Genomic DNA, 57,671 nt, shown 5'->3' with positions numbered 1-57,671 from the left:
GCTCGCCGTCCAGACCCGGGCCGAGCGGAGCACGTCCCAGGCGGCGGCGGTGAGCAGGCCGGGGGCCACCCGGGCGCTGGTCGAGACCAGGGTGATGCGGGTGGTCACGCCGGTCAGGAGCCCAGTGTCAGGTCGAGCGCGGACTCTGGCGCGGCCGTCGTGGCGATCGTCCCGGGGGCGGAGACCACGGCGAACTGCTTGTCGTCCCACGAGCCAAAGCGCGGGTTGATCGAGACGTGCTCCCGGGCGGCGGCCTCGGTCAGCAGCGGGCGGAGCTTGACGGCACGCTGGTCGGTGGCCAGGAAGCGCTGCAGGTACGGACGGGCCGCCTCGAAGGTCAGCGGAAGTTCGCCGACCTGCGCCACGATGCTGTCGTACTGCGTGCGGGCTTCGGCCACCGAGGCGAGCGTGGTGGGCGCGATCTTGTCACCGATGGCGGACTCCAGCGCCCCGGTGCGCACGATCACGCCGACGTCCTCCTTGGCGAAGCCGGCCGCGGCGGCCCGCGTCTCGAAGGCCTCGACGCTGCCGAACTGCAGGACGGCGTACGCCTGGTAGTAGGCGTCGACGTCCTGGCTGCTCAGCGTGACCCCGAGGCGGTCCGCCTCGGACTCGAGCACCTGGAGCTGCACCAGGGTGGTCAGCGTGCGGCGCTGCAACTCGGGCCGGTCGAGGCTCTGCGCCGCCTGCTGGGCGGGGACGGTCGAGACGGCCTCGAAGCCGCGGTCGACGATCCCGCGCACCGTGGAGGTCTCGATCGTGCTCGACCCGACCTGCGCGGCAGCCCCGGCGTGCGTCGTGCATGCGGTACCTGCGATGCCGGTGAGCACGACGAGCCCGAGCCCGGCCAGAAGACGCGGAAACTTCACGGTGCTGACCGTATCCGCTCGCCGGGCTTGAACGGTATAGGGCTATCCGGTGCGGCCCTCACCGACTTGCGGCGGCGGCCACCGAGTCGCCGGCGACGGCCTCCAGCAACTGGCCGGCCCAGGCCAGCAGCGCACGGTCGCGCAGCGGCCGGGAGCCGATCCGGCCGGTCTCGGTGGGCGCCGGCACCAGCACCGTGCGCACGGCCGGCTTGACCACCGCGCCCTTGTAGAGCCTGGTCAGCCGCAGGGTCTGGCTCTCCCGCAGCTCCAGCGGGGCGAACCGGACCTGCCGGCCGGCCACCGTGATCTCGGTGACGCCGAACCGGCGGGCGAGCACCCGCAGGCCGGCGACGGCGAGCAGGTTCTCCACCGGCTCGGGCAGCGGGCCGAACCGGTCGGTCAGCTCGCCGCGGACCTCGGCGATGTCGGCGTCGGAGACCGCGCCGGCCAGCCGGCGGTAGGCGTCGAGCCGCAGCCGCTCGCTGGGCACGTAGTCGTGCGGCAGGTTCGCGTCGACGGGCAGCTCGACCTTGACCTCCGGCGGCTCCTCCGCCTCGCCCTTGTACTCGGCGACGGCCTCGCCCACCATCCGGACGTACAGGTCGAAACCGACCGATGCGATGTGGCCGGACTGTTCGCCGCCGAGCAGGTTCCCGGCACCGCGGATCTCCAGGTCCTTCATCGCGACGGCCATGCCGGCCCCCAGGTCGTTGTGCTGGGCGATGGTGGCCAGCCGGTCGTGCGCGGTCTCCGACAGCGGCCGGTCCGCCGGGTACAGGAAGTAGGCGTAGGCGCGCTCCCGGCCTCGCCCGACCCGCCCGCGCAGCTGGTGCAGCTGGGAGAGCCCGAAGTTGTCGGCCCGCTCGACGATCAGCGTGTTCGCGTTGGAGATGTCCAGGCCCGACTCGACGATCGTCGTGCAGACCAGGACGTCGAACTTCTTCTCCCAGAAGGAGACCATGACCTGCTCGAGGGCGTCCTCGTTCATCTGGCCGTGCGCGGTGGCGATCCGCGCCTCGGGCACCAGCTCGCGCAGCGCGRCCGCGGCCCGGTCGATGCTCTCCACCCGGTTGTGGATGAAGAAGACCTGCCCCTCGCGCAACAGCTCGCGGCGGATGGCCGCGGTCACCTGGCGCGGGTCGTAGGGCGCCACGGACGTCAGCACCGGGTGGCGCTCCTCGGGCGGGGTGTCGATCGTCGACAGCTCCCGGATACCGGTGATCGACATCTCCAGGGTCCGCGGGATCGGCGTGGCGCTCATGGTGAGCACGTCCACCGCGGTCCGCATCTTCTTGAGGTGCTCCTTGTGCTCGACGCCGAAGCGCTGCTCCTCGTCGACGATCACCAGGCCCAGGTCGGAGAACTTCGTCTCGCCGGAGAGCAGACGGTGCGTGCCGATGACGACGTCCACCGTGCCGTTGGCGAGGYCGTCGAGCACGGCGCGCTGCTCGGACGGCGCGTTGAACCGGCTCACCGCCTTCACCGTGACCGGGAACGGCGCGTACCGCTCGGCGAAGGTCTGGAAGTGCTGCTGGACGAGCAGCGTGGTCGGGACGAGGACGGCGACCTGGCGGCCGTCCGTGACCGCCTTGAACGCCGCGCGGACGGCGATCTCGGTCTTTCCGTAGCCGACGTCGCCGCAGATCACCCTGTCCATCGGGACGGGCTTCTCCATGTCGGCCTTGACCTCGTCGATGGCCGCGAGCTGGTCGGGCGTCTCCCGGAAGGGGAAGGCGTCCTCCAGCTCACGCTGCCAGGGGCTGTCGGGACCGAAGGCGTGGCCGGGGGCGGCCATCCGAGCGCTGTACAGCCGGATCAGCTCGCCGGCGATCTCCTTGACGGCCTTGCGCGCCCGGCTCTTGCGCTTGCCCCAGTCGGCGCCGCCGATGCGGTCCAGGCTCGGGCCCTCGCCGCCGACGTAGCGGCTGATCTGCTCGAGCTGGTCGGTCGGCACGTAGAGGCGGTCGCCGCGGGCGTACTCGAGCAGCAGGTACTCGCGCTTGGCGCCGGCCACCGTGCGGGTGACCATCTCGACGTAGCGGCCGACACCGTGGGCGTCGTGCACGACGAGGTCGCCGGCGCTCAGCGCGAGCGGGTCGATGCCCTTGCGCCGCCGGCTCGGCATCCGGCGCATGTCCCGGGTGGTGACCCCCCGGGCGCCGGCGAGGTCGGTCTCGGTGAGCACGGCCAGCCGCAGCGTGGGGCTGACGAACCCGGCGCCGAGCTGGGCCTGGGTGACGACGGCGACCCCCGCGGCGAGCTCGGCGTCGGCCGCCAGCCGCGCGCCGAGATCGGCCTCCCGCATCATCTCGACGAGCCGCTCGGCCGGGCCGTGGCCCTCGGTGACGAGCAGCACCCGCCAGGAGTCGGCGAGCCAGCCCTTGATGTCCGCGGTGGCCCGCGCGGTGTCCCCGTGGTAGGCAGTGGCCGGCCGCAGGCTGGCGACGACCGTGTCGTCGCCGAAGGCGTCGTCGCCCCCGGCCGCCGCTCCGGCTCCGGGGTCGGAGGCGAACGGGCTGACGGACCACCAGGGGATACCCAGCTCGGCGGCCCGCTCCCGGACGTCGGCGACCGAGCGGTAGGTCGCCGCGCCCAGGTCGATCGGCGCCCCGCCACCGAGCGCCGCGACGCTCCACGAGGCGTCCAGGAACTCCTGGCTGGTGCGGACCAGCTCGCCGGCCCGGGTGCGCACCCGCTCGGGATCGCAGACCAGCACACGTGAGCCCGCCGGAAGCTCGTCCAGCAGCAGGGTCATCTCGTCGGTGAGCACGGGCGCGAGCGCCTCCATGCCCTCCACCGGGATGCCCTCGGCGATCTTGTCAAGCATGTCGACGAGCTGCGGGTGCTCCCGCGCCAGCTCCGCCGCGCGGGCCCGGACCTCGTCGGTGAGCAGCAGCTCCCGGCACGGCGGCGCGAACAGCTCGGCCGCCGGCTCGCCGTCCTCCGCGGGCAGCGCTCGCTGGTCGGCGACGGAGAAGCGGCGGATGTCGTCCACCTCGTCGCCGAAGAACTCGATCCGCAGCGGGTGTTCCTCGGTCGGCGGGAAGACGTCGAGGATCCCGCCGCGGACGGCCATCTCTCCGCGCCGCTCGACCAGGTCGACGCGGTGGTAGGCGATGCCCACCAGGCGGGCGGTGACCTCCTCGAGGTCGGTGGTGTCCCCCTTCGCCAGCGCGACCGGGGCCAGCTCACCCAGCCGGGCCACCTGGGGCTGGAGCACCGAGCGGACCGGGGCCACCACGACGGCCAGCGGGCCCGCACCGGTGGCACCGCCGGTGCCCGGGTGCGCGAGCCGGCGCAGGACGGCCAGCCGGCGCCCCACCGTGTCCGCCCGCGGCGAGAGCCGCTCGTGGGGCAGCGTCTCCCAGCTCGGGTACACCGCGACGCGCTCGGGACCCAGCAGGCTGCCCACCGCGTCGGCCAGGTCCTCGGCCTCGCGGCCGGTCGCCGTCACCGCGAGGACGGTGTGACCGGCCCGGGCCATCGCCGCCGCCGCGAACGGGCGCAGCGCCGCGGGCCCGGCCAGGTCGAGGACGGGTTCGTCCGGCGAGCCCAGCGCGCGGGTCAGCGCTGGATCACCGCCGGGGCGGGCGACTAGGGCGTCGAGCAGCGGCGCGAGGGTCATGTGATCCGTCCCGTGCCTCTCCAGTGCTAGCGAATCCGGTGCCGACGGACTACGCGGCGGCCACGGCGATGCGGCCAGACGGCGGCCGACTCCGGTTGCAACAGCGATCCGACAGACGGTATTGCCGGCCGTGAGGATTGCCGGCTGTGGGAACCGGACGGAGGACAACCTCCGCCGGCGGGCCGACCACCCCGCTGGGCACCGGAGAGGATGTACCCCGGACGCGCGCACTACCGGATGTGGCACCGACCCGGACGGGCACCCCGCGGACCACACCGCCGCGGCGACGGAACCCCCGGATACGGAGCCACCCTGGGTGCGGAGGCGTCCCGGATGCAGCCGTCCCCGGCGAGGTTCCCGGGCGGCGGGGTCGATATGACCAGCCTACGGCAGGGCGTCCGATCGAGATGCGGGCGCCGTGTCACGGATCGACGTACAGTCGTCAGACGCCCGGTTTGCCACCGGCGACAGATGCTGACGTAAGGGTCGACTTGTCCACCACGCGACGCCGTGACGTCCACCAGATCGGTGATGTCGCCGAGCGAGTCGGGCTGTCCCTGCGCACGGTTCGGTACTACGAGGAAGCCGGGCTCCTGATGCCGGTCGGTCGGACGGTGGGCGGCTTCCGCCTCTACGACGACGACGCGGTCGACCGGCTCTTCCTGATCAAGAAAATGAAGCCGCTCGGCTTCACCCTGGAGGAGATGCGCTCCCTGCTCGTGCTGCGCGACGAGCTCGAGGAGGCGGACCTGCCCGCCGAACGGCGCGCCGAACTCCAGGCCCGGCTGGCCACCTGGGTCGCCCTCGCCGAGGAGAAGCTGATCACACTGCGCGAGCAGGTGCAGGTGGCCGAGGYGTTCGTCGGTGGACTCCACGACGACGCCGGCCGCTCCGGCGCCATCTGACCGGCCGCACGCCGCGGCCCGGGGTCGCGGGTGGGTGTTACCAGAGCCGTTTGTAGGTGTCCGCCGAGCGTGGGTGGCGGTTGGGGTTGAGCAGGGACGAGTGGACGTTGCCCGGGACGTCGTCGCTGAAGTACGCCTCGTAGGCGAGGATGTCCGCGTTGCGCTCGAAGATGCTGTACATCCGCTCGATGTAGACCGGGTTGTCCCCACCCGCCTGGCCGACGGCACCGGCCTTGGTGTTCTGCTGGCTGACCACACCCCACTCGGGCACCGAGAACAGCTTGTTGTGCCGGCGGGCGAAGCTGATCACCTGGCACAGGCCTTCGGTGGCGTCGCACTGGGCGTCGAAGGCGCTGAGGGTCGGGCTCGGCGGGTACTGGTCGTAGCTGTCGATGCCGATGACGTCGACGTACTGGTCACCCGGGTAGACGGCGAAGGCGCTGYGCGGCCCGTGGGCGTTGATGTTCCAGTCGATGCGGACCTTCGGGCTCGTCGCCTTGATCGACGACGAGGCATTGCGGAAGCACTGCACGTAGGCCGTCGGGTTCGCTGAGGCCCGCCAGGCGAACCAGTCGCCGTTGAACTCCCAGCCGAGGCGGACGAACGAGTCCCCTCGACCCTCGTTCACCAGCCACCGGCCGAACTGGCGCCATTTCGCGTTGTAGTCACCAGCGGCACAGTCAGTGAGATTTCCCAGCTCCGGGCCCTCGACCGGAAAAAGGGGAACGCTGACTACCAGGGTGCCGGCGAAGTTTGAGAACGTCGACGCGCTGCGGCCGATCCAGGGGTTCACGATCGCGTCCCAGCTGTTCCGGTCCGTGTAGGTGACCACCACGTCCACCGGCCGGCCGCGGAACTGCGCCCACGCCGTCGCCTCCGCCACCGTGTGCGCGGCCACCCCACTGGGGAAACTCCCCGCGGTCGCCGCCCGCGCCACGCGGGTCACCTGCCCCGATGGCGGGGCGACCGCACCGGATCCGGGGGCGGGCTCGGCCGAGACGGGTGCCGACGGCGGCACGGCGGCAGGCGAGGGTGCGGCGGACGGAGTCGGCGTGACCGGGGCCGCGTCCACGCTCGCCGGGCTGTTCTGGGCCGGCCCGAGCATCCAGGCGACCAGGGCCAGCACCGCCGCCAGGGCGACCAGGCCCACCGGCAGGTACGGGTGCCGCCCGGGCTTCGCGCCCCAGTGCTCGATGATCCAGTCGGTGACCCGGTGTGGCAGCGATGCGTCGGCCGCCGGCTCGGTCCGCGGCGGCTGCGCGGAACCACGCCCGTCCCGGACGGGGTCGGCGATGGGCAGCACCCCGGTGACGTGCCCGCCGGCGGACCCTGGCCGCGAGCGCTCGGGCCGAGCACGGTCAGGCCGGGCGCGATCGGACCGGGTGCGGTCGGTGGCCGAACGCCGCTGCCGCGGCCGCTCCGGATGTTCCTGCGCCCGCCCGGTCTGCTCCTGCCCCCGCCGCGACCGCTCCGGCTGGTCGTCCGACCGCTGGGCACGCTCCGGGCCGGTCACCGGCCGCGAGGACCGCTCCCGCGCGGCGGTGCCCTCCCCGGTGGCCCGCTCGCGAGCGCCGTCTCCGCGACGGGCCCGCTCCGAGGCCCGCCGATCACGGCCCGGCTGATCGCCCCGCCGATCCCGGCCTGGCCGGTCACGTCGGTCAAGGCCCGGCTGGTCGCCGCGCTGATCAGGGTCCGGCTGGTCGCGGGGGGCACGGCCCGGCTGATGGTTCCGCTGGTCACGGCCCGGCCGTTGGCTCCGCTGGTCGCGATCCCCGCGTTCGCGCGCGCCCTGCTCCGGCCGGGACGGCGGGAGGATCATCGTCTCGTCTGCGCGTTCCCCGCCCGGCCGGGTGGGCCTCGGTCCGCCGGGCCGCGGCTCACCTTCCCAGTCTCGCCGCTGGAAATGCTGGGTGGCGAGATCACCGGGCGGCCACGTCGAGGACGGTGACTCCGACGGTGGCGGCGGTGGCACCCGCGAGCTCGGTGCCGAGAACGGCGGTGCCGAGAACGGCGGTGCCGCCGGCGGCGGGACCCGTGCGGGCGGTGCCGAGGATGGCCGTGGCTCGAAGGGCGGCGGGGTCCACGGGGCGGGACGGGAGGGCTCGCCGGCCCAGTCCGGCTCATCCCAGTGCCCCGCCGCGCCGGGACGCCCGTCCGCGCCGCGGTACGGATCGCGCCCGTGGCCGGACTCGCCGTACCCCGACGTGGGCTCACCGGCGCCGCGACCCGCGGGCCGGCCGGGTCCGGACCGGTGCCGTTCAGGCTGACGCTGGCGCTGTTCGCCCTCGCCGGGGCCAGGACGGTCGGATCCGGGGGCGTCCCATCCGGGCACGTCCCATCTGGAGTCGCGATCGCGCCGGGACCCGCTGTGGCCCCGTCCGCGTTGGCCGGACTCGTGGTCATCGGGCCATTCCGCCCCGGACTCGCCGCGCGCCCCGGAATCGCCGCGCGTGGCGGATCCCGGGTAGGCCGGGCCCTCCGGGTAGGGGGCGATCGGCGCGGCCGGCGAACGGCGGCGCGCCGGCCGGCGCCGGGAGGAGAGCATCTCGGGGTCAAAAGGTGAGCCGGGAGCCCTGCCGGTGGCCGGCTGGGCGGGAGGGGCGGGAACCGCGGCCGCTCCAGCGGGCGGCGAGGCGGAGGTGGCGCCGGTGGCGGCCGTTGCTCCGGTGGCCGGGCCGGGCCCCGGAACCTCGTCACCGCGCCGATAGACCCCGATCGACCAGTCGGACGTCGGCCGGGTGCCCGCGGGGCCGTCGTCGACGACCCATTCACCGGTCGGCACGTCGGCCCGGCTCGCGCGGGTCAGATCGGGGCGGCCGTGGCCGTGCCACTCGTCAGGCGGCATGGGATCCACCCCCGAGTGCGTCGTCCCGCCGAACCAGGGCCTGAATCATGTTGAGTCGTTTACTAAAAGTAAAAAGTATGGCCGAGAGCATGGATCTTACCTCCCGGCCGACGTAGAGAAAGACAACGGTATAGGCGCGCCGAGGCCAGCGACCGCGCAGGCCGGGGGATGGACATGGAGACGACGGACCGCGTCCTTCATCCCAGGACATCCGACAAACCGTAACAAGGACGACGCACACCGGTGCCAAAGGGACCGCGGAAGAGCCCTCGCGCACCGGCACTCACGTCAACGTTGACAGAGCCGTCCGGCCGGGTGGATGGGGTCCGACCCGCCCATGCTGACCAGGTACTCCGGGACCGTGGACCGGCACGGAAGGGGCGGTACGGTACCGTTGCCGCGTCGCGCCCGGCGCTCAGGTCGGCGGTTGGCCGCCGTCACGCGCACACGCGATCAACGCGCAGGAGAACACGCGAATACGCGATCACACAACAGTGGACCAGGAAACTCCGCGGACCGACTGGAGGACACCGCACGTCCGCCCCCGACAGGTGACGGGCGTCGCGAGCTGCACATCCTCACGCTCCGGCGGCTGGCGACCGTGCCGGCCGGCAGGAGCCGCGCCGGCCGAGTCCGAGGGGAACCGGGCCCGCCGTCGGGAACGGACGGCCGCACCGGCCAGCGCCCGACGCGGGAGACGACCCCTCCCGCGGCCGGTACGCACCGGCGGAGCCGGTGAGCCGGTACGGCCAGTGGCACGGACCCCGTCACAGCCCCGCACCGGCTCTGCCTCCGGCACCTGGCCCATCCGGCACCGAGCCATCCGCCCCCGGGCCCGCCGGGGCACTGACACGGGAGACGCGACAGCTTTGACCACCGAGACAACCCGAGCTCTCTCGACGGATGCCGCAAGCGTCGACCCACGCGACATTCCGGTCGTCATCCTCTGTGGCGGCATGGGAACCCGGCTGCGCGAGGCCAGCGAGAAGCTCCCCAAGCCCCTGGTCGACATCGGCGGTAAGCCGGTGCTGTGGCACATCATGAAGACCTACGAGCACTACGGTTTCCGCAAGTTCGTGCTGTGTCTCGGCTACAAGAGCGACCTGATCAAGAACTACTTCCTGGCCTACCGCCAGCAGGTCGCCGACTTCACGCTCAAGCTCGCCGACGACCACACACCGCAGTTCCACAACACCGCCGGCGACGAGGACTGGGAGGTCACCTTCGTCGAGACGGGACTGCTCACCGGGACGGGCGCCCGCCTGCGCCGGGTGGCGCAGTACCTCACCGGCCCCCGCTTCATGATCACTTATGGTGACGGCGTCGGCGCCATCAACGTGGCGGACGTTCTCGGCGACCACATCCGGTCCGGCCGGATCGGCACGGTCACCGGCGTGCGGCCGTCCAGCCGTTACGGCGAGCTGGTCACCGAGGGCAACGCCGTCACGCAGTTCGCCGAGAAGCCCCCGGCGACCGGCTGGGTCAGTGGCGGCTACTTCGTCTTCGAGCGCGAGTTCGTCGACAAGTACCTCGACGACGACCCGTCCACGATGCTCGAGCGCCACCCGCTGCAGCAGCTCGCCCGGGACAACCAGCTCACCCTGCACACGCATGAGGGGTTCTGGATGGGCATGGACACCTTCCGCGACTGGACCGAGCTCAACCAGCTGTGGGACGCGGGCACGGCGCCGTGGCGCGTCTGGGCCGACTGACGGAACCGGACGCCGCTCCCATGAGTACCACGCCCCTGAGTACTGCGCCCATGACCACCGCCGGCATCGACGCGGTCGGGCGCCGCCTGCACGACCTGGTCGCCGCCCTCATGCCCCCCATGCGCTCCATCACCGGCAGCGGGGTGCGGGCCACCCTGGACCTCGTGCGCGCGGCGCTGCCCGCGCAGATCCCGTTCACCGTGCACGAGGTGCCGTCGGGCACGCCCGTGCTGGACTGGACGGTCCCGCGGGAGTGGAACGTCGCCGGCGCCCGGCTGGTCGGGCCGGACGGGCGGGTCGTCGTCGACGTCGCCGACAACCCCCTGCACCTGCTCGGCTACAGCACGCCCGTGCGTGCGAGGATGCCGCTGCACGAGCTGCGCCAGCACCTGTACTCGATGCCGGACCGGCCCGACTGGGTCCCCTACCGGACGTCCTACTACAACGACGCGTGGGGCTTCTGCCTCACCGACCGCCAGCTCGCGGCGCTGCCCGACGGCGAGTACCAGGTCGAGATCGACACCTCGCTCACCGACGGGTCGCTGACCTACGGCGAGATCGTGCTGCCCGGGACCACCGACGAGGAGTTCCTCGTCACCACGCACACCTGCCACCCGGCGATGGCCAACGACAACTCCTCCGGCATCGCCGTGGCCGCCGAGCTGGCGTCCGCGCTGGCCGCGCGGGAACGCCGGTTCACCTACCGGCTGCTGTTCATCCCGGGGACGATCGGCTCGATCACCTGGCTGGCCCGCAACCCGGCGGCGGTCGGGCGGATCCGGCACGGCCTGGTGCTCACCGGTCTCGGTGACCGGGGCACGCCGACCTACAAGCGCAGCCGGCGCGGCGACGCGGTCGTCGACCGGGCGGCGGCGCGCGCGCTCGCCGAGACCGGACGTCCGCACCGGGTCGTCGGCTTCTCGCCCTACGGCTACGACGAGCGCCAGTTCTGCTCGCCCGGCTTCGACCTGCCGGTGGGCCGGTTCGGCCGCAGCCAGCACGGCGAGTACCCGGAATACCACACGTCGGCCGACGACATCGACTTCGTGACGCCGGAGTCGCTGGCGGACTCGTTCGCCATCCTGAACCGGACGATGGAGATCTGCGAGGCCGACCGGGTCTGGCGCAACACCTCTCCCTACGGGGAGCCCCAGCTCGGCCGGCGCGGGCTGTACCGCTCGATCGGCGCGACGATGAACCGCGCGTCGATCGAGATGGGCCTGCTGTGGGTGCTCAACCTCGCGGACGGCACCCGCACCCTGCTCGACATCGCCGAGCGGGCCGAGCTGCCGTTCGACGCGGTCGCCAACGCCGCGGACGCGCTGGCCGGCGTCGGCCTGCTCACCGAGGACGGCCCGGCCGTCGACTCGCCCGACACCGCTCCCATCGCCGCTCCCGCCACGGTCGCGCCGCCCGGCACCGTCGCCGCCGCGCCGGAACCCGCGGTAGTGATCAGGTGAGTTCGGCGGAATCGGCTCAACCTGCTCAATCGGCTCCCGACGGGCCGGCCTGGGCGATCGTGCTGGCGGCCGGTGGCGGCACCCGGTTCGGCGGACCCAAGCAGTTCTCCGACCTGGGCGGGCTCCCGCTCGTGGCGCATCCCGTCCGGGCGGCCGCGGCCGCCTGCGACGGGGTCGTCGTGGTGCTCCCCGCGCCCCTGCTCGACCGGTGGGCTCCGCCGGACGGCGTGCGCGCCATCCCCGGCGGCGCCACCCGCGCCGAGTCCGTCCGGGCCGGGCTGGCCGCCGTCCCGGCCGAGGCCGGGGTGATCGTGGTGACCGACGCCGCGCACCCGCTGGCCACCGCCGCGCTGTACCGCTCGGTCGTCGCGGCGGTGCGTGCGGGCGCGGACGGCGCCGTGCCCGGCCTACCGCTCACCGAGGTCGTCAAGGGGGTCCTGGCCAGCGGCCCGGACCTCGTCACCGGGGCCTCGCTGGCGCGCGAGACGCACCGGCTGGTACAGACCCCGCACGCCTTCCGTGCCGCCGCCCTGCGCGCCGCGCACGCGGGCGCGGTCGAGGCCGTGGAGGACTCCGCCATGGTCGCCGACGCCGGCGGACGGGTGGTCGTGCTCCCGGGCGAGCCGGCCAACATCCACGTCACGACGCCGGAAGAGCTCGAGATCGCCCGGCTGCTTCTCATCCACGTCCAGAGCGAGGGGGAACCCGATGAGCACGGTGCTGCTCGACTCAGCGCTGTCCGATGACGAAAGGCGCGCCAAGCTGTACGCGGGCGAGCTGTTCGTCTACTCGCCGCGGCCCAGCACCACGGCATTCGTCGAGTTCACCCGCGAGCTGATCCGGGACGCCTTCGGTGACCTGGACCCCGAGACGGCGCAGCACCACATGCCCGTCGAGGAGTACGCCGCCCTGCTCGCCGACCTGAAGCCGCGTTTCATCCACCACCCGACCTGCAAGGAACTCCTGCCGGCGATGCTCGCCGAGCTGGGCTGCGACATCAGCAAGACCTACTTCGACGTCCCGCGGCTGCGGACGTCCACCAGCGACGACTACCTGACCTCGGGTATCGCCTACGCCTTCCACCCGCACCGTGACACCTGGTACTCGGCGCCGTTCTGCCAGCTCAACTGGTGGATGYCGATCTTCGACATCGTCCCGGAGAACGGGCTGGCCTTCCATCCCCGCTATTTCACGCAGGGAGTCAAGAACAGCTCGCGCACCTACAACTACTACGAGTGGAACAAGACGAACCGCGCGTCGGCCGCCAAGCACATCAAGACCGACACGCGCGTGCAGCCGAAGCCCGAGGAGGAGGTCGAGATCTTCCCGCAGACGCGGGTCGTCGCCCCTCCCGGCGGAATGCTGGTCTTCTCCGGCAACCAGCTCCACTCCTCGGTGCCGAACACCTCCGGCCGCACCCGGTTCAGCATCGACTTCCGCACCGTGCACTACGACGACGTGGTGAACCACGTGGGCTCGGTGAACGTCGACTCCGAGTGCACCGGCACGACGATGCGCGACTACCTGCGCGGCACCGACCTCAGCCGCATCCCCGAGGACATCTGCCTCAGCTACGACACCGCTCCCCCGCTGCCGGACGCGATCCTCGTCTACGAACCCCAGACCACCGCGTGACAGCCGCCGACAAGGACACAGGCCCGCCGGCGGGCCGGGTGGCCGGCGCGGCCGGGAACACGCGCCTGCTGGCCGGCCGGGTCGCGGTGGTCACGGGCGCGTCGAGCGGCATCGGTCGCGCCGTCGCCGCCCGCCTGGCCGCGGACGGCGCGACCGTGCTGGCCCTCGGCCGCGACCAGGCCCGCCTGGCCGCCCTGGCCAAGGAGGCCGGCGCGGCCACGACAGACGGCGCGGCCTCCGGCGCCGGGACGCTCGTGCCGGTGCGCCTGGACCTGACCGACACCGCAGCGGTGGACCGGTTCGCCGCGGACACCGCCAGCCGGTACGGCCGGGTGCACCTCCTCGTCCACAGCGCGGGGGGCTACCTCACCTCCCGGGTCGAGGACGCCTCCGTCGACGACTTCGACACCCAGTACGCCGCGAACGTCCGCGGCCCGTTCGCCCTCACCCAGCGCCTGCTCCCCGCCCTGCGCGCGGCGGCATCGGAAAGCGCGCCCGAGACGTCGGGCGCGGCGGAGGAGCCGGGCGCCGACGTGATCGTCATGAACTCGTCGCAGGGGGTCCGGGCGGGTGCCGGCACCAGCCAGTTCGCGGCCACCCAGCACGCGATGCGGGCGGTCGCGGACAGCCTGCGCCAGGAGGTCAACGCCGACGGCATCCGGGTGGTGACCCTCCACCTCGGCCGGACGGCGACGCCCCGCCAGGAGACCATTTTCCTGCGCGAGGGCCGGCCCTACCGGCCCGAGCTGCTGATCCAGGCCGACGATGTGGCGGACCTGGTCACCTACCTGACCCGCCTCCCGCGCACCGCCGAGATCACCGAACTACACCTGCGCCCCGCCAAGAAGAGCTACTGACCCGATCCCCGGAGGCCGGACCGGCTCCGCCCCGGCTGAGCCGCGGGGCGGAGCGGGTGGTCAGGAGGAGCCGGGGCCCCCGGTCAGCGGAGCGGCTCCGGCCGGGGTCGAGGTCCCGGCGCCGGCCTGCGCGGCACTCACCCGCGGCCCGAACAGCTCGAGGTACCGCTTGGCGCTCTCCGGGTTCGCGGTCGGGTTGTGCAGCGACGAGCCGACGTTCTCGGTCTCGGCCGGTGAGGCGCTGTAGTAGCCCTCGTAGGCCAGGATGTCGCGGTTGGCGACGAACAGCTCGTACATCTTCTCCACGTAGAACGGGTTGTCGCCGCCGCCGCCCGTGGAGCGGACCAGGCCCCACTCGGGGACGGCGAACTGCTTGCCGCGCTCGCGTGCGGCCGCCGCCACCGAGCACGCGCCGGAGGCCCGGTTGCACTGGTTGTTGAAGATCTTCTGCGTGGCCGACGCCGGGTAGGAGTCGTAGGCGTCGATGCTGATGATGTCGACGACGTCGTCGCCGGGGTAGGCGTCCCAGACGTTGTCGCCGTTGGGCATGGTGTCCCGGTGCGCGGTCATGTTCCAGTCGATCCTCACCTGGGGGTCGGTCGACCGCATCGCGGCGACCGCCCGCCGGAAGCAGGTCTTCCAGGCCACGGTGTCGCGAGGATGCCACCAGAACCAGTCGCCGTTGAACTCCCAGCCGAGGCGGACGATCGCGTCCGGCCGCTCGTTACGGACCATCGTGGTGCCGAAGTCGCGCCAGTGGCTGTCATAGTCCCCGCGGGCGCACGCCGCCTCACTGCCGCTCTGCGGGAACAGCGGCTGGGCGACGGAGAGCTTGCCCGGGTAGGTCCCGGGGCGGAAGTCGGACATCGGCCAGTCGGCCTGGGTGATGGTCTGCCAGTTCGTTCGGGCGGTGAAGACCATCGCGATGTCGGTGGGCCGGCCGATCCACTTCTCCCAGCCGGCGAGGTCGTTCGGCGGGTTGGCGTTCGCGCCGGAGACCCAGCTCACGCCGCCGGTGGTCGGATGCGTGGTCGGGGGCTCGTCCTCCCCACCGGTCAGCACGACGATCCCGACCGCCAGCAGGACCACGGCCATCGCCGCGCCGATGCCCCCGAGCAGCAGGACGCGGCGCCGACGCCCCGGCTGGCCGCCGGCGGGACCCGCCGCCCACTTGGAGCCCGGGCCGCGACGGCCACCGGCCCGCGGCGTCGGGACGGTGCCGCCGCCGCCGGCGTGGTCGTCGGACGAGTCCCGCGGTGGCCCCTCGCCGGACGAAGAACCTGGGTCGCCGGCATCCCCACGGCGATGTTCCACGCCCCCACCTCCGTCGATGACGCGCCGCCCGCGCCCTGGTGACTGTCTGATGACGTGCGGTCGACGGAGCACCGCAGTGACCGCGATCCCGGTCGTGCTCCGCCCTGGCCACGCCCGCGCCGACGTGGCCACACCGACCTGGCCGTATCCGGCCCGCCGCTAGGCCTGCTCGCTCGCCTCCCGACGAACGGGCGGCACCTGTACCCCGAGGCGATCGGCTCGACCAACGGGCCGGTCACGTCATCGGAGACGTCCGTTTCCTGCCCCCCTGACCGCCCAACGGGGTGCGAGCTCGACCGGTTCCCCGGCGAGGTACGCATCATGGTCAGTTCCTTGCGCCTCTTGCTACTCGCACATTATTCACAGGACCGCTAGATCAATACGACACGCTCCCCCGCAACCACCTGTCGTAACCATGACGCCACGTGAGGTTTACTAACGATACCCGGTGGAGTAGGGCCCGAGCGGCCCACCCGAGAGGGCAATCCGCCCACGGATACACTGTCGCCCCGAGCCGACACCAGACCCTCGGGTGGAAGAACCCCGCCGACCACTGACCCTCCGTCCGCACCCCCGCATGAACCCGGGTCGGACCAACCGGTGGTGTACCAACCAACGGGGTGGGGCCGACCGGCCCCGAGGCGGCCCGGCAGTGCGAGAGCGACCGGCCGTACCCGGTGGACGACGGTGTTGACGCGGTCGTCCCGACCGGGGACGACGGCGCGGGCGAGACATCCGACGCGGCAGAAACGGGGGCGGGAACTGGTGGTCACCACCACCCTCACCACGAGGATTCCACGCTCGTGGGTGATCCCCACCTCGGAGGCCGCCGACCGGCGCCCGGAGAACGCGCGGATCCTCAACACCCTGACGGTCCTGCTGTTCTGCAACATCTTCCTGCAAAGGCTCGCCATCCCCGTGGCGGGCGCCCAGCTCCAGCTCATCCTGCCGATCACCATCGTCGGCGTGATCGTGATGATGAGCCGCGGCGACATCCAGGTGAACGTCGGCCGCCTGCGCGCCTACCTGCTCGCCATGACCGCCTGTTGCGCGGCCGGCCTGGTGTCCTTTCTACGCGAGCTCGACGACACGGCCCTCACCTCACTCATCCTGCTTTTCGGCACCTACATCCCGCTGTGCTTCGGGCTCGCCCCCGCCGACTCGCGCGCGCTGTTCCCCAAGCTGCTCGACCGGTTCGTGAACCTCACGACGATCCTCGCCGGGGTCGCGCTGTTCCAGTTCGCCATCCAGCTCGTGGGCTGGCAGTACACCGACGTCCTGAGCGTCATCCCGGCCGACTTCCGGATGCGCGGGTTCAACACCAGCTACCCCGTCCAGTACGGATCGAGTCTCTACAAGTCGAACGCCTTCATCTGCCTCGAGCCGTCCTTCTGCTCGCAGTTCCTCGGGTTCGGCATCGTCGTCTGTGTCCTGCGCAGCGGCAGCTGGTGGCGCTACGTGATGTACGTGCTCGCCCTGCTATCCACGGTCTCGGGTACCGGGGTCCTGCTGCTGGCCGCCGCCCTGGTGCTGCTGTCGGTACACAAGGGCGCCCGGTTCGCCACGACGGCGCTGGTCGGCGTGAGCATCGTCGTCCTCATCCTGAGCTTCACCCCGGCGGCCGATATCTTCGCCCAACGGGCGACCGAGACATCGTCGAACAACTCCAGCGGAAGCCTGCGGTTCGTCCAGCCCTATACCCGCACCTGGGAGGCGCTGGACAAGGATCCACTGACGGTCCTGTTCGGCTCCGGCCCCGGATTCGCCGACCGGGACGCCGCGGCCTTCTACCTGAAGACCAGCCTGCCGCTGAACTACGCCCTCCTCCCGAAGCTGGTACTGGAGTACGGCGTGATCGGGACGGTGGCGTTCCTGGCGTTCGTCATGGCCATGTTCGTACGCGGTTCGCCGTCGTTCGTATTGTCCGGGTCGGTCATCGTCTTCTACAGCATTCTGTCCGGTGGTCTACTGAGCCCGGTGGTCACCGCGCTCGGCATGCTGCTGGTCTCGTGGTTCACCGCCACGCCGGAGGACGAACGCTGGAGTCGAAGCCGGGAGAGCCCCCCGGCCGATCCCAGCTCACCACCACCGCCCGGTCGTCTGACACCGGCCCAGCGCTCCGCCTGAAGCCCTGCCGGGGCATCTCCTAGCACTGCGACAGCATCCGGGTGTGTCCTCGTCGTTGGCGGAGCGCCAAGATCGGCTGCGGCTCGTGGCGGCCGCGCCATCCGAGCCGGCAACGGGCAGAGGGGTGCTGGGGACCACGAAGAAGGCCGGAAGCGATAGATATTCACCCGTTTCCGCGCATGGCCCGCGCGGCCCAGCCCTGGGCCTACGCTGCCCGGCCCCGTGCCCCAGCCCCGGGTCAGCGCCGCCCCGGCCCGGCCGGCCCGTGCCTGCGCCGCCCCGACCTACCCCCGCCGGCCCGCCCCCGCCGGCCTGAGCACGATCGTTTCGGGCGCGCGTATCTCCCCAGCCCGGACCGGCGGGTTCCCGGGCGGAAACAGCGAGGGGCGGGCCGGCCGGGACTCTGCCAAATCCCGGTCAACCCGCCCCTCATTCGGTGCGGTCCAGCATCCCCGCCGCCTGTGGGTCCCAGGCCTTGGGGGTGGTGCCTCTTGCCGTGCCTGGCGGGGCCTGACCGCCGCCCGTCCTTCGTACCTCGGGGCGGCGGCCGGCCTCTGTGGTGTTTGTGTTGCCTGCTGCCGTCAGTGCCTGACTCAGCGCTTCGCGGGACGCGCGTAGCGGTCCGTCGCCTCGGTGTCACGGGGGGCGCGGCTGGCCGCCTCGCCGCCCACCGGTGAGGCCGAGGTGATCGACTCGACCGCGGCCTGCGGCGAGCCGCGCCCGCCACCCGCGTTGCGTCGCACCGCCGTGCGGCCGTCGTGCACGACACCCACGACCCGCTCGGCCAGGGCCGGCCAGTCGCGCGGCACCTGCTCGAGCTCCTTGAGGTTGGTGTCGGGCGAGGTGATGACGACGACGGCGTCCGCCTGGATCGCCGAGGCGGCGGTCATCGGCAGGTCCGCGAGCGCGGCGGTGACGAGGATGACGAGGTCCACCACAGGCGCGCGGTCGGCCAGGATGGGCGCGAGGCCCCCCGGGCGGGCGGCCCGGGCCGGCGAGACCCGGTTGTAGAGGATGTGGCCGCGGCCCGTCCCCGAGGAGCGGGCCAGACAGGTCGGCTCGTGCGCCCAGCGGGGCAGCTCGGCCGAGGTGGGCCGGGGCAGCCCCTCCAGCGACGCGCGGACCTCCGACTGCGCCGAGGTGTCGAGGATCAGCACCACGCCCTGGTCGTCCGACCAGGCGGCGGCGACGGTGGCGACCAGCTCGGAGCTGAGGTCCGTCCGGGACGCCGGGGTGAAGGCCACCACCTTGCTGGTGGGTGACATCACCGCCGACATGGCCGATACCAGTGTCTCCGCCGCGTTCGCGCTCGTCCGGCTCGCCGGCAGGTCCGCGATGAGCGGCACGCCCATCAGGTCCGCCGAGTTGTGCGGGTCGAGGATGGTCGGGCGGCGCTGGTACATGATCCAGAGCCCGGCCGCGGAACCGAACAGGCCGAGCAGCGCGGCGACGAGGACGTTACGGAACAGGCTCGGCGCGACCTGACCCTCCGACCGCGACGGTTCGGCGAGCCGGATCGTGGTGGGCGCCGCGGCGACGTTCACACCGGCCTCGGTGATCCGGGTGTTGAGCGCCTTCACCTCGTCCTGGAGCACGAGACGCTGGTTCGTCAGCCCGGGGTCCGATGCCCCGCCTTCCTGGGTCTGGGCCTGCTGGTCGAGGCCCTGGAGCTGGGTTGCCTTCTCGTTCCGGATCCTGGTGAGCGTGTCGACCAACGTCTCGTCACCGGAGCCGGACTTCCCGAGCTGGGAGGTGTAGGCGGCCGTCGCGGCGTTGACGAAGTCGATCGCGGCCTGCTCGCTGGTGCCGGTACCGGTGATCGTGAAGAAGTACCCCTCGTCCGACGGGGTCGTCGTCAGGCGGTCCGCGACGTCAGCTCGGGTGATCTTCAGCTTGGCGGCGATCTCGTCCAGAGTCGCTGTCGAGGTCGCGAGCTGGGCCTGAGTCTGCACGAAGCGGCCCGCGTCGACCGAGTTCGCGCCAAGGGTCTGGTCCGAGGTGTCCAGGAAGATGCGCGAGCTCGCCTGGAACGTCRCCGCCTGCTGCTTGGATATGATCATCGCCAGCGCGGCCAGGATGACCACCGAGATGGCGATCACCATCCACCGCGGCTTGAGGATGCGGATCAGCGACGGGGCAGATGGGGCCCGGCCGGACTCCGTGCCCTGCTGAGAGGAGCGGCTCATGCGGCGCCCGCCTCAGGGCGCCAGGCGCGTGGCGAGGTGCCGGTCAGCCGCAGCTGGGCGAACGCTGACGCAAGCCCTTTGGGCGGCAGGTGAAGCGGAGTCAATTTGGGCCCCCCACAGGAGCGTCCGGCCCGGTCATCGGACCACGGCCAAGATCTGACGGAACCGATTTGTGAGCATAGCCGATAGCGCAAAGTAAGCGACTCATAGCGTGAGCGCAGGCTAGCGGCCAGGGTTTCGCCCGCCGCCTCGCGGTCCGTCGGCACCGCCGCGCTGTTCCGGTTCGAGCAGGTCCAGCGGCTCAGGATCATTGCGGTCCCGCTCGCCGGCCTGCGGCGACACCTCAACGGAGCTTCCGCGCGGGGGCGGGCCCTGCAGAACCGTGGTCCGCTCGACATCCTCCTGCGCCGCCCCACCGGAGCCCGCGCCGCCAGCGCCCGCGCCGCCGCGCGCGGGGGTTCCGTGCGCCTCGCCGCCGTGTGCCGGCCTGACATGTACCGCCTCGCCGCGGCTCGGACGACCGGATGGTGGTGGTGGCGGCGCGAGCGCGGGCAGCCTCGACACCTGGGCCCGTTCCCGGCCGGGGCCCTCCCGTCCGGAGGGCTCGACGACCCGCACGTTCCCGGCCGGCAGGACGGCCCGGTCGGACATCCCGGTGTGATCGAACCTCTCGGCCCGGTCGGACGTCGCGATCTCCTCGAACGTCTCGGTCTGTTCGGGCGCCCCGACCTGGACGGACATCTCGGCCGCGTCGCGGGCGTCCGGTCGTCCGCGTGCGTGTTCGCGGACGATCCGGCGCAGCAGGATCCACCAGACCGGGGCGATGCCCCAGAACACGAGGTTGTACCCGATGACCGCGCCCGTGGCGTCCGCGAGCAGCAGGCCGAGAATCGGGAAGGCGAAGAGCATCGGCGCCATGGACAGGTTGATCCGGAACGTGATCTTGGTTCGGCCGAGCGCGTACATGATGCAGGCCGGCCCGGTCGGCAGCGCCGTCCCCGCGTAGTGGAACGCGGAGTACACGAGGATGTGGTGCGCCCCGGGCCAGGTGTCACCGAGCAGCGTTTCCCCGATGGCCGGGAATGCGATGAACAGCAGGCTCCACAGGCCGCCGACGCCGACCACGATCACCGTGAGCAGCACCGCCGCGCGCTCGCGCGCCCGCACGGACATGTCGATGCGGCGGGAGAGCTCCGGCACCGCGAAGCTGACGATGCCCACGCCGATGACGGTGGTCGGGCCGAGCAGCGTCCGCACGCCGTTCAGCGCCCCGATCGTCTCCTTGGAGCTGAGCAGCCCGATCAGCAGCATCGACGCCTGCAGCGCGCCCTGGACGGTGACGAACTCGGCCGCGAGGTTGGCCGCGTTGGCCCGGTTCTCCCGGACCCAGGTCAGCGCCCGCGACGGCGCCGGCCACAGACCGGCCTGCGCGACCCCCAGCAGCGCCGCGACCAGCGCGGAGATGCCCCAGGCGAGCAGCATCGGCGGCGACGCCGTCACGCCCCGCTCGATGAGCACCGTCAGCCCGACCACCTGCACCAGGGCCCAGGYGACATCGTTCAGGAACGCGCCGAGGGGTTTGCCCATCGCGAAGAACACGTAGCGCCAGGCGTCCTGGAGCAGCAGGCCGGGCAGGACGAAGCCCACCACGACGAGGGCGGAGCCGACCGACCCACCGGCGACGGCCCCCACGCCGACGAGCACGATCCCCAGCAGTCCACCGAAGACCAGGCACGCTCCGGTGGCGGACGCGGCCGCGTACCGGAACTCGGACACCGACTTGCCCGAGTACGAGATCCCCAGCGGCAGGCAGCCACCCGCCCGGGAGATCCCGATGATCACCGAGAAGATGATGTAGGCGATCGCGAACGAGCCGTACTCGGACGAGCTCACCTGCCGGGCGATCAGGAGCGAGACGGCGGCGTTGGTGGCGCTGGAGACGCCCTGGTCGGCGAGGGTCCAGATCGCCTTCGCCTTCGTCGACCCGCCGCCTACGACGGCCTCCTCGACGGCGGCCGGCCCGGTGCCCGGACGCTGCTCGGCCACCTCCAGCGCCCCGGTGCCGGAACCTCCGCCGCGTGCGTGGCGCGCCCGGCCGGGCCGGGCGGTTCCGTCCACCGGGTCGCCCTCGCCCGCGGCCGCTCCGGCCGCGCTCCCGGAGCTGGCCGGGCCGGCCCACCGGCCACCAGCCTGCCCCGGCCCCGTTCCGGGCCCCGAGCGCCGCATGACCTGCGTGCTCGCGGCGTCGGACTCCGGCCGGTTACGGCCGTAGAGACGCGGGATGTAGTCCGTCTGGTCGACGGCGGCGGCACCGTCCTCCATCTCCAGCCGGCGCCGCAGCGACGACAGGTCGATGGTGTCGGTGAACGCGTTGATGAAGTGGATGTCGGGGTTGCGGGCCGCGCCCTGCCGCCCGCGGCGCCCGCCACGGCCCTGCCCACCACGGCCCTGCCGGCCGCGGCCGTCGCCGGCCCGGCTGGTCAGCGCGGTCTGGTCCGATCCGGCCGCGGCGCCGCCGCCCCGGCCCGGTGGACGCGGCTCCCGGCGCCCCGTCGCCGACCATCCGCGCCCCGATCGTCGCGCGTCCCCCGCTCCGGCCGCGCCGGCAAGGCCGGCAGGGCCGGCCGCGCCAGCAGGGCGCCCCTCGGGAGGCGCTCCCGCGGAACGCGGTGCGGCGGGCGGCGGCGGGGCCTGACGCTGATCCGCTGGCGACTGCCCGGCGGGCGACTGCCCGCCAGACGAGTGGGCGCCAGACGAGTGGGCGGTCGGGGCCTGGGTGGCTGAGGGCGGTGTGGATGGGAGCTGGGTCGCCGGCGGGGGTGCGGCGGCACTCGGGCCGGCGACGTCGACCCGCATGAAGTCATCGCCCCGCCGGCCCGCCGGCGGCAGGCCGGGCGACGGGACGGGTGGCGTGCCCACCGTGAAGCCGCTCGGCGGAGCGGGCCTCGGCGTGGGCTGACGGGCCACGCCTCCCGGCGGAGGCGGTGCCTGCGGCCCGGTGGTACCCATGCGGACGGTGGTCTCGGGCGGAACCCATCCGCCGGACGGGGGCGCCCCGCCCGCCCGTTGCGCGGCGCCCCGCTCGCCCTGTCCCGGCTGGTCGTGCCGGGCAGCAGGGTCGGTCGGGGTGCCGCCGGGGGCGGGCGTGTTGCCGGTGGAATGCCGGGGCATGGGGGTCCAGCCCGGCGGCGGCGTCAGCGCACGCGCCGCGCCCTGGTTCGGCGGCGTCCCGTCCGGCGGCCGGACGCCCGGCAGGGGCGTACCGCCTGGGCGGGGGGTGTAGCCGGGCGGCGGCGTGCGCCCGGACGGCGTGCGCCCGGGAGGCCGCGCCTGCCCGGGAGACGTGTAGCCGGAAGGCACGTGCCCTGCCGGTGTGTGACCGGGAGGCGCCTGCCCGGCCGGTGGGGTGTTCCCCGGGGCCGGAGCCCGCTCGAACGGCGCGGCGCCGCCCGGCGGCGGAGTACGTCCCGGCGGCGGAGTGTGACCAGCCTCGGGCCGGTATCCCGGGAGCGGGGTGCGACCGGGGGGTGGGGTGCGCCCGTCCCGGTAGCCGGATCGGCCCTCCACCACGAACGGCTCGGGAGCCGGCCGATGCTGCTCCGGCCCCCCGCGCGGATCAGTTCCAGCCCGCCCGTCAGCACCACCCCACTGGTCAGTGCCACCGCGGGGATCGGCGGCGCCCCGCGGATCGGGCGTGCCCGGCAGGACGATCCGCGGCAGCGGAGTGCCGACGTGGACCCCCTGCTGCCGGGGATCGGTCGCGCCAGGCCGGGGCTGGGGCTCGTCGTTCCGGCCGGTCGGCCCGGTGCGCGGCTGACGCGGGGCGCGCGGCACGTACTGCGTGGTGTCGGCGTCGCCGGCGGGCGGCTCGGGCGGGAGGTCCGCGTCGTCCGCACCGGCCGCCCTCGGCTCCATACCGAGATCGGTCACGCCCGACACCCCGTCCCGCCCGGGACGTCGAGGATGTCCGGGCCGCGGGGTGCTGGGCGCAGCCGGGGGGCTGCCGACGCTGATGTCATCGCTTCGTTGGGTTGGGCTCTCCTAGAGCACGACCGGACGGGGCACGGGTACGACGAAGCGGCCGCCCCGAGAGGCGTACTCCTCCTGCTGGGCCATGATCTCCTTCTTCACGTTCCACGCGAGCAGCAGCAGGTAGTCGGGCTGGCGCTCAAGCAGCACGGCCGGGTCGAGGATCGGGATCCGCGCGCCCGGGATGTACTTGCCCTGCTTGTGCACGTTCCGGTCGACGACGAAGTCGATCAGCGTGTGGTCGATGCCGGTCGAGTTCAGCAGGGTGGCGCCCTTGGCCGCCGCGCCGTAGGCCGCGATGGACTTCCCCTCGGCCTTCAGCGAGCGCAGCAGCTCGGTCAGCTCGCCCTGCAGCACGCGGACGTCGTCGCCGAAGCTGCCGTAGCGCTCGAACGTCCCGAGGCCGGCGGCGCGCTCCGCGTCCAGGACGGCCTTCACCGACCCGGTCGGCTCGGCGGCGCCCTGGTGCTGCATCCGCCAGCGCAGCGTCCCGCCGTGCAGGTCCGCGAACTCCTCGACGCCGACGAGCTGCAGGTCGTGGCGGCGCATGAGGGCGTCCACCGCGATCGTGGAGAAGTAGCAGAAGTGCTCGTGGTAGACGGTGTCGAACTCGTTGTGCGCCAGCAGCGCGCCGACCCCGGGGTTCTCGACGTCGACGATCCCGTCGTCGGCGAGCAGGATCGAGAAGCCCTCGACGAAGCTGTTGAGGTCGGGGACGTGCGCCATCACGTTGTTGGCGATGATGACGTCCGCCCGCAGGCCCTCGGCGACGAGCGTACGGGCGAGGTCGGCCCCGAAGAACTCCTCGCGGGTGGGCACGCCCGCCTTGCGCGCGGCGGCGGCCGGGCCGGGGGTCGGCTCGATGCCCAGCACCGGTATGCCGCGCTCGACGAACGCCTTGAGCAGGTAGCCGTCGTTGCTGGCGACCTCGACGACCAGGCTCTCCGGGCCGAGGTTGCGGCTCGCGATCAGGTCGATCACGTGCTTCTCGGAGTGCCGGACGAGCATGTCGGAGAACGACGAGAAGTACGGGTAGTCGGCGTCGAAGATCTCGTCGGCGGGGAGCACGTGGGTCAGCTGGACGAGCGCGCACTGCTCGCAGAAACCGACCTCCAGCGGGAAGGCCGGGTCCACGGCGTCGAGGGCGTCCGCCTTCACGAGCCGGTTCGCGACAGGGGTGTCACCCAGCGACAGGAAGACACGCGGGGCGGGCCCGTCACACGATCGGCAGGCGGTGACCGGGGCAGCGACGCCTCCCGCGGCCGGGCTTCCTTCTGCTGAGGTTCCGGATGACATGCGTTCCCCTGTTCGAGGTGACCGGCGCGCGGTGACCGGTGAGCGGCGGTTCGGCTGGCGGCACTTCAGCTGGCTGTACTTCGGCTGACAACAGTTCGGGCTGCGGCCGGATCGGATCTGATGTGGCCTCGGTCGAGATGATGACGATGTCGGCGTGACGGCCGTCAGCCGCCTCCGGTCGACCGGTCACGGACCACCGACCCACCGACGACCGCGTCCGACCAGATCACCATGACGGGCGTGCGAACAGATCGATTTCCAGGTGGTCCGCTCGTACCCGTCCGGCCGTCCCGAACCACCCCCACATTACTCAGCGTTGCGAACAAACACGCCAGGTGCTGGATTCGGCCGCTTTCGCCGCCTCCTCCACGCTTCCCGCCTCGTGCCCGGGATGCCACCCCGACTGGCGCACATCACGGTGACGTGAGTGTCACACACGCACGGAGTTGACCTGACGTAAGCACGCCGGGCATCCCCACCCCGGGAAACCGGCCTGCCCAGCGGGCATGGCCGTTGCCGACGGGCCCGGGACGCGGATCCGGCAAACCGGATCCCCCCGTTCAGGTCTGGCCGAGCTGGATGAGCTCGTCACCCGGGGCGCCGGCGGGCAGCAGCGGCCAGCCGCGGTCCTTCTCCGAGATCACCGAGACGGGCAGCGGCCAGGCGATCCCGAGCCGGGGGTCGTCAAAACGGAGACCACGATCATGCCCCGGAGTGAACGGGACGTTCATCTGGTATGTGGCCTCGGTGTCGTCCACCAGGGTCTGGTAGCCGTGCGCGAGCCCGGGGGCGATGAACAACGCCCGGTGGTTGTCCGCGGTCAGCTCCACGGCCACGTGCTCCAGGTAGGTCGCCGAGCCGGGCCGCGAGTCGACGATGACGTCCAGCAGGGCGCCGCGGGTGCAGCGGACCAGCTTGGTCTCGCGCACCGGCTCGCCGGCCCAGTGCAGGCCGCGGATCGTCCCGGCACGGCGGTTGTAGGCGACGCTGCACTGCGCGACGGCGACCTCCAGCCCGGCGGCGGCGAACTCCTCCTGGCAGAAGGTGCGCGCGAACAGGCCGCGGTCGTCCGAGAACGCCTCGACGTCGACGATCGTCACGCCGTCGACGGCGGTGGGCGTGAGCTTCACCGGGCGGTCCAGAACAGCTCGGCGTCGACCTGGCCGGTGCCGATCAGGTACTGCAGCTGCTTGAGCCGGGTGTGCCCGCGGCCGGTGAACGTCTCGGTGTCGAGCTGGATGCGGCTGAACACCTCGTGGAGCTGCTCGGCTCCCTTGTGCGCGTCCCAGTCGCAGGAGAAGCCCGGGAGCTGGGAGGCGATCTTGTCGAACGACACCCGGTAGCTGCGGTTGTCCCCGCCGTTGTCGCCGAAGCTCAGCTTGCAGCCGGTGAAGACGGTGGCGACCGCGTCCGCGATCTCCTTCACCTGGTAGTTCTGCGCGCTGTCACCCACGTTGAAGATCTCGTTGTGGACGGCGTCGCGCGGCGCGGCGAGCACGCACCGGATCGCCTTGGCGATGTCCAGGCCGTGCACCAGCGGGCGCCACGGGGTGCCGTCCGAGGTCATCGCGATCTCGTTCGTGGTCCAGGCGACCCCGGCCAGGTTGTTCAGCACGATGTCGAACCGCATCCGCGGCGAGGCGCCGTACGCGGTGGCGTTGCGCAGGAACGTCGGCGAGAAGGTGTCGTCCGCCAGCGGCGCGACGTCCCGCTCGACGTAGACCTTGCACTCGGCGTACGGCGTCTGCGGGTTGACCGGCGAGGTCTCCGTGACGTCCGACCCGGTCGCGACGCCGTAGACGCTGCACGACGACATGTAGACGAACCGCTGGACGCCGGCCTGCTTCGCCAGCTTCGCGAGCCGCACGGACCCCTGATGGTTCACCTTGTAGGTCACGTCGGGCGCCAGCGCGCCCAGCGGGTCGTTCGACAGCTCCGCCATGTGCACGACCGCGTCGACGCCCGCGAAGTCCTCGACGGTGAGGTCGCGCAGGTCCTTGTCGATCGTGTACGGGACACGGTCCGTGCCGCGGTAGAGCCAGCCGTACTTGTAGTAGCCGGTGTCCACCCCGACCACCTCGTGGCCGTCGCGCAGCAGCTCCGGGGCGAGCAGGCAGCCCAGGTAGCCCTCCGTGCCGGTGACGAGCACCTTCATCCGAGAGTCCTCCCGATCTCGACGAGGGCACGCGGGGTTCGACGACGGCCCTGCGCTCCGACCACAGAAGGTACCGAGAGGGCCGGAGGTGCCCGTCAGTGACGCCCCACTGTGCTCCTGTCCGTCTGACGACGAACACTCTGCGCATACCGGAGGCCCGCAGGCCATTCCCGCACCGAGGACGCCGACCCTGCCCACCCTCCCCCGTACGGATATGACCTACATCACTTCATGCAGCCGACGTGTGTCTTGGTGAACCGACGGCCTGTCGACTCGCAGACAAACGACCGCACAACACCGAGGATGTGGAAAGCTCGCCTCCGGACACGGTGTGTGCGTGTTCGTGGCGTGATGCGCATCCCCCGGTCCGCGCCGCGCGGAGCGTCCGAAGGCAGGTCAGGTAGTGATGGGTCACCGAGGCGCCGCCGGCGGGGCCCGGGCCGGGCGGCACCCGTCGGCCGGAGTCACCGGCGGGGTGCTGCTCGCGGTGCTGTCGGCGGTGCTGCTACCCGGCGCCGCGGCCGGCACGGCGGCCGCCGCGACGCCCCAGCCGGCGGCCCCGGGTGCGAGCGCCAGGCCGGCCCCCCGGACAACCCCCGCGCCGACGGCCTCGGCACCGGGCCGCTCCCCGTCGGGCGGGCTGCCATCCAGCGGATTCTCGTCCACCGACGAGCAGTGGTACCACGAGAGCCTCCGGCTCGCCGAGGCCCACCGGGTGAGCCGCGGCAGGGGCGTCATCGTGGCGATCATCGACGGCGGGGTGGACGCCACCCATCCGAAGCTGCGCGGGCAGCTCCTCTCCGGCGCCGGGGTCGGTGCGGACGCCGCTCTCGACGGGCTGCGCGACGACGACCCCGACGGCCACGGCACGGCCATGGCCGGGCTGGTCGCCGCCCGCGGTGACGTCGGTGACCCGGCTGTGTGGGGGGTCGCGCCCGAGGCGAAGATCCTGCCGATCTCCACCGGCGAGGAGGCCGACTCCGAGGAGGTCGCCCGTTCGGTGCGGATCGCCGTCGACCGGGGGGCGGGCGTGATCAGCATGTCCCTCGGCTCGGTGGGGCGGGCGACGAGCGCGGAGGAGAGCGCCGTCCGGTACGCGCTCGCGAACGACGTGGTGGTCGTGGCCTCGGCCGGCAACACCGAGCCGGGCGACACCGAGGTGAACTCCCCGGCGAACATCCCGGGCGTGATCGCCGTGACCGGATCGGACTACCGCGGGATGTTCTGGGGCGGCTCGGTACAGGGGCCGGAGGCTGTCCTGGCCGCGCCCGGACCGGGCATCCGGGCTCCGGTGCCGACCAGGGTGTCGCCCGACGGCCTGGACACCGGAGGCGGCACCAGCAACTCGGCGGCGATCGTCGCCGGGGTGGCCGCGCTCGTCCGCGCCGCGAAGCCCGACCTGGACGCACCCAACGTCATCAACCGCCTGATCCGCACCGCGCTCGACATGGGCCCGGTGGGGCGCGACAGCCAGTATGGCTTCGGGCTGGTCGAGCCGGTGGCCGCGCTGACCGCCGAGCTCCCCCTCGTGGACGGGAACCCACTGCTCACCGCCCCGATCCCACGCACCGGCAGCAGCGCGGACGGCGGCAGCGGGGCCGGGGGCGGCGCCACCCCCGACGGGGCCATCCCGGCCCTGCCGACACCGCCGCTGCCCGCGGCCGCCACTCCCCCCGTCGCCGCGGCCAGCCCCGACGAGGGTGGGGACGGCCCGTCCGCGCTGACCTGGATCGCCGGGCTCGGCCTCGCGGCGTCGGCGGGTGTTCTGCTCGGGGCGCTGGCGTACGTGCTGGCCGGCGCCCGGTTCGCCGCGGCGCTGGGCCGCCGCCGGGCCACGGCCGGGGTCACGGGGCCGGGCGGTGGCCCGCCCGCGACGGCGGCCGTCCCGCCGGAGGCCCCCCCGCCCGGTTGGGCGACGCAGCCCGGCTGGGCGGCTCCACCGACCCGTGCCGTACCACCCGACAGGGCGGGGCAGCCTGCCCCGCCACACCCGCCGGCCCCACCGCACCCGGCCGGGCCGGCGACGGGAGGCCCGCGCACCCCCGGTGGGGGCGTTCCCGTCGACACCCGCGGGTGGCGGACACCGCACTGACGCTCGGGATGTCCGAGGCGTCAGTGTCAGTAGTGCCCTGGCGTCAGTAGTGCCCTGGCGTCAGCGCGGCGGGGGGCCGACCAGCAGGCCCTTGATGTAGGCGGCGTGCTCGTCGGCCGTGGCCCTGCGGCCCCGCACCCGGGAGAGCACCGTGCGGCCCGCGTAGCCGGCGACGAGCATCGAGCGCATCACGTTCACCCGCGCCGGGGCGTTGTGCTTGCGCAGGTAGCGGACCATCGAGGCGCCGCGCATCTGCAGCATCCACGTCTTGCCGGCCCCGGAGCCGCCGGCGCCGTGCGGGACGAGCAGGTCGGYGCGCAACTGCTGGCGCATCCCCGCCTCGCGGATCGCCCGGCCCAGCGCCATGTCCTCGTTGTAGACGTAGAACGTCTCGTCGAAGCCGCCGAGCTCGAGGAACGACTGCCGGCGGACGGCCATGCAGGCCCCGGTCAGCCACTCGGGGCTCATCGGCCGGTTCGGCGTCGGACGGGCGAACAGCGCCGACGACGGGGCGATCTTGTGGGCTCCCAGGACGTGCATGAGCACCCGACGGGGGGTCGGCTCCCAGCCGCCGTTGCCGAGCTCGGGCTTGTCGTCCTGCCCCTTCATGGTCGCCGCGCTCACGACCAGGCCGGGGTCGCCCTCGAGGTCGGCGACGAGCGTCCTGATGACCTCGACGGTCGGCCGGCTGTCCGGGTTGCCCAGCACCACGTAGTCGTACGCGGACGAGCGGATGCCCATGTTGGCCGCCTTCGCGAAGCCCTTGCCGCCACCGGAATCTATGTAGCGGCCGTTCGGCCGGTCGGCGAGGAGCTCGTCCACCCGGTCGACGCCACTGGCGTTGTCGACGACGACGACGGGCATGTCGATCGGCAGCGTCGCGAACATCTGCTCGAGCTGGTCACGGCTGTGGAAGCTCACGAGCTGGAGCTCGAACGACCAGCCGTCCACGGCCGGCCGCACGGCGGGCACGGCTGGCACCCTGGCGGGGCCGTCCGGAGCTGGGCTGTCCGGAGCTGGTGTCTCCAGGGTGGAGCCGGCAGGTGTCGCCTGGTCGGCAACCGAGTCGGGTGCGATGTCCGGCACGGGTCTGTTCCTCTCAGCTCGCCGCTCGGAACGGTCAGCTCACGACGGACGACAGTCACACAACGGACACGGAGGCGCCGGCCCCGGACGCGCTGGCGGGGTCGATGTCGGCTTCGGACGCCGCCGGCTGCGCCGGCACGGGCTGCCGGTCCGGCTTCGGCCAGATCGCCGGCCGGTCACGGGCCAGGAAGCGGCGGACGCCGCCGAGCGCGACGGCCTGCAGGAAGAAGACCTGGGCCACCAGGCGGCTCGGCCCGGGCGGGGTCCCGCCCCGCATCAGGACGCCGGCGCTGGCCGCACCGGCGGCGTTGCCGAGCAGGAACAGCCGGGCGCCCCAGCTGTTGCGGGCCGCCGGGACGCTGATCGCCACCAGCGCGACGTGGGCCAGCGGGCCGAACGAGGACCGGACGAGTCGGTGCCCCCACAGCTGCGAGGTGACCGGCAGCGCGCCGGGCACGAGCGCGGCGCGGCGCCGCCAGAGCATGTCGAGGTTGCCGGCGACGATGCGGGTGCGGCGCTCCCACTCGGCGGCGTAGTCCGGCGCGGAGGTCTCGATCGAGTAGGCCTCGGGCTCATAGACCACCCGCAGGCCACTTTCGAGGATGTCGAGCGCCAGCCAGGCGTCGTCCACCGCGGTGTCCTTCGGCAGCGGCCGGAACGCCTTGCGGCGGAACGCCAGCATCTCGCCGACCACGCCGATGGTGGCGCCGGTCGCGGACTCGCGCTGCTTGAGCCAGGACTCGAACGTCCAGTAGAAGCCCTGGGCGCCGGCCGGGTCGTCGACCTGCTTCTCGCCGGCGACGGCGCCGACGGACTCGTCGGTGAAGTGGCGCGCCGCGGCGCGCAGCGAGTGCGGGGCCAGCACCGCGTTGGCGTCGGTGAGGACCACGACGTCGTGGCTGGCCGCGGCGACACCGCGGTTGACCGCGCGGGCCTTGCCGAGCCGCTCCCCGGACGACAGGACCCGGACGCCGGGACGGCGGGCGGCTGTGGCCGTCTCCGCGTCGTCGGCGACGACGATGATCTCCATCGGGCCGGGGTAGTCCGTACCGGCCAGCTCGTCGAGCTTGGTGCCGATGACCGCCGACTCGCGGTAGGCGGAGACCACGACGCTGAGGCCCGGCCACACGTCCGGCTCGGCGGGGACCGACGGCGCAAGCCCACGACTGCGGTACCCGATGTAAGCGGGATACAGAACATGGCCGTACACGGCGGTCGCGCCGAGAACCGCGATCGCGGTGCCCTTCCCGAATGCACGAGCTCCTGTCATGCGACAACCGTAGCGGTGCCTCTACCAGGTGACGGAATGGGCTACCCGGCACCTTACCGGGGCGATCACCGACGCGGGCCGGGCGGAACCCGTCCCCGCCCGCCCGGACCCGCTGTCCCGGCATGCCCGCCGGTGTCCCTGCCGCTCCCCTGCCGGGCGGCCGCGGGCCCCGGGACTACAGTTACTCGGATGAGCGACTCCGAGCGCTGGATCGTCGTCGTCGAGGAGCCCTTCCTCCCCGCGGATGCCGGCGGGCGGGTGGAGACCTTCAGCTTCCTCACGGCGGCCTCGGCGGCCGGTATCCGGATGCAGGTCCTGGTGCCGTCCCGCACCGACCTGGACATCGCGGCCTACGAGGACGCCGTCCCCGGCGCGGCGGTCATCCGCCTACCCCGGGACGACAGCCCGCTGGCGCACCTCTCGCCGCGGCCGTTCACGCACGCGTCCCGCCCGGTCGGCCCGCTGCGCCGGGCGCTGGAGAACACCCCGCCGCGCGCCGACTCCGTCATCAGCTACAGCTGCCGGACGTCGCATCTCGGCGAGGAGATCGCGCGGGTCTGGCGGCTTCCCCACCTGGTGCGGGCGCACAACATCGACTCGGAGTTCTTCCGCGTCCTGGCCCGGAACTCCACGGGCCCCCGCGCGGTCGCCTACGAGCTCGAGTACCACCGCCTGCGGCTCGCCGAGCAGGCCATGCACCACTCACCGCTGGTGAACGCCATCGCGGACATCTCCGTGGAGGACCACGAGTGGCGCCGCGGGCGGGCGAGCGTCCCGACGTTCCACCTGCCGCCGTTCCTGCCCGCCAGCACGGTCGCCGAGGCCCGCGCGGCCGGCGGCGTCGCGGACACGGAGCGGGCCGGCGAGCGCCTGGTCTTCGTCGGCTCGCTGGACACGCCCACCAACATCGAGGCGCTGCGCTGGTTCCTGGGCGGCTGCTGGCCCACGATCCGGGTGCGCCACCCCGCGGCCGTCCTGCAGGTCGTCGGCCGCCGTCCGGAGGACGGCCTGGCCGAGTGGCTGGCCGGCTTCGACAGCGTCGAGCTGCACACCGACGTGCCGAGCGTGCTCGGCTACGTGGCCGGGGCGACCGTGTCGGTGAACCCGATGCGCTCCGGGTCCGGGGTCAACATCAAGGCGATCGAGGCGATGTCCGCCGGGACGCCTGTCGTCAGCACCCCGACCGGCAGCCGCGGCCTGGGCTGGCGCCCGGGCGAGCACCTGCTGGTCGCCGACGATCCGGGCGCGTTCGCGGACGCCGTCTGCGGGCTGCTGGACAACCCCTGGCTCGCCGCCGAGGTCGGGACGGCCGGGCGCGAGTTCGTCCTGCGCGAGCTCGATCACGCGACGCTCATCGACCGGGTCCGGGGCATGCTGGCCGGGCGCACCGAGGAGACCACAGCTCAGACCGCTTGAGACGGGGCTGGCGGGGCTGGCGCCGGGGTCACCCGGCGGGGGCCCCGCACCGGCCCCCGGTCACCGGGGGTGGCCCGGTGACCGGGTCAGGTCACCAGGCGAGTGTCAGTTTGCGGGCGTCGAACGCCTCGGCGTAGCGGCTGCCGCACTCGACGCCGCGCAGCCGCATCGTCGCGCGGAACGTCTCCTCGTCGAACCAGATCCGGTCGTGCTGGCTGCTGAAGTGCCGCTGGAGATGCTCCACCTTGGCCGCCACCACGTCCTCGGGCACCGGTACGTAGAGGCTCGGGGCGCCGCGGTCGCTCTCCCACTTGGGGATCTCGTAGCCGAGGATCAGCGCGCCGCGGAAGGCCTGCCAGGCCAGTTCGGCCAGCATGCGATGGTCCTGATGGGCGTCACCGAGCGAGGGCGCGAAGACGATGTCCGGGGTCACCTGCCGGGAGATCTGCAGCAGCATCTCCTTGACCCCGCTCCACTCCCGGGGGAGGAAGCCGTCCCGCACCTCGTGCAGGTGCAGGGAGCCCAGGGACGAGCCGAGCAGCTCGCGCGCGCTCGCCTCCGCCTCGGAACCCCGCTCACCGCTGCCGGAGAAGACCACCCAGTGGACCACAGTGTCCGGATGGGCGGCGATCATCTGCGAGATCGTGCCGCCGGCGCCGATCTCCACGTCGTCCGCGTGCGCGCCGAGAGCCACCACCGTGTAGGCGCTGCCCTCGACCGGGCGGCCCGGCGTCAGCGCGAGCATCGCACGCTCCTCTCGGTCACCGGCCACATGGCGGCCCAACCTACCCGGATCCGCACAGCGGAACATCACCGATACCGTCTACACCAGCGCGCTCGCGCACCCGCGGGCGAACACGGTAGCGGTGTGTTCCCTCGCGGGTGCGCGTCAACCGGCGTGGAAGCGGTTCTGCACGGCCGCGAGCTCTTCCTGGAGCAGCGACTCGACGGCGTCCGCCGCGTTGTCGACGATCAGCGGGAGCGCCTTGCGCTCGACCGGGCTGAAGTCGCGCAGGACGAAATCCGCCGGATCCATCCGCCCGGGTGGCCGGCCGATGCCAACCCGGACCCGCAGGTAGTCACGCGAGCCCAGCGAGGAGGTGATCGAGCGCAGCCCGTTGTGCCCGTTGTCCCCGCCGCCGCGCTTGAGCCGGATGGCGTCGAACGGGATGTCCAGCTCGTCGTGGACGACGATCACCCGGGAGAGGTCGATCTTGTAGAACGCCCGGACAGCGGCCACCGGCGGCCCCGAGACGTTCATGAACGTCCGCGGCCTGGCGAGAACGACCGAGCGCCCGGCGAGCCGCACCTGGTCGATCTCGGCCCGCGAGCGGTGGGACCGCAGCCGGGCGCCGGTGCGCTCGGCCAACAGGTCCACCACCATGAAACCGATGTTGTGCCGGTTCCCGGCATAGCTCGCGCCTGGGTTGCCTAGGCCGACGACGAGCCAGGGCCCGTCATCGGCAGGGGCTTCCATCCGCTCGCCGGAGCAGATCAGGCCGAGGCAGCCGGGGCGGCGGCCGTGCCCTCAGTGCCCTCGGCGGTCTCGCCGAGATCGGCTTCCATCTGGGCGACCGTCCGCTTGGCCAGGCCCTGGACGACGACGAGCTCCCCGTCGGCCTCGAGCTCGACACCCTGCGGCAGCTCCAGCTGGGCGGCCGTGATGCCGTGACCCGCCTCGAGGCCGGTGATGTCGACCTCGATCCGGTCCGGCAGCGACGCCGCGTCGGCCTTCACCGACAGCGCCGTGACCTGCTGGTCGACCAGGGTGTCGGGGTCGGCCTCACCGATGAGGACGAGCGCGACCTCAACCGAGACGTGCTCGCCCCGGTTGACCAGGACCAGGTCGACGTGCTCATAGCTGCCGCGGATCGGGTGGCGCTGGACCTCCTTGGGCAGCGCCAGCTCCGTCTGGCCCGACAGCTCCAGCGTCAGCAGGACGTTGGTGCCGGCGTCGGTCTTGAACGCGTGCAGCAGATCGTGAGCGGGCAGCGCGATGTGGCGCGGCGGCTGGCCGTGACCGTAGAGAACAGCCGGGACCTTGCCGGCCCGGCGGGTGCGACGAGCCCCGCCCTTCCCGAACTCGGTGCGCGGCTCCGCGGCGATGCGGACCTCGGACATGGGGGCGCTCATCCTTTCAGCAATGTGAACTCGGCGCCTGGCGGTCACCGACCGCCGATCACCAGGAGATGGTGACTCAGCGGCGAAAGGTGGCTCAGCGCCGGACGGCGGGGCCGCGCCATCATGGACGCGGTCCTCAACAGTACCGGAAGCTTCGCTGTCAACACCCGAGAGGTGTCGTGTCGCCCCGACCTCGCTGCCGCGGCTCCCCCCGCCCGGCTCGCGAAAGCGCGCAAACTCCCCGGCGCGGTGCGCCCGCCGGCTCACCACTGGATGGCGTCAGCGCACCCTGGCCGGCGGGCCGGCGTGTACCGCGAGATCGATCTCGGCGCCGAGATCCGGGCGTCCCACCGCGCGGCGCGCCCGTGGCAGCACCCGCTCCTCGACGTCGGAACGGACGGCGCGGATGTCCGCCCCGGCATCCGCCTCGACGGCCAGCTGGAGCACCGGCCGGCGCGGCCGTCCGCGCACGACCACCCGCACCGCGTGCACCACGGGGTTCGCGACCAGGTCCGCCGCGACGGCGTCCGCGAGCGCGGCGGTGTCGAGGTGAACCCCGCCGACCTCGTCGTCAGTCACATAGAGACCACGGAGCCGGCTCGTCCGGGCCTGGGCGACCAGCCATCCGACGGCGCACAGGGCCACCACGCCGGCGGCCGTGCCCACGACCGGCCAGAACCACCCGTGCCGCGCCGCGAAGGAGCGGACATCCCCCCCGAGCACGGGCCGATCGGCGAGCGCCGGGCCGAACAGGCCCGATCCGGCCAGCAGGACCAGCACTCCACCGCCCAACAGCACCAGGCCGACCAGCACCAGGAGGACCTGGTTACAACGGTCCACCACCGGGATGAACGCGCGCGTCGGCGCGGGTGAGCCGGCGCCGGCCGACGGAGCCGCGTGCCGGGCCGGAACGCCGCCGCGGGTCATCGCCGGCCCCCGGGCGTCCCCGAGCGGGCGGTGCCGATCTCGCGCTTCGTGCCCGGTGCCGCGGCGGCCGGCGACGCACGCCAGGCCCCGGGCACGGTCCGGGCCGCGGCGGAGGCGGGCTCGGGCGACACCGGGGAGTTCGACGTTGGCAGCGACGACACCGAAACCGGCGAGGTTGACGTCGACACCGACGAAAGCGAGGGCGACACCGACGAAGGCGAGGGCGCCACCGGCGGGGCGACGAGCCCGTGGCCGGAACGCCGACCAAGGCGCTCGGAGCTCGTCGTGAGCATCAGTCGCGGCGGGCGCAGCAGGTCGAACGACTCCACCCTGCGCGCCAGCCGCGCCCGGACCTCGACCACCGCGCCGGTGGACGTCCGCGGCCGCAGCCGGGCGCGGACCACGGCACGCCGCCGCCGCACCCGGGCCGAGGCGGCCGAGACCCCGTCGACCGCGAGCGCGCTCTGCCGCAACGCCCGGGCGAGTGCCCGGCGGGAAACGAACACCGCCGCGCCGGGCGTGGTCGGACGGGTCCGGAAACGCGGCCTCGCGCCCAGCCGGGCGCAGAGGAACAGCACGCCGACGCCGACGAGCACGACGCACACCCCCACGAGCCGGACGGCGCCGCTCGACCACGACCAGTCACCGAGACGCGCCGACCAGGCTGGCCAGTCGACCAGAGCGGGCCCGTGCCCGCCCGCGGCGACGATGATCTCCACCAGCGCGATGACGCCGGCGGCGGCGAGCACCGCCGCCACGAGCGCCGCAAGGACGCGGTTACCGGCCCGCATGGCGCCTCCCTCCCGCGCCGAGGGGGTTCGAACCGCCGGTCTCCGGCACGGACAGAACAACCGGCACGGTTCGGCCTGCCCGCGAGCGGCCACGCTGACACGCCGGGTCACCGCCCGCTCGGGCCCGCGCGCGCAGGCCCGAGCGGGTCACGGGCCCGCCCCCGCGGACAGCAGCGGGATGTCGATATCGATGCGGGCGACGGGCAGCCCGGCGAGCGCGGCCACCCGTTCGCGCACCCTGTCCCGGACGGCCTGCGTGGTCTGGCTCACCGAGGCCGGGTAGGTGATCGACAGCGTCAGCGACACCCAGGCCGCTCCGTCGACCACCCGCACCGTCGCCTCGGGACGACCGCTCGGCCGGTCACCGAACCCGTCGGCAGGCCGGGCGCCGTGCCCGGCGTCCGGCCGGCGCCGGCCGTAACCGTGACCGGTCCGCCGCCAGCCCGGACCCCGCCAACCCGGTCGCGGGCGGCCACCGGGCGAGCCGTCGCGCAGAAACTCGGCGACCCTGGTCGCCACCCGGGGCGGCGGGCCCGCGACAGCCTCCACATCGGCGGCGGCGATCGCGGCGATCTTCGCCACGACCCGCTCGGCGACCAGCAGCCGGCCCGGACCGCCGCCGCCGCCGCCGAGATGATCGGGGCTCACGGCTGTTCCCGGCGCCGGCCGCCGCCGGGGAACCGACCGCGGTCCCGGCCCGGCCGCGACCGGTCGAACCGGCCCCGGTCGAACCGGCTGAGGTCGATCTCGCCGTCGACGAGCTTCCCGACGATCAGTCCGAGGGCCCCGAAGAGCAGGACGATCAGGAACTCGCCGAACCCGCCGAACGCGAGCGCGAGGCCCGCGACGAGTCCGGCGATCAGTCCGAGCGCACTCGATCGCATCCGAGGTCCTCCCTCAACGGCAGTGCCAGTGACCTGGCGCGCCGCCCGTTCCGGACCGGCGCGCGCCGCCTCCTGCACGCCGCGTCATCCTGATTCCCAGTCTCGGCCACGTGGCCTGGACCTTCCAGTTCGCGGCCCGGGCCCTCCAGTTCGCGATCTCCCAGTTCGCGCCCTCCCGGCGGACCAGCCGCGCACGGGCCCGCCCGAGCAGGCCACGTTTTCGGTAGAAGGTCACGGTCGGGGCCGGCCTCGTTCCGTCCGGACCGCCCCCGACATCACCGTGGCCGCCGCCGCCGGGCCTGCCACCAGGCCCGATATCTGTGCGACCGCCGCCGGCACCGGCCGCGGTGAACGCCCGCAGGCCGGCCTGGAACGCCTCGGGATCGCCGCCGCGGTCCGGGTGGTTGTCGAGGATGAACCGCCGCCGCGCCGCCCGCGCGGCGCGGGGGTCAGGTGACACCGACCCAGGCCGGGACGTCGACCTCGAGATCATCGATGATCACATCGATCCGGGGACAGCTCGGGGCCGCGAAGGCCACCGCCGCCCGGACCTGCGCCGCGAGCTCAGCCACGGTCGGCCCGAACCGGCAGACCACGCGAACCGTGATCCCCTCCGGCCCGGCACCGGCCGTCGCGCCGTCCCGGGGAGCCATGCCGTCCAGGGGCGTCACGCCCGCGGTCGGTCGGCCGACCAGTCGGACGACGTCCGGGCAGGCACGCACCCGGGCGGCGACCTCGTTCATCTCGGCGATGCCGGCCCGGTACATGTCAGCTGGTCCGGCCACGTCAGCCGGCATGGTGACGTCGACCAGACCGGGCGGGTCGGCCGGTGCCGGGCGGGCTGGCTCCCGCGCGGTCAACGGACCCGTGGCGGGGCCTCCGCCGCCTCGTCGTCGCCGATGTAGACGTCGTCCACGGCGATGTTGACCTCGGTGACCTCCAGGCCGGTCATCTGCTCGACCGAGTCGACGACGTTGCGGCGGACCGCCTGCGAGAGGTCGACGATCGAGATGCCGTACTCGCAGACGACGTCCAGGTCGATCGCGGCCTGCCGCTCGCCCACCTCCACCGACACGCCCTGCGACATGCTGGGACTCGTTCCCGGCAGCCGTGATCGGAAGGTGCCCATCGCGCGGCTGCCACCGGTTCCGAGATCGTGGACCCCGGACACCTCCCTGGTCGCGACGCCGGCGATCTTGCTTACCACGGAGTCGGCGATCGACGTCCGGCCCTGCGCCGTCACCAGCTCGGTGGAGGTACGCCGGGCGGGTGCCGTGGACCGCTCTGCCGTGCCATTCCAGTTGCCCTCCCCCGGCCGGACCCGGTCCGGCCCCGGCCCCGGCCCAGCGGGCCGGCTCTCGCCTGGTCCCGGGGCGGTGCCCATGTCGGCGCCCTGCGTCCGCGTGGTGGTCGTCATCGCTACTCCTCCCGCGTCACGGTGCCCGCGCCCGGCCGGCGGCGCGGTGGCGACTCGGGGCCGCGGCGCGCGCCCGGTGTGGCCGGGAAGGTCACCGGTGCCGTCCACCCGACGAGGTACCCGCCCCGCCCGGGCTAATACGTCCCCGCCGGAACGGGCCGGTACGTCCCGCCGGAACCGGCTGGTACGTCCACGCAGGAAGCGGCCGGGCACTCGGGAGGCGGGTAGCGGACACCGGAACGCACCCGGAGGCGCCAGAACCGGCGGGACGCAAGAGCCGCTCCGCCGCCGCGACCGATAAGTTGAGCACGGGCCCCTACGTTGAGCGCGGGCCCCGGTGACCAACACCGGCCATGCCGAGTGCGCTCGCCGCGAGCGACGCCTGAGCCAAGGAGCGTCCGTTGCCTCGATCGCATCCGGGTCGACGCGCCACCGAACCCGGCCGCCCCCTGCCGACCGTCACCGTTCGCGCTCCCGCCAAGGTCAACCTCCACCTCGGGGTGGGCCCACGCCGGCCCGACGGCTACCACGAGGTGACGACGATCCTGCAGGCCGTCGCGCTGTACGACGACATCACCGCGACGTCGGTCCCCCCGGAGTCACTCTCCGGGCCCGAGGGCGCCGGCCCGGTGTTCACCGACGAGGACCCGATCGCGGTCACGGTCGGCGTCGCCGGCGAGGGCGCGCGGCCGGCAACGTCAGACGACGCGGACGGCGCTGGCGACGGCCCGGGTGACACCGGCGCCGAGCCGTCCGTCTCGGTGGTGCCGACCGGTAAGGACAACCTGGCTGTCCGCGCCGCCTACCTGGTCGCCGAGGCCGCCGGGATCCGCGGCGAGGCCGTCCACCTGACGCTGTCGAAGGGCATCCCGGTCGCCGCCGGGATGGCCGGCGGCAGCGCCGACGCGGCCGCGGCCCTGCTCGCCTGCGACACGCTGTGGGGCGCCGGCCTCGACCGCGAGACCCTCGTCGCGCTGGCCGCCAAGCTGGGCAGCGACGTCCCGTTCCCGCTCACCGGTGGGACGGCGCTGGGCACCGGCCGCGGTGAGCAGCTCACCGACGTCCTCGGGCGCGGCGAGTACCACTGGGTGTTCGCGCTCGCCGACGGCGGGCTGTCCACGCCCGCCGTCTACGGCGAGTTCGACCGGCTCTCCGAGGGCAGGCTGCGCACCGGGCCCACGCCCGCGGACGCTGCCCTGAGCGCCCTGCGCAGCGGGGATCCGGCGGAGCTCGGAGCCGCCCTGGTCAACGACCTGCAGCCGGCGGCGCTGCGGCTGCGCCCGTCCCTGCGGCGGGTGCTGGAGAGCGGGCTGGAGCTGGGCGCGATCGGCGCGATCGTGAGCGGATCCGGGCCGACCTGCGCTTTCCTCGCCCGCGACGCGGCGGCGAGCGTCTCGCTCGCCGCGAGCCTCGCCGGCATGGGCGTCGCGCGCGCCGTCCGGCGGGCCCACGGCCCGGTCGCCGGAGCACGGGTGATCCCGGCGGACCCGGCCGGTCCGGGTGGGGAGCCGGGCAGCTCCGCGGCGCAGCCCCCGCCGCTTTCCCCCTCCTCGTCACCGGCGTGACCCGCCCGCCTGCATACTCGGACACGTTCCGGGCACGGGACGCGTCCGAGTACGCGGCGGATGTCACGGTCGAAGTCGTGGGGAGAATCGTCGCGTGAGCCCGGTCGTTGTCTCGTTGGAGAGCGTCTCGGCAGCGCACGGCACCCGAACGCTGCTGGACGGCGTCGGCCTCGGGCTCGACATCGGCGAACGGGTCGGCGTGGTCGGCCGCAACGGAGCCGGCAAGTCGACCCTCCTCAACATCATTTCCGGAACGCACCCGCCCGACTCGGGCCGGGTCGTGCACGCCGGCGGCACCCGGGTCGGCGCCCTCTCGCAGGCCGACTCGCTGCCCGGCGGCACCGTCCGCTCGGCCGTCGTCGGCGACGTGCCCGACCATGTCTGGGCGGCCGACCCGCGGCAGCGGGCCGTGCTCACCGGCCTCGGCCTGATCGACCGGCTCGACGAGGAGACCGGGCTGATGTCCGGCGGCGAGCGCCGCCGCGTCGCGCTGGCCCGCCTGCTCGTGCAGGAACTCGACCTGCTGATCCTCGACGAGCCGACGAACCATCTCGACGTCGAGGGCGTCGCCTGGCTCGCACGCCACCTCGCCACCCGGCGCTGCGCGCTGATCGTCGCCACCCACGACCGGTGGTTCCTCGACGAGGTGTGCGACCAGGTGTGGGAGGTCGTCGACGGCCGGGTCGACGCCTACGAGGGCGGCTACTCCGCCTACGTGCTCGCCCGGGCGGAACGCTCCCGGCGCGCCGACGCGACCGAGGCCCGCCGGCAGAACCTGCTACGCAAGGAGCTGGCCTGGCTGCGCCGCGGCCCGCCGGCCCGCACCAGCAAGCCCCGCTTCCGCATCGACGCCGCCAACGCGCTGATCGCCGACGAGCCGCCCGCCCGCGACAGCCTTGAGCTACGCACCTTCGCGGCGTCCAGACTGGGCAAGGACGTCTACGACGTCGAGGACGTCGACCTCACCGTCGGTGACCGCACGCTGCTGCGCGACGTGACCTGGCGGCTCGGCCCCGGCGACCGGATCGGCCTGGTCGGCGTGAACGGCGCCGGCAAAACCTCTCTGCTGCGGCTGCTCATCGGCACCCTCGAACCGGGCGCGGGGCGGGTCCGTCGCGGGGCGAGCGTGCGCCCGGCGATCCTGTCCCAGGAGGTCACCGAGCTGCCCGGCGACCTGCGGGCACTCGAGGCGGTCGAGCAGGTCGCCCGCATCCTGGCGGTGGAACGCGGCCGGGAGCGCACCGCCGGCCAGATGCTCGAGCAGTTCGGCCTGCCCTCGAGCCGGCAGTGGACCAGGGTGCGCGACCTCTCCGGCGGCGAGCGCCGCCGCCTGCAGCTCCTGCGTCTGCTGATGGGACGCCCGAACGTCCTCCTCCTGGACGAGCCCACGAACGACCTCGACACCGACACGCTGACCGCGCTGGAGGACCTGCTCGACTCCTGGCCCGGAACCCTCGTCGTCGTCAGCCACGACCGTTACTTCCTGGAGCGGACCTGCGACGTCGTCTGGGCCCTGCTGGGCGACGAGCGGATCCGGATGCTGCCCGGCGGCGTCGAGGAGTACCTGGCCCGGCGCGCGGCGGCGGGCGGCTCCCCAGGTTCCGGGACGGCCGGTTCGGGTGCCTCCACCGCCTCGGGTGGCTCGGGGCGTTCCGCTGGTTCAGGCGGCTCTTCCGGCTCCGGTGGCTCGGGCGGCGGCGCGGGGGGTCCGGCTGGGCCGGGCTCGGCCGCGGGCTCCGGGCAGGCGTCGGGAACGGACGCGCGTCCGGCCCTGAGCTCGGGCGAACTGCGTGCGGCCCGCAAGGAGCTGGCCCGGTTGGAACGGACCCTCGAGAAACTGGGACGTCGCGAGTCCGAGCTGCACAAGGCGCTGGCCGAGGCCGCCACCGACCACGAGCGCATCCTCACCCTCGACGCCGAGCTCCGCGCCCTCACCAGCGAGAAGGACCAGACCGAGGACCAGTGGCTCACCCTGGCCTCCAAGATCGAATAATCCCCCGCAAGGCCGCTCCGGCACCCGACCCGGGGCTCGGGTCGGGTGCCGGGGTGGAGAGACAGATGCCGAGGTCGAGAGCCGGGACCAGCGGCGCGGGGAGTGGACGACGCCGGTCAGGCGCGCTTGGCGGCCAGGCGGGCGGGGTCGGGCCAGCGGACGTCCCGGGCCAGCCCGAGGATCTCCAGAGTCTTGATCACGTAGAAGCTGGTGTCGATCTGCCAGGGGCGGACGCCGTGCCGGGCCGAGGTCGGCTCGGCGTGGTGCAGGTTGTGCCAGGACTCGCCCATGGAAAGCAGGGCCAGCGGCCACACGTTGCCCGAGCGGTCGCGGGAGCGGTAGGGCCGGGAGCCCATGACGTGGCAGATGCTGTTGACCGACCAGGTCACATGGTGGAGCAGCGCCACCCGGACGAGCGAGGCCCAGAAGAAGGCCTGGAGCGCGGCCTCGAACGAACCGCCCCACAGGCCGCCGATGACCGCGGGCAGGGCGAGGCTGACGAAGGCGCAGAGAGCAAACGAACGACTCACCCGGACGATCATCGGGTCGTCCAGGAGGTCGGGGGCGTAGCGGCGCTGGTCGGTCTGCTCGACGTCGAAGAGCCAGCCGACGTGGGCGTGCCAGAGCCCGCGGGCGAGGGCGGCCGGGCCGGTGCCGTAGCGCCACGGTGAGTGCGGGTCACCGTCGGCGTCGCTGAAGGCGTGGTGACGGCGGTGGTCGGCCACCCAGCGGATCACCGGGCCCTCTATGGCCATGTTGCCGGCGATGGCGAGYGCGGCACGCACCGGCTTGGAGGTCTTGAAACCCCGGTGGGTGAAATAGCGATGGAATCCGACGGTGACGCCGTGGCCGGTGATCGCGTACATCACCGCCGCGAGGATGACGTCCCGCCATGTGATCCAGTGGTCCCACAACAACGGAACTGCCGCGACAAGCGCCGCGAACGGAAATAGGATCGTCGCCACAAGCACAAGCTGTTCGCCACGCGCCCGGAACATCGAGGGAGTGGTGGTGTGGGACTCGGTCGGCGCCGGCGACGTGACCCCGCCGGCATCCGCGACGGACTGGTCACCTCCAACCACGGCCGCACCCTGATGCCTGGTTTCGGTCGCTTTCACCGTGTCGGTAGCGGTCATTGYTTCATCCCGTCCGTCGCGGTGGGCCGCCCACTGCCGACCCTCTGGTCGCCACGTTAGCCCGCCTGGATGACAACGGGCACCATTCACGGCGTCCGCCACGCAAACGGGCCGGACCGCCCAGCCCACGCCGACGGCCTCCACGCGACGGATGGCATCTTTCCCGATCCACAGGATTCCACCCCCCTCCGCGCCGACACCCCTCGCGACAGGATCATCACCTTGCGTCGGGATCAACCGACGGCGGCGAGAGTGTTCACACGGACACAACACGAATACACCCGACGACCTCGGCCGGGGGGTGACTACGTGCCGCGACGCCCTGACGCCGCTCCAGCTAGAGCCGGGCCCGGGACACACCCTGATCCGCACAGCACACCGGGGGGACCACAGACACTCGCCGGGAGGCCCACGTACATTTCTTCCGTTGCCGGGCACGATGGTAGAGTGGGTGCGGCAGTAACCCTGTTTTACCCGCGGTCCGCCGTAGTGTAATCGGCAGCACAGGAGATTTTGGTTCTCTTAGTCCACGTTCGAGTCGTGGCGGCGGAGCACAAGCAGTCGCGGGGTGCCGAAATTGTTTCGACAAGACGGCGTCTTGATTTTCAAGATACGTCCAGTCAAAAGATTTCCCTCTTTGCCGCTCTCGCGTTCGCGCGATGCGGCAGACCGCACGGAGTCACCCACCGTCGCCGAGGTTGGAGTRCCTCTTCGGTAGGCTGACAGCCGATGCCTCACCCTCCGCGGGCCGGCCGAACAGGACCGACCCCACGGCGCTCACCGTGAGTCAGCGGGTCCGTCCACGGCGCGTCGTTCCCTCGGCAGGTCGGGCGCAGCCAGGTCCATCGAGATTGCGGGAGCTCGTGTGACTCAGCCACGTCCGGCGGCTGTCATCGTCCTGGCGGCGGGCGAGGGGCGGCGAATGCGTTCGGGCACCCCGAAGGTCCTGCATCGCCTCGCCGGTCTGACCCTGCTCGAGCATGTGCTCCGCGCGACCGAGCCGGTCGGGGCGCCCCGGGCGGTGGTCGTCGTCGGTCACGGGCGCGAGCAGGTCGCGGCCATGCTCGCCGAGCGGGCGCCGCACGTCATCACCGCCGTCCAGGAGCACCAGGGCGGGACGGGCCACGCCGTGCGTGCCGCGCTGGCGGCGCTGGACGGTCTCCCGCCCGACGCGTCCGTCGTCGTGCTGCCCGGCGACACCCCGCTGCTGACCGGCGAGACCATCGCCGGCCTGGTCGAGCGCCATCAGGCGCTGGGCGCGGCGGCCACCGTTCTGTCGGCCTTCGTCGCCGACCCGACCGGGTACGGCCGCATCGTGCGCGGCGACGGCGGCCAGGTGCGGGCGATCGTCGAGCAGCGGGACGCCGACCCCGCGACCGCCGCGATCAGGGAGATCAACGCCGGCGTCTACGTGTTCGACGTCGAGCTGCTGCAGTCCGCGCTGAAGCGGCTCACCACCGACAACGCGCAGGGCGAGGAGTACCTCACCGACGTGGTCGGCCTGCTCGTCGCGGACGGCGAGCCGATCGGGGCGCACGTCGTCGCCGACGCGGACGAGGCCGGCGGAGTCAACGACCGGGTGCAGCTCAGCGAGGCCGGCCGCACGCTGCGCGAACGGATCACCCGCGCCGCAATGCTCGGCGGGGCCACGATCGTCGACCCGGTCACCACCTGGATCGACGTCGACGTCACCCTGGAGCCGGACACGACCGTCTGGCCGAACACGCACCTGCGTGGGGCCACGACGATCGCCACCGGGGCGGAGGTCGGCCCGGACTGCACCCTCATCGACACGGTCGTCGGCGCGGGAGCGCGTGTCGTCAGCTCGGTGACCGAGCGCGCCGAGGTCGGTGCCGGCGCCGTCGTCGGGCCGTTCGCCCACCTGCGCGCGGGGACCAGGCTCGGTCGCAGCGGCAAGATCGGCGCCTTCGTCGAGACGAAGGCCGCCGACATCGGCGATGAGTCCAAGGTCCCCCATCTCGCCTACGTGGGCGACGCGGTGGTCGGCGAGCGCAGCAACATCGGCTGCACCACGGTGTTCGTCAACTACGACGGGGTCGCCAAGCACCGCACGGTGATCGGTTCGGACGTCCGGATCGGCAGCGACACCATGCTGGTGGCCCCGGTGACCGTGGGGGACGGCGCCTACACCGGCGCCGGCGCCGTCATCAGGGAGGACGTCCCACCGGGAGCGCTCGCGATCAGGGAGGGCCGGCAGCGCAACGTGCCGGGCTGGGTACTGCGCCGCCGGCCGGACAGCCCCGCGGCGCGGGCCGCGCTGCGCGCCCGGCAGCATGAGGCGGAAACGGCCGAGCCAGCCGGACACAAGCAGGCCACGCCCGAGCCGGCCGGGCAGGAGCCCGGCCAGCCCGGGCAGTCGGGCACGTGAGTTGAACCACAGCCCGGCCCCGGGACCCGGTATCGCTGGCGTTTTCGCCGCGCGAGGCCGAACGTAGAAACCGTTTGGCCGCAGGTGGGCTGATCTGCGGCTATCGATACCGTCGTACACAGTCTGCCGCGTGGAAGGGGACGCCTGATCCCGAGTCGCTCGTTCCCGGCCGCCTGCGCCATGCCCGGGCGGAACGGGTAGATCTGACCTGACCAGGCAGTGACCCCAGCCCAGGCCCCGGCGCGACGGGTACCCGCCCGCCGCCGGTCGCCGCCCGGCCCCCCGACGACCACCGCGACCAGCAGACGAGCCAGTCGAGTCCGACGAAGCAGCAGCGCCACCAGCAGCCGAGTCAGCCGCAGACGAACACATCAACGGTCCACGTCCGCAACCGTCCGTGTCACGGGCCGCCTGTCAGAGCCGCCAGTCATGCCTTGAGGAGATAACGGTGGGATACCAGACCGAGAACCGCCGAAACCTGATGCTCTTCGCGGGGCGTTCCCACCCTGAGCTCGCGGCCGAGGTGGCCCGAGCCCTCGACGTGCAGCCGGTCCCCACGAACGCGTACGAGTTCGCCAGTGGCGAGATCTTCGTCCGCTTCGAGGAGTCCGTCCGCGGGTGTGACGCCTTCGTGCTCCAGTGCCACACCGCGCCGGTGAACACCTGGCTGATGGAACAGCTCATCATGGTCGACGCGCTCAAGCGCGCCAGCGCCAAGCGCATCACCGTCGTCGCCCCGTTCTACCCGTACGCCCGCCAGGACAAGAAGCACCGCGGCCGCGAGCCGATCTCGGCCCGCCTCGTCGCCGACCTGTTCAAGACCGCCGGCGCGCACCGGCTGATGTCCGTCGACCTGCACACCGCCCAGATCCAGGGGTTCTTCGACGGCCCGGTCGACCACCTGTTCGCGCTGCCGCTGCTCGCGGACTACATCGAGAGCAAGCTCGACACGTCCGAGGTGACGGTCGTGGCGCCCGACTCCGGCCGGGTGCGCGTCGCGGAGCGGTGGACCGACCGGCTCGGCTGCCCGCTGGCGATCATCCACAAGCGCCGCGACCCGAACGTCCCGAACCAGGTCAAGATGTTCGACGTGGTCGGCGAGGTCCGCGGGCGCACCTGCGTGATCGTGGACGACATGATCGACACCGCCGGGACGATCACGAAGGCCGCGGAGTCCCTGAAGGCGCACGGCGCGACCGACGTCATCGCCGCGGCGACGCACGGCGTCCTGTCCGGCCCGGCCGCCGACCGGCTGAAGAACTCCGAGATCAGCGAGGTCGTCCTCACCAACACGCTGCCGCTGCCCAGCGAGGCCCGCATCGACAAGATCACCGAACTGTCGATCGCGCCGCTGATCGCCGCTGCCATCAAGGCCGTCTTCGAGGACGGCTCAGTGACCGGCCTGTTCGGCGGGGACGCCTGACCCCACCACCACGCCGGCCACCCCCGGGGTGATCCCCTGCGCCCCCGAAGCCAGGCCCCTGAGCCCGGGCTTCGGGGGCGCGTTGGGGAGAGCGCGATCTGGTGGGCCGTAGAATCACCCGACATGACGCAGGACCGGCCACGGGTCTCGCTGACCGGCATCAAGCCGACCGGCGATCCGCACCTGGGCAACTACATCGGGGCGATCCGCCCCGCCCTCGACCTGACGGCGACGTACGAGTCGATCTACTTCATCGCCGACTACCACGCCCTGACCTCCATCCGGGACAGGGCGAAGTTCGCCGCCTACACCCGGTCCGTCGCCGCCACCTGGATCACGCTCGGGCTCGATCCCGAGCGCACGGTCTTCTACCGGCAGTCCGACGTCCCGGAGATCTTCGAGCTGACCTGGATCCTGTCCTGCGTCACGGGCAAGGGCCTGATGAACCGGGCGCACGCCTACAAGGCGGCGCGTGACCGCAACGCCGAGAGCGGCATCGCCGACCTCGACGCGGGCGTCAACATGGGGCTGTTCAACTACCCCATCCTGATGGCCGTCGACATCCTCGTCATGGGCGCGGACGTCGTCCCCGTGGGCCAGGACCAGTCGCAGCACCTCGAGATCGCCGCGGACATCGCCGGCTCGTTCAACCACCTCTACGGCGACGTGTTCAGCCTGAAGATTCCCGAGGCGGTGCTGCCGTCCGGGGTCAACGCGCGGACGATGCCCGGCACCGACGGCCGGAAGATGAGCAAGTCCTACGGGAACACGATTCCGCTGTTCGCGCCGCCGTCCCAGCTACGCAAACTGGTGCGCGGCATCCGCAGCGACAGCACGCCGGTCGAGGCGCCGAAGGATCCGGACGCCTCCGCCGCCTTCCAGATCTACGAGAACTTCGCGGACCCGGAGGCCGTCAAGGACATGCGGGTCCGCCTCGAGCAGGGCGGCACCGGCTGGGGCGAGCTGAAGAACGCCCTGTTCGAGACGCTCGACGCCTGGCTGACCCCACTGCGGGCCCGCTACGACGAGCTGGTGGCCCCGGGCAGCGAGCTGGACGCGATCCTCGCCGCCGGCGCGGACAAGGCCCGCGACCGCGCCCGCCCCGTCCTCGCCGGCGCCCGCCGCGCCATCGGCGTCGGCTGACCGGCCCCGCCTGACCAGCGCGGTCAGGCGGGCTGGTCGGCCGGGAGGATGCGGGCCTGCTGGGCCAGCCGGGCGAACGCCTCGACGTCGAGGGTCTCGCCGCGGGCGCCCGGGTCCACCCCGGCCGCACGGGCGAGCTGCTCGGCTCGCGCGGGTGAGCCGGCCCAGGGGGCGAGCGCCGTCCGCAACGTCTTGCGTCGTTGGGCGAAGGCCGCGTCGACGGCCGCGAAGACCTCGCGGCGCAGTCCGACGTCCGCCGGTGGGGCGGCGCGCCGGGTGAAGGCGACGAGGCCGGAGTCGACGTTGGGCTGCGGCCAGAACACCGGGCGGGGCACCGCGCCGGCCGGCCGGGCCTGCGCGTACCAGGCCAGTTTCACGCTCGGCACGCCGTAGATCCGCCCGCCGGGCGGCGAGGTGAGGCGGTCGGCGACCTCGGCCTGCACCATCACCAGGCCCCGTTCGATCGACGGGAACCGCTCCAGCAGACCGAGCAGCAGCGGGACGGCCACGTTGTACGGCAGGTTCGCCGCCAGCACCGTCGGCGCGGCGACCGCCGGCGGCAGGTCGGCCGGCTCGACCCGCAGGCCGTCCGCCTCGACGACGTGGAGCCGGGCGGCCACCGCCGCCGGCAGCCGGGCCGCGGCGGTGACGGGCAGGGCGGCGGCGAGCACCGGATCGACCTCGACCGCGGCCACCGCCGCCGCCTCGGTGACCAGGCCGAGGGTGAGCGAGCCCAGCCCGGGGCCCACCTCGAGCGCGACGTCGTCCGGGCCGACCGCGGCCAGGCGCACCAGCCGGCGGACGGTGTTCGGGTCCACCAGGAAGTTCTGGCCCCTGCGCTTCGTCGGCCGCAGGTCAAGGGCGTGGGCGAGCTCCCGGACGTCGGCCGGCGAGAGCAGCGCCTCGGTCTCTACCAGGGCCCGAACGTCCGTTCCGCGTTGGCGGCGACCTGGGCGGCGAGCTCGTCGACGGCCTCGCCGCGGGTCTGTGCCAGCAGCCGCAGGGTGAGCGGCACCAGATACGGGCCGCCGGGCCGCCCGCGCCACGGGACCGGGGTGAGGTACGGCGCGTCGGTCTCGACCAGCAGGAGCTCGGCGGGCACCACCGCGGCGGCGTCGCGCAGCTCCTGGGCGTTCTTGAAGGTGACGTTGCCGGCGAAGGACATCACGTACCCGGCGTCGGCGCAGATCTTGGCCATCTCCGCGTCGCCGGAGAAGGCGTGGAACACGACCCGCTCGGGCGCGCCCTCCTCGGCCAGGATGCGCAGCGTGTCGTCGTGCGCCTCCCGGTCGTGGATCATCAGGGCCCGGCCGGTCTCCTTGGCGATGGCGATGTGCCGGCGGAAGCTCGCCTGCTGGGCGGCGTGCTGCTCCGGGGGCGTGCGGTAGTAGTCGAGCCCGGTCTCGCCGACCGCGCCGACACCGTCCAGGCGGGCAAGCGCCGCGATCGCCTCGAACGTCTCCTCGCCGACGCCGTTCGCCGCCGCGTTGGGATGGATCGCCACCGCCGCGCGGACCTCCGGGTTGGCCGCGGCGATCTCGGCCTGCCAGCGGCTGGTCGGCAGGTCGACGCCGACGGAGACCATCCGGGTGATGCCGACGGCGCGGGCCGCGGCGATGGCCTCGGCCACCGGGGTGCCCATCAGGTCCAGATGGCAGTGCGCGTCGACCGCCGGGACGGGCAGCGGCTCGGGCGGCGGTGGAGGGTCACCGACGCGTCCGGAGTTCCTCGCCACCCGTTCGCTCCTTCAGTTGCCGTCGACGTCCCCTTGCCCACCGCAGATCCTAGGACTCCCGCCGGGTGTGCCGCCCCGACGGCCGTGGGATTCTGAAGGAGTGCTTGACCTCACGGGTTTCTGCCGATGACGACTCCGCTCCCCGTCGCGCTGGTCACGCCGTTGACCGGACCGGACGCCGCCCTTGGCCTGGCGGCGCTGCGCGGAATGACGCTGTGGGCGCGTGACGAACGGCTGCCGCCGCCCTGGGACGAAGTGGGCGTGACGGCCTACGACGCCCACCCCGACCCGGTCGGCGCGATGCGCTCGGCCGCGGCGGCCGAGCCCGCCGCCGTCTTCGGCCCGGTCGGCCCGCGCGCGGCGCTCGCCACGCTCGGCGCGACGGGCCGGGTCGTGTTCAACGCCGGTGCCCCGTCCACGCGTTTCATGCGCCAGTCGTTCCCGCACGTCGTCAACGTGGCCGCGCCGACCTCCACCTGGCCGCGCGGGGTGCTCTCGGCGATCCGCTCGGTGGACCGCCACGCCCGCCGGGTCGCGCTGCTGGCCTCGGGGGATCTCGCGGTCGAGCTGACGTCGGTGACCAAGGCCGCGGCCCGCTCCCAGGGTTACGACGTCACCTCCAACGTGTTCCCGCCCGGCCGCGGAGCGCAGGCGGCCCGGCTGCTCCCGCCGGCGGACGTCCTCATCGTGCACGGCGGCGCCGACGACGAGCTGGAGATCGCGAACGTGCTGCTGCGCCGCTCGTGGCGGGCCGCGGCGTTCTCCACCGCGGTGAGCGCCGAGGCCACGGCGACGCTGGGCGCGCTGCGCGAGGGCCTGCTGGCCCCTGCGAGCTGGGCCCCGGACAGCGTCGCCGAGGTGGGGACGGGCCCGACCGCACGGGAGTTCTCCGCCGACTTCGCCACGCTGCACGGCGTCCCGCCGACGGCGACCGCCGCCTGGGCGTACGTGGGGGGGCTGATCCTGGGGCGCTGCATCCGCCACTGCGGCGGCGTCGGCGACGCCTCGCTCCTGGCCGCCGCGCGCGGCCTCGACACCACGACCATGCTGGGCCGTTTCCGGCTCGACGAGGCGACCGGGCTCCAGGTCGGCCATCAGGTCCCGATCGTCCAGTGGCAGTCCGGCGCGTCCTGGACGGTCTGGCCCCGCGAAGCGGCGCGCGCGCCGTTCCACCACCCGCGCTGGAACGCCCCGCCGCCGGGCGGGGTGGACGTCGAGGCCGGCGCGCGGCCCGCGGACGCCCCGGCCGGGGAGGAGACGGCCACCGGCCCGGGCCCCGAGCCGGCCCTGCCACTGCCCGCCCAGGACGCCCCCGCCCGCCCGTTCGGCCTGGGCCGGCCGAGGCCCGGGCTGGGCAGCGGCTTCGGTGCGCGCTGGCCGGCCTCGCCCGCCCCGGAGGGGCCTTCCGGTGGGCTGTCGGGCCCGGATGCCGACGCCGGCCGTCCGGCCGGCTGGCCGGGCTGAGGGGGCGCCGCGATGTCGGCACCACCAGCACGTCCCCCGTGGACGGGCGAGGACCCCTGGGGGGCCCGCGGACGGCCCTCGGCGGGCCGCGAGCGACCACCGGCAGGTCCCGGGCAGCCGCCCGCGGGCCGCGCCCGGGACCGCGGGCGGCGGCGCACCACTGTGCTCGGGGTCCTCGGGGTCGTGAGCGTCATGTTCCTCGGCGCGACCTTCCGGCTGTTCGTCCATCCCCGGCGGGACTCCCCCGCCCCGGTCGACGCCATCGTGATGTTCGCCGGCAGCCCGGGCCGCCTCGAGCACGCGGTGAGCCTGGCCGTGGCCGGGTACGCGCCGACGCTGGCCGTCTCGGTGCCCACGGCGGACGACCCGTGCCCCCCGGCCATCCCGAACGTCGAGGTGATCTGCTTCGCCCCGGATCCGGTGACCACCCAGGGCGAGTCACGCTGGGTGGCCGCCGCGGCCGCCCGGTACGACTGGAAGTCGGTGCTCGTGATCACCTCGACCAGCCAGACGACCCGCGCGCGGCTGCGGCTGGGGCGCTGCTACTCGGGGCAGGTGCTCATGAGCCCGGTCGCGCCGGCAAAGAGCATGTGGCCGTACATGATCGCCTACGAGTGGGCCGCGATGGGCAAGGCGCTGATCGTCCAGCGGGACTGCTGACCGCTGCCGACCTGACCGCTGATCTCGGCTGACCGCTGCCGGCCCGCCTGTCGATCAGCAGCCGCGCTGCCAGACCAGCGCCTTGACGGTCGCCGCGGTCTGGTAGGCGATCAGGTACGGCCACTGCCGTCGGGGGGTCCCGACGGCGTCCACCAGGACCTCACCGTCGTAGCAGCGCTCGATGCGCAGCCTGGCCCGGCTGTCCTGGGAGCGGTCCGTGACGAACAGGATCGAGCGCCAGCCGTGGATCCTGGCCAGGCGGCCGGCCTCGCGAGCCTCGCCCTGGGTGGTCACCGGGTCCGGCCAGAAGCAGATGACCTGGATGTCCCGGCCGACCTCGGCCGCGTCGGGGCACCGCCAGGTGCCGGGCATCGAGACCACCAGAACCGGGGCGATGCCGGACCTGGCCAGCTCGACGGCCTTGTCCCGCCGTTCGCCCGGACCCCCGAGCATGAAGATCGCGTCCACGGGACGCGGCTTGTCGATCCTCGGGAAGACGATCATTCGCACGTTCAGCACGGCGATCAGAAGCGCCACACCGAGCACCCCGGAGCGCAGCGCACGCCGCCACCGCGGCCGCGCCTGCTGTGCGTCTGTGATCACACTCGTGACTGTAGACGGCGTACCTGTGGCCGCGGACCGGTCGAGACGTGCTCTGCTTCACGTTCCCCGACCACCCCCCGCGGTGAATCGCCCGGCGCGGCCGACGCGGCCGGCCGGAAGAAGTCAGCCGACGTCGCGTGACGGTGCCCCGGAAATCAGCCGGGCGCGGCGCACGCAAATACCGCGGGCGTCCATCCCGCATTCTGGTGGGCCTATGAGAGCCGGCTTCGCACCCCGCACCCGGCTCGCCAGGGCCATGCGGGCGGCCGGGCTCCAAGCCGGCCCGCCGGCCGGCGGCGAACGCTGTCGGGCGGTTCGGTGACCGGCCTGACCAGACATCACCGCACCCTCGCCCAGGCGGCCACGGCAGACATTCTCAGAGCACCACCCCCTTCGGGTGGAGGGGCCGAGTGAACCGGGTTTACCCGTGAGAAGCCGACACTTCATCCCATGGTCGACATCGCACCCCAGAAGAGATCTAAGCCACCTGCCACACGCACCGAAGGACCACGACGGAGTGAGTAAGGTGCTGATATAGTTCAGCACGCGGATGTCGGCCGCCGAGGTTTCGCTCAACCGACCTCGACGACTACCGGGTCCGCGGTCATGCGCAGTGGCGCGGTGCCTCCTCATCTCATCCTTGCCGCCCAGCTCCCGCCGCCCGCCGCGCCGTCCATCAAGGCCGAGCCGGGCACCACCGGCACCGGCGGCCGGGCCACCGCCGGCGCCGGTCCGACATCGACCGCCGATTCATGCCGTCCACACTTCCGTGTATCGGAGTGCTCGGCCGCCGAGAAAACCCATCAGGTTCTCCGGCTGCCCGGGTACCGGGCGCAAGAGGGAGATCTTCCGTGGCCGTCCTGACTACCACGCAGTTCACCGGCTCCGAGACCGAGATTCCGGGCCTTTTTGTGTTCGATGTTACGTCCATCGAGGATGAGCGCKGCTGGTTCCAGGAGAAGTTCCACCACGCCAAGCTCGTTGACGCAGGGATTCCCGCGAGCTTCCGGGTCGTCCAGAACAGCCTTTCCTACAACAAAAAGATAGGCGTGACACGGGGCTTTCATGCCGAGCCCTGGGACAAGTACATATCGGTGGTGAAGGGCCGCGTCTTCTGCGCCTATGTCGACCTGCGAGCAGGGAAGAGCTTCGGAACCGTCGTCACCGTCGAACTCGACCGGAACCGAGCCGTCTTCCTGCCTCAGGGGGTCGCGAACTCCTATCAGACGATCGAGGACGACACCTACTATCTGTACAGCGTCAACGAGCACTGGAGTGCCGACCGGTACGACAGCTACGTCTTCGTGAATCTTGCCGACCCGGTCCTCGGTGTGCAGTGGCCCGTCCCGTTGCGTGAGGCCGTGATATCCGATCGGGACCAGCACCACCCGGCGCTGGCCGACGTGAGCCCGGTGGAGACCGCGCCGGCCGAGGTCGCCGGCCGCGGGGACACGGACCCGAGCTGACCGAGCACAGACTGGCCGGGCCGCCGGGCTGACCGGCGGCCCAGCCTCACGGCCGGCTCGGGACGCCGTGCGGCGCCCAGCTCCGGACGACCCGGGCGGGCGCCCCTACCGCGAGACTGAAGTCGGGCACGACCCCCTTCACGACGCTGTTCGCGCCGACGACGGCGCCGCGGCCGATCGTCGAGCCCGCTGTGACCACACAGTTCTGGCCCAGCCAGGCGCCGTCGCCGATCGCCACCGGGGCGACGCCCGTGTGGCCCTGGTCCCGGATCGCGACGCCGGCCGCCCGGTAGGCGTGGTCATGATCGGCCACGTAGACGCCACGCGCGAACATCGCTCTGTCCCCGATCGTGATGCCGCGGACGGCCGACAGCGTGCACCACCCGACGAACGACGAGCCCGCGCCGATTCGAATCACCGGCGCCGCCGGCTCGCCGTCCCCATCGATCACCTGGAACCACGAGCCGGGGCCCACATGGACGCCGGCGCCGATCGACATCCAGCGGGCGCCGTAGAGCCGGAACGGCGGCTCGATGTCGGTACGCGGGCCAAGCGCCCCGAACGACCCGGCCAGGAACCGGGTGAAGGCCCGGCTGCGGGCCCTGCGCCACAGGTCGAGGGACCGCTCGGGTAGCGAACTGCTCATGGCCTCGTCAGATGTCGGGACGGGTGACACGTGCCGGATGCGGGCTCGGGCGGGACGCGCGACTGGCTGGGGACGCCGCCCGTGGGCTCGGTGTACGGGGGGTAGCCGGGCCACCAGTCCCGCCGCCGACGCCAGAGCGCGCGCCAGTCGCTCGCACGCGCCCGCGGCCGCCCACGGGCCAGCCCCGACCCCAGATCGGCCAGGGCCCGCAGCGCCACCCCAAGAACGATCATCGCCAGGCAGAGCCGCTGCCGCCACCCCGTCCAGTGCTTCCTCGCCAGCGTGGTCTTCCCGCGGAGGACGAGCACGTGCTTGGCCGCCCAGTTCGAGGACGAGGCCCCGACGTGGTGCACGATCGCCGCGGTCGGGACGATCGTGGGGCGGTAGCCGGCGGCCCGCGCCCGCATCGACAGGTCGGTGTCCTCCCCGTACATGAAGAACCGGGGGTCGAACCCGCCCAGCCGTTCGAAGAGGCCGCGGCTGACCAGCAGCAGGCATCCGGTGACGACACCGACCTCGCGGACGCTGTCGCGCTGCCAGCGCCCGAGCGACTCCGGATCGAAGATCCTCGATCCGTGGAACATCGTCGACAGGCCGACCCCGAAGCACGCCAGGCTCCACAGGCTGGGTGCCCCCCAGCAGGAGCTCGGGTCGACCGATCCGTCCGGCCGCAGCGTCCGCCCGCCGTAGAGCCCGCAGGCCGGGTTCCGGCGGGCGAAGGTGAGGATCTCGGCGACCGCCCGATCGAGGACGACGGCGTCGGGGTTCAGCAGGAGCAGATAGTCCCCGTCGGCGTGGGAGGCCGCCAGGTTGACCGCGCGGCCGAACCCGAGGTTCGTCGCCGACTCGATCAGCCGCACCGCCGGGAACGCGTCCCGAATGGCGTCCGGGGAGCCGTCCGTCGAGGCGTTGTCGACGACGATGATCTCAATCTCGACCCCGGCCGGCTCAGCCAGGACGGACTCCAGGCACCGGACCGTCAGCTCGGCGGTGTTGTAGGACACGACCAGCACGGACACCTCGACGGTCACTGCTCACCCGCCGGGTGGGAGCCGGGGCGCCGCCCGGTGCCGTCCACACCGGCACGGCCGTTCTGCTCAGGCCGGTCCGCCTGGACGGCACGACCGGAACGGGTCGACTCCCCGCGCTTCCCGATGACCTTCGCCGGAACACCCGCGGCCAACGCTCCGGCGGGCAACGACTTCGTGACGACAGAACCGGCGCCGACAATCGTGCTGTCGCCTATCGTCACGCCCGGAAGAACCACCGAGTTGGCGCCGACCCACACGTCGTTGCCGATGACGATGTCCGCCTCCCGCTTCGGCTGGCTGTCGATGACGATGTCCGGCAGCGTCTCGTAGTTCGCGGCCGTGAGAAACGTGCCCGGGCCGATCAGGGAGTGCTCGCCGATCTCGATCCGGCCAGTGCGGTCACCGGCCCACAGCGAAACCCGCTCACCGATGTGGGCGAACGCCCGTATCTCCACCCGCTCCCCGTTCCGGACGGAGACGTTCGGCGCCAGGCGGACACCCCGTTCGATCGTCATCCGGCGAACCTGCTGGACATGCGAGTAGTTGTAGAAGTGGAGGATCCGCAGTGAGTGCAGCAGGGCGCGGGCGTCGAGCAGGGAACGAAGAAAGCCGAGAACCCTGGTCACGTCGTCTCCTCAAGAAGGCGCCTGCTGCTGTCGTCACGCTCCCAGGCACCGAGGTCGCCGTGGCGGACCTTCCGGATGGCCAGCAGCTTCGCCACCGCCGAGATGGTGAGGTAGGCGGGGGCGGCGGTGAGCAGCCGGCGATCGGCGACGACGACGGACAGCCAGGACGCGCTGCCGGTGTTCCGGTTCTCCGCGGGCACCAGCCCACGGCCGCGGAGTTCGATGTTCCCGGCGTACACCCGGATCTTCCTCCGGACGAAATCCCGCACCGTCCTCGCGGGATAGACGGTGAAGTGGACGGAGTCCACCGTGGTCCGTTCCTCCGCGCTGAACTGGTGGTAGAGGTACAGATCGTCGGCGATGGCCTCGGGAAAGCGGGTGAAACGCTTCCGCCCGACATCGCTGACACCGACGACCCCGGAGCCCACGTGCCCGTCGGCGACATAGGGCAGGCGCGTCCAGATCCGGTAGTAGTCGCGGACGGGCCGGGCCACCCCGGTCATGCACGGACGCAGCGCGGGCGCCGCGGCGAGCGCCGCACCCGTGCGCAGGACGTCGGCGACCTCGAGCAGCACCGCTCCGGCGACCTCCACGTCGGCGTCGACGTAGAAGCGCGGGAAGGCCATGGCCGCCGCGTCCCCGGTGTTCAGGGCGGCCGCCTTGTTCGCCCGATCCGTCTCGATCACCCGGACGCCACGGGCACGGGCGGCCGCGGCTGTGCCGTCCGTGCATCCGTTGCACACCACGATCACGTCGAGTGCTCCGGTGGGCA

General features: G+C 73.0%; 49 protein-coding genes and 1 tRNA gene (2 of these 50 cut by a window edge). 19 read left to right on the top strand and 31 right to left on the bottom strand.

The features are described from left to right. The 3 genes in view from mazG to mfd are tightly spaced (at most 58 nt apart) and all read right to left on the bottom strand, a layout consistent with a single transcriptional unit that may run on beyond the window. A protein-coding gene (mazG, locus tag BBK14_RS00460; protein ID WP_071059217.1) for a nucleoside triphosphate pyrophosphohydrolase crosses the window boundary here: on the bottom strand, window positions 1-108 show its start. 1,212 nt of this gene lie to the left of the window's left edge; only the first 108 of its 1,320 coding nucleotides appear in the window; the start codon lies at window positions 106-108; its stop codon lies off the left edge, out of view. 5 nt (window positions 109-113) lie between these two features. After that, window positions 114-869 (bottom strand): SurA N-terminal domain-containing protein, encoded by a 756-nt coding sequence (locus BBK14_RS00455; protein WP_071059215.1) that lies wholly within the window; start codon window positions 867-869, stop codon window positions 114-116. Between the two features lie 58 nt (window positions 870-927). Next, entirely contained in the window at window positions 928-4,494 is a 3,567-nt protein-coding gene (gene mfd / locus BBK14_RS00450) for a transcription-repair coupling factor (protein ID WP_071059213.1), read from the bottom strand. A 491-nt stretch (window positions 4,495-4,985) separates the two neighbouring features. Between mfd and BBK14_RS00445 the strand changes: the two genes are divergently transcribed. Beyond that, window positions 4,986-5,399 carry a MerR family transcriptional regulator gene (locus BBK14_RS00445; RefSeq protein ID WP_071059211.1) on the top strand — a complete coding sequence of 138 codons (414 nt, stop codon included), beginning with the start codon at window positions 4,986-4,988 and terminating at the stop codon, window positions 5,397-5,399. Window positions 5,400-5,436: 37 nt separating this feature from the next. Here the strand turns inward: BBK14_RS00445 and BBK14_RS39350 are convergent, their stop codons facing one another. Beyond that, entirely contained in the window at window positions 5,437-6,702 is a 1,266-nt protein-coding gene (locus BBK14_RS39350) for a glycoside hydrolase family 26 protein (protein ID WP_241831007.1), read from the bottom strand. Window positions 6,703-6,822: 120 nt separating this feature from the next. Between BBK14_RS39350 and BBK14_RS39345 the strand changes: the two genes are divergently transcribed. Next, window positions 6,823-7,347: a hypothetical protein gene (locus tag BBK14_RS39345; RefSeq protein ID WP_241831006.1), complete on the top strand. Its 525-nt coding sequence runs from the start codon at window positions 6,823-6,825 to the stop codon at window positions 7,345-7,347. Here the strand turns inward: BBK14_RS39345 and BBK14_RS39340 are convergent. Beyond that, window positions 7,319-7,483 (bottom strand): hypothetical protein, encoded by a 165-nt coding sequence (locus BBK14_RS39340; RefSeq protein ID WP_241831005.1) that lies wholly within the window; start codon window positions 7,481-7,483, stop codon window positions 7,319-7,321. The genes BBK14_RS39345 and BBK14_RS39340 overlap by 29 nt on opposite strands. A gap of 1,630 nt (window positions 7,484-9,113) precedes the next feature. On the opposite strand from BBK14_RS39340, the gene BBK14_RS00435 reads away from it, so the two are divergent. The 5 genes from BBK14_RS00435 to BBK14_RS00415 are packed head-to-tail and all read left to right on the top strand — an operon-like array spanning window position 9,114 to window position 13,908. After that, the gene (locus BBK14_RS00435) at window positions 9,114-9,956 is read left to right on the top strand and encodes a sugar phosphate nucleotidyltransferase (RefSeq protein WP_020458450.1); all 843 of its coding nucleotides are present in this window, start codon (window positions 9,114-9,116) and stop codon (window positions 9,954-9,956) included. Between the two features lie 20 nt (window positions 9,957-9,976). After that, window positions 9,977-11,416 (top strand): DUF4910 domain-containing protein, encoded by a 1,440-nt coding sequence (locus BBK14_RS00430; RefSeq protein WP_071059433.1) that lies wholly within the window; start codon window positions 9,977-9,979, stop codon window positions 11,414-11,416. Further along, window positions 11,413-12,162: an IspD/TarI family cytidylyltransferase gene (locus tag BBK14_RS00425; RefSeq protein ID WP_071059207.1), complete on the top strand. Its 750-nt coding sequence runs from the start codon at window positions 11,413-11,415 to the stop codon at window positions 12,160-12,162. The genes BBK14_RS00430 and BBK14_RS00425 overlap by 4 nt, the downstream gene beginning before the upstream one ends. Continuing rightward, window positions 12,125-13,051 carry a phytanoyl-CoA dioxygenase family protein gene (locus BBK14_RS00420; RefSeq protein ID WP_071059206.1) on the top strand — a complete coding sequence of 309 codons (927 nt, stop codon included), beginning with the start codon at window positions 12,125-12,127 and terminating at the stop codon, window positions 13,049-13,051. Before BBK14_RS00425 ends, BBK14_RS00420 begins: the two co-directional genes overlap by 38 nt. Next, window positions 13,048-13,908, top strand: a complete 861-nt coding sequence (locus BBK14_RS00415) for an SDR family oxidoreductase (RefSeq protein ID WP_420849105.1) — start codon at window positions 13,048-13,050, stop codon at window positions 13,906-13,908. Before BBK14_RS00420 ends, BBK14_RS00415 begins: the two co-directional genes overlap by 4 nt. Window positions 13,909-13,968: 60 nt before the next feature. Here BBK14_RS00415 and BBK14_RS00410 read toward each other — a convergent pair whose 3' ends face one another. Then, window positions 13,969-15,222 carry a glycoside hydrolase family 26 protein gene (locus BBK14_RS00410; RefSeq protein ID WP_071059204.1) on the bottom strand — a complete coding sequence of 418 codons (1,254 nt, stop codon included), beginning with the start codon at window positions 15,220-15,222 and terminating at the stop codon, window positions 13,969-13,971. Window positions 15,223-15,987: 765 nt separating this feature from the next. Here BBK14_RS00410 and BBK14_RS00405 point away from each other — a divergent pair. Then, on the top strand, window positions 15,988-17,349 hold the full coding sequence (locus BBK14_RS00405; RefSeq protein WP_071059202.1) for a hypothetical protein: 1,362 nt from the start codon (window positions 15,988-15,990) through the stop codon (window positions 17,347-17,349). A gap of 593 nt (window positions 17,350-17,942) precedes the next feature. Here the strand turns inward: BBK14_RS00405 and BBK14_RS00400 are convergent. The 5 genes from BBK14_RS00400 to BBK14_RS00380 form a co-directional block, all read right to left on the bottom strand. Continuing rightward, window positions 17,943-19,535, bottom strand: coding sequence for a GumC domain-containing protein (locus BBK14_RS00400; protein WP_071059200.1), 1,593 nt, complete (start codon window positions 19,533-19,535; stop codon window positions 17,943-17,945). A gap of 222 nt (window positions 19,536-19,757) precedes the next feature. After that, entirely contained in the window at window positions 19,758-23,465 is a 3,708-nt protein-coding gene (locus tag BBK14_RS39335) for an MATE family efflux transporter (RefSeq protein WP_241831004.1), read from the bottom strand. Window positions 23,466-23,576: 111 nt separating this feature from the next. Next, window positions 23,577-24,860, bottom strand: a complete 1,284-nt coding sequence (locus tag BBK14_RS00390) for a class I SAM-dependent methyltransferase (protein ID WP_071059198.1) — start codon at window positions 24,858-24,860, stop codon at window positions 23,577-23,579. A gap of 560 nt (window positions 24,861-25,420) precedes the next feature. Then, entirely contained in the window at window positions 25,421-25,990 is a 570-nt protein-coding gene (locus tag BBK14_RS00385; RefSeq protein ID WP_071059197.1) for a dTDP-4-dehydrorhamnose 3,5-epimerase family protein, read from the bottom strand. Further along, window positions 25,987-27,015 (bottom strand): NAD-dependent epimerase/dehydratase family protein, encoded by a 1,029-nt coding sequence (locus BBK14_RS00380; protein WP_071059195.1) that lies wholly within the window; start codon window positions 27,013-27,015, stop codon window positions 25,987-25,989. The genes BBK14_RS00385 and BBK14_RS00380 overlap by 4 nt, the downstream gene beginning before the upstream one ends. Window positions 27,016-27,421: 406 nt before the next feature. Between BBK14_RS00380 and BBK14_RS00375 the strand changes: the two genes are divergently transcribed. Continuing rightward, window positions 27,422-29,107 (top strand): S8 family serine peptidase, encoded by a 1,686-nt coding sequence (locus tag BBK14_RS00375; protein ID WP_071059193.1) that lies wholly within the window; start codon window positions 27,422-27,424, stop codon window positions 29,105-29,107. Between the two features lie 60 nt (window positions 29,108-29,167). On the opposite strand, the gene BBK14_RS00370 is transcribed toward BBK14_RS00375, so the two are convergent. Both BBK14_RS00370 and BBK14_RS00365 read right to left on the bottom strand, forming a co-directional pair. Further along, window positions 29,168-30,193, bottom strand: a complete 1,026-nt coding sequence (locus BBK14_RS00370; protein WP_241831003.1) for a glycosyltransferase — start codon at window positions 30,191-30,193, stop codon at window positions 29,168-29,170. A gap of 55 nt (window positions 30,194-30,248) precedes the next feature. Next, window positions 30,249-31,463: a glycosyltransferase gene (locus BBK14_RS00365; RefSeq protein WP_071059192.1), complete on the bottom strand. Its 1,215-nt coding sequence runs from the start codon at window positions 31,461-31,463 to the stop codon at window positions 30,249-30,251. 189 nt (window positions 31,464-31,652) lie between these two features. Between BBK14_RS00365 and BBK14_RS00360 the strand changes: the two genes are divergently transcribed. Then, window positions 31,653-32,879 (top strand): glycosyltransferase, encoded by a 1,227-nt coding sequence (locus BBK14_RS00360; RefSeq protein WP_071059190.1) that lies wholly within the window; start codon window positions 31,653-31,655, stop codon window positions 32,877-32,879. Window positions 32,880-32,970: 91 nt separating this feature from the next. Here BBK14_RS00360 and BBK14_RS00355 read toward each other — a convergent pair whose 3' ends face one another. From BBK14_RS00355 to BBK14_RS00310, 10 genes are all read right to left on the bottom strand, one after another. Next, window positions 32,971-33,624 carry a PIG-L deacetylase family protein gene (locus tag BBK14_RS00355; protein ID WP_020458433.1) on the bottom strand — a complete coding sequence of 218 codons (654 nt, stop codon included), beginning with the start codon at window positions 33,622-33,624 and terminating at the stop codon, window positions 32,971-32,973. Window positions 33,625-33,768: 144 nt separating this feature from the next. Further along, window positions 33,769-34,356, bottom strand: a complete 588-nt coding sequence (pth, locus tag BBK14_RS00350; protein WP_071059188.1) for an aminoacyl-tRNA hydrolase — start codon at window positions 34,354-34,356, stop codon at window positions 33,769-33,771. A gap of 17 nt (window positions 34,357-34,373) precedes the next feature. Continuing rightward, a complete protein-coding gene (locus tag BBK14_RS00345; protein ID WP_071059186.1) occupies window positions 34,374-35,000 on the bottom strand; it encodes a 50S ribosomal protein L25/general stress protein Ctc in 627 nt (208 codons plus the stop codon). Between the two features lie 279 nt (window positions 35,001-35,279). Beyond that, complete coding sequence (locus BBK14_RS00340) at window positions 35,280-35,927, bottom strand: hypothetical protein (protein WP_083390610.1); 648 nt, start codon at window positions 35,925-35,927, stop codon at window positions 35,280-35,282. Further along, on the bottom strand, window positions 35,924-36,718 hold the full coding sequence (locus tag BBK14_RS00335; protein ID WP_071059184.1) for a DUF6286 domain-containing protein: 795 nt from the start codon (window positions 36,716-36,718) through the stop codon (window positions 35,924-35,926). Before BBK14_RS00335 ends, BBK14_RS00340 begins: the two co-directional genes overlap by 4 nt. 147 nt (window positions 36,719-36,865) lie before the next feature. Continuing rightward, window positions 36,866-37,366: an Asp23/Gls24 family envelope stress response protein gene (locus tag BBK14_RS00330; RefSeq protein WP_071059182.1), complete on the bottom strand. Its 501-nt coding sequence runs from the start codon at window positions 37,364-37,366 to the stop codon at window positions 36,866-36,868. Further along, a complete protein-coding gene (locus BBK14_RS00325; protein ID WP_071059180.1) occupies window positions 37,363-37,602 on the bottom strand; it encodes a hypothetical protein in 240 nt (79 codons plus the stop codon). Before BBK14_RS00325 ends, BBK14_RS00330 begins: the two co-directional genes overlap by 4 nt. A 13-nt stretch (window positions 37,603-37,615) precedes the next feature. Then, entirely contained in the window at window positions 37,616-38,062 is a 447-nt protein-coding gene (locus BBK14_RS00320) for a hypothetical protein (RefSeq protein ID WP_071059178.1), read from the bottom strand. Next, window positions 38,052-38,462 carry a hypothetical protein gene (locus tag BBK14_RS00315; RefSeq protein ID WP_241831002.1) on the bottom strand — a complete coding sequence of 137 codons (411 nt, stop codon included), beginning with the start codon at window positions 38,460-38,462 and terminating at the stop codon, window positions 38,052-38,054. The genes BBK14_RS00320 and BBK14_RS00315 overlap by 11 nt, the downstream gene beginning before the upstream one ends. Further along, entirely contained in the window at window positions 38,459-39,019 is a 561-nt protein-coding gene (locus BBK14_RS00310; RefSeq protein WP_071059176.1) for an Asp23/Gls24 family envelope stress response protein, read from the bottom strand. Before BBK14_RS00310 ends, BBK14_RS00315 begins: the two co-directional genes overlap by 4 nt. A gap of 401 nt (window positions 39,020-39,420) precedes the next feature. On the opposite strand from BBK14_RS00310, the gene BBK14_RS00305 reads away from it, so the two are divergent. Both BBK14_RS00305 and BBK14_RS00300 read left to right on the top strand, forming a co-directional pair. After that, entirely contained in the window at window positions 39,421-40,584 is a 1,164-nt protein-coding gene (locus tag BBK14_RS00305; RefSeq protein ID WP_476739378.1) for a 4-(cytidine 5'-diphospho)-2-C-methyl-D-erythritol kinase, read from the top strand. Window positions 40,585-40,678: 94 nt separating this feature from the next. Further along, on the top strand, window positions 40,679-42,577 hold the full coding sequence (locus BBK14_RS00300) for an ABC-F family ATP-binding cassette domain-containing protein (protein WP_071059174.1): 1,899 nt from the start codon (window positions 40,679-40,681) through the stop codon (window positions 42,575-42,577). A gap of 116 nt (window positions 42,578-42,693) precedes the next feature. Here BBK14_RS00300 and BBK14_RS00295 read toward each other — a convergent pair whose 3' ends face one another. Then, the gene (locus tag BBK14_RS00295) at window positions 42,694-43,713 is read right to left on the bottom strand and encodes an acyl-CoA desaturase (RefSeq protein WP_020458421.1); all 1,020 of its coding nucleotides are present in this window, start codon (window positions 43,711-43,713) and stop codon (window positions 42,694-42,696) included. Window positions 43,714-44,193: 480 nt separating this feature from the next. Between BBK14_RS00295 and BBK14_RS00290 the strand changes: the two genes are divergently transcribed. The 4 genes from BBK14_RS00290 to BBK14_RS00275 all read left to right on the top strand — a co-directional run bounded on the left by BBK14_RS00290 (window position 44,194) and on the right by BBK14_RS00275 (window position 48,668). Further along, window positions 44,194-44,265: transfer RNA gene (locus BBK14_RS00290), tRNA-Gln, on the top strand. A gap of 313 nt (window positions 44,266-44,578) precedes the next feature. Next, window positions 44,579-46,102: a bifunctional UDP-N-acetylglucosamine diphosphorylase/glucosamine-1-phosphate N-acetyltransferase GlmU gene (glmU, locus tag BBK14_RS00285; protein WP_083390609.1), complete on the top strand. Its 1,524-nt coding sequence runs from the start codon at window positions 44,579-44,581 to the stop codon at window positions 46,100-46,102. Between the two features lie 448 nt (window positions 46,103-46,550). Next, entirely contained in the window at window positions 46,551-47,525 is a 975-nt protein-coding gene (locus tag BBK14_RS00280) for a ribose-phosphate diphosphokinase (protein WP_071059170.1), read from the top strand. A 123-nt stretch (window positions 47,526-47,648) separates the two neighbouring features. Then, window positions 47,649-48,668 carry a tryptophan--tRNA ligase gene (locus BBK14_RS00275; RefSeq protein ID WP_071059168.1) on the top strand — a complete coding sequence of 340 codons (1,020 nt, stop codon included), beginning with the start codon at window positions 47,649-47,651 and terminating at the stop codon, window positions 48,666-48,668. Between the two features lie 23 nt (window positions 48,669-48,691). On the opposite strand, the gene rsmA is transcribed toward BBK14_RS00275, so the two are convergent. After that, complete coding sequence (rsmA, locus tag BBK14_RS00270) at window positions 48,692-49,486, bottom strand: 16S rRNA (adenine(1518)-N(6)/adenine(1519)-N(6))-dimethyltransferase RsmA (RefSeq protein WP_241831001.1); 795 nt, start codon at window positions 49,484-49,486, stop codon at window positions 48,692-48,694. 92 nt (window positions 49,487-49,578) lie between these two features. Further along, a complete protein-coding gene (locus tag BBK14_RS00265; protein WP_071059166.1) occupies window positions 49,579-50,403 on the bottom strand; it encodes a TatD family hydrolase in 825 nt (274 codons plus the stop codon). Between the two features lie 126 nt (window positions 50,404-50,529). Here BBK14_RS00265 and BBK14_RS00260 point away from each other — a divergent pair, with 126 nt between their 5' ends. Next, window positions 50,530-51,867, top strand: coding sequence for an ABC transporter substrate-binding protein (locus BBK14_RS00260; protein WP_071059164.1), 1,338 nt, complete (start codon window positions 50,530-50,532; stop codon window positions 51,865-51,867). A gap of 12 nt (window positions 51,868-51,879) precedes the next feature. Next, window positions 51,880-52,527 (top strand): YdcF family protein, encoded by a 648-nt coding sequence (locus BBK14_RS00255; RefSeq protein WP_071059162.1) that lies wholly within the window; start codon window positions 51,880-51,882, stop codon window positions 52,525-52,527. Between the two features lie 54 nt (window positions 52,528-52,581). Here the strand turns inward: BBK14_RS00255 and BBK14_RS00250 are convergent, their stop codons facing one another. Next, complete coding sequence (locus BBK14_RS00250) at window positions 52,582-53,130, bottom strand: YdcF family protein (RefSeq protein ID WP_071059160.1); 549 nt, start codon at window positions 53,128-53,130, stop codon at window positions 52,582-52,584. A gap of 851 nt (window positions 53,131-53,981) precedes the next feature. On the opposite strand from BBK14_RS00250, the gene BBK14_RS00245 reads away from it, so the two are divergent. Further along, entirely contained in the window at window positions 53,982-54,596 is a 615-nt protein-coding gene (locus BBK14_RS00245) for a dTDP-4-dehydrorhamnose 3,5-epimerase family protein (RefSeq protein ID WP_071059159.1), read from the top strand. A gap of 46 nt (window positions 54,597-54,642) precedes the next feature. Here BBK14_RS00245 and BBK14_RS00240 read toward each other — a convergent pair whose 3' ends face one another. The 4 genes in view from BBK14_RS00240 to BBK14_RS00225 are tightly spaced (each overlapping or abutting the next) and all read right to left on the bottom strand, a layout consistent with a single transcriptional unit that may run on beyond the window. Beyond that, window positions 54,643-55,242 carry an acyltransferase gene (locus tag BBK14_RS00240; RefSeq protein ID WP_071059157.1) on the bottom strand — a complete coding sequence of 200 codons (600 nt, stop codon included), beginning with the start codon at window positions 55,240-55,242 and terminating at the stop codon, window positions 54,643-54,645. After that, entirely contained in the window at window positions 55,239-56,273 is a 1,035-nt protein-coding gene (locus BBK14_RS00235) for a glycosyltransferase family 2 protein (RefSeq protein ID WP_071059155.1), read from the bottom strand. Before BBK14_RS00235 ends, BBK14_RS00240 begins: the two co-directional genes overlap by 4 nt. Beyond that, window positions 56,270-56,899, bottom strand: a complete 630-nt coding sequence (locus tag BBK14_RS00230) for an acyltransferase (protein ID WP_071059153.1) — start codon at window positions 56,897-56,899, stop codon at window positions 56,270-56,272. The genes BBK14_RS00235 and BBK14_RS00230 overlap by 4 nt, the downstream gene beginning before the upstream one ends. Continuing rightward, a protein-coding gene (locus tag BBK14_RS00225; RefSeq protein ID WP_071059151.1) for a glycosyltransferase crosses the window boundary here: on the bottom strand, window positions 56,896-57,671 show its 3' portion. Its footprint extends 148 nt past the window's final position; only the last 776 of its 924 coding nucleotides appear in the window; its start codon lies beyond the right edge, outside the window; the stop codon is at window positions 56,896-56,898. Before BBK14_RS00225 ends, BBK14_RS00230 begins: the two co-directional genes overlap by 4 nt.

This window comes from Parafrankia soli, from assembly GCF_001854695.1.
GTDB lineage: Bacteria > Actinomycetota > Actinomycetes > Frankiales > Frankiaceae > Parafrankia > Parafrankia soli.
Note: the sequence above shows the minus strand (reverse complement) of the source record. Positions and strands in the feature narration are given on the sequence as shown.

What these genes read in the sequence shown, in the direction of transcription:
- BBK14_RS00325 (WP_071059180.1), bottom strand. Translation starts at nt 37,602, where the DNA reads ATGCGATCGAGTGCGCTCGGACTGATCGCCGGACTCGTCGCGGGCCTC.
- BBK14_RS00275 (WP_071059168.1), top strand. Translation starts at nt 47,649, where the DNA reads ATGACGCAGGACCGGCCACGGGTCTCGCTGACCGGCATCAAGCCGACC.
- BBK14_RS00310 (WP_071059176.1), bottom strand. Translation starts at nt 39,019, where the DNA reads ATGACGACCACCACGCGGACGCAGGGCGCCGACATGGGCACCGCCCCG.
- BBK14_RS00355 (WP_020458433.1), bottom strand. Translation starts at nt 33,624, where the DNA reads ATGCTCGCGCTGACGCCGGGCCGCCCGGTCGAGGGCAGCGCCTACACG.
- BBK14_RS39345 (WP_241831006.1), top strand. Translation starts at nt 6,823, where the DNA reads ATGTTCCTGCGCCCGCCCGGTCTGCTCCTGCCCCCGCCGCGACCGCTC.
- BBK14_RS00365 (WP_071059192.1), bottom strand. Translation starts at nt 31,463, where the DNA reads ATGACAGGAGCTCGTGCATTCGGGAAGGGCACCGCGATCGCGGTTCTC.
- BBK14_RS00345 (WP_071059186.1), bottom strand. Translation starts at nt 35,000, where the DNA reads ATGTCCGAGGTCCGCATCGCCGCGGAGCCGCGCACCGAGTTCGGGAAG.
- BBK14_RS00255 (WP_071059162.1), top strand. Translation starts at nt 51,880, where the DNA reads ATGTCGGCACCACCAGCACGTCCCCCGTGGACGGGCGAGGACCCCTGG.
- BBK14_RS00240 (WP_071059157.1), bottom strand. Translation starts at nt 55,242, where the DNA reads ATGAGCAGTTCGCTACCCGAGCGGTCCCTCGACCTGTGGCGCAGGGCC.
- BBK14_RS00260 (WP_071059164.1), top strand. Translation starts at nt 50,530, where the DNA reads ATGACGACTCCGCTCCCCGTCGCGCTGGTCACGCCGTTGACCGGACCG.
- BBK14_RS00380 (WP_071059195.1), bottom strand. Translation starts at nt 27,015, where the DNA reads ATGAAGGTGCTCGTCACCGGCACGGAGGGCTACCTGGGCTGCCTGCTC.
- BBK14_RS00430 (WP_071059433.1), top strand. Translation starts at nt 9,977, where the DNA reads ATGAGTACCACGCCCCTGAGTACTGCGCCCATGACCACCGCCGGCATC.
- BBK14_RS00340 (WP_083390610.1), bottom strand. Translation starts at nt 35,927, where the DNA reads ATGACCCGCGGCGGCGTTCCGGCCCGGCACGCGGCTCCGTCGGCCGGC.
- BBK14_RS00375 (WP_071059193.1), top strand. Translation starts at nt 27,422, where the DNA reads ATGGGTCACCGAGGCGCCGCCGGCGGGGCCCGGGCCGGGCGGCACCCG.
- pth (WP_071059188.1), bottom strand. Translation starts at nt 34,356, where the DNA reads ATGGAAGCCCCTGCCGATGACGGGCCCTGGCTCGTCGTCGGCCTAGGC.
- BBK14_RS00335 (WP_071059184.1), bottom strand. Translation starts at nt 36,718, where the DNA reads ATGCGGGCCGGTAACCGCGTCCTTGCGGCGCTCGTGGCGGCGGTGCTC.
- BBK14_RS00360 (WP_071059190.1), top strand. Translation starts at nt 31,653, where the DNA reads ATGAGCGACTCCGAGCGCTGGATCGTCGTCGTCGAGGAGCCCTTCCTC.
- BBK14_RS00390 (WP_071059198.1), bottom strand. Translation starts at nt 24,860, where the DNA reads ATGTCATCCGGAACCTCAGCAGAAGGAAGCCCGGCCGCGGGAGGCGTC.